At 62.3% G+C, this 57671-nt stretch carries 52 protein-coding genes (2 of these 52 only partly in view); 22 read left to right on the top strand and 30 right to left on the bottom strand.

Features of this window, described 5'->3' with window-relative positions:
• The 5 genes from B0H98_RS04305 to B0H98_RS04285 all read right to left on the bottom strand — a co-directional run.
• Positions 1-745: the 5' portion of a short-chain fatty acid transporter gene (locus tag B0H98_RS04305; protein ID WP_106373807.1), read on the bottom strand. 566 nt of this gene lie to the left of the window's left edge; only the first 745 of its 1311 coding nucleotides appear in the window; the start codon lies at positions 743-745; its stop codon lies off the left edge, out of view.
• A 117-nt stretch (positions 746-862) separates the two neighbouring features.
• Positions 863-2152 (bottom strand): MATE family efflux transporter, encoded by a 1290-nt coding sequence (locus tag B0H98_RS04300; protein WP_106373806.1) that lies wholly within the window; start codon positions 2150-2152, stop codon positions 863-865.
• 13 nt (positions 2153-2165) lie between these two features.
• On the bottom strand, positions 2166-2414 hold the full coding sequence (locus tag B0H98_RS04295) for a YfhL family 4Fe-4S dicluster ferredoxin (RefSeq protein WP_106373805.1): 249 nt from the start codon (positions 2412-2414) through the stop codon (positions 2166-2168).
• Between the two features lie 76 nt (positions 2415-2490).
• A complete protein-coding gene (gene coaD, locus B0H98_RS04290) occupies positions 2491-2985 on the bottom strand; it encodes a pantetheine-phosphate adenylyltransferase (RefSeq protein WP_106373804.1) in 495 nt (164 codons plus the stop codon).
• Complete coding sequence (locus B0H98_RS04285; protein ID WP_244182965.1) at positions 2982-4865, bottom strand: beta-ketoacyl synthase; 1884 nt, start codon at positions 4863-4865, stop codon at positions 2982-2984. Before B0H98_RS04285 ends, coaD begins: the two co-directional genes overlap by 4 nt.
• 209 nt (positions 4866-5074) lie before the next feature.
• Here B0H98_RS04285 and trmB point away from each other — a divergent pair, with 209 nt between their 5' ends.
• The 6 genes from trmB (at position 5075) to B0H98_RS04255 (ending at position 11909) form a co-directional block, all read left to right on the top strand.
• Positions 5075-5740, top strand: a complete 666-nt coding sequence (trmB, locus tag B0H98_RS04280) for a tRNA (guanine(46)-N(7))-methyltransferase TrmB (RefSeq protein WP_106373802.1) — start codon at positions 5075-5077, stop codon at positions 5738-5740.
• Positions 5737-6066 (top strand): DMT family transporter, encoded by a 330-nt coding sequence (locus B0H98_RS04275; protein WP_106373801.1) that lies wholly within the window; start codon positions 5737-5739, stop codon positions 6064-6066. The genes trmB and B0H98_RS04275 overlap by 4 nt, the downstream gene beginning before the upstream one ends.
• A gap of 11 nt (positions 6067-6077) precedes the next feature.
• Positions 6078-7550 carry a D-alanyl-D-alanine carboxypeptidase/D-alanyl-D-alanine endopeptidase gene (gene dacB, locus B0H98_RS04270; protein WP_106373800.1) on the top strand — a complete coding sequence of 491 codons (1473 nt, stop codon included), beginning with the start codon at positions 6078-6080 and terminating at the stop codon, positions 7548-7550.
• A gap of 29 nt (positions 7551-7579) precedes the next feature.
• Positions 7580-7951, top strand: coding sequence for a diacylglycerol kinase (locus tag B0H98_RS04265; RefSeq protein ID WP_106373799.1), 372 nt, complete (start codon positions 7580-7582; stop codon positions 7949-7951).
• Between the two features lie 26 nt (positions 7952-7977).
• Positions 7978-10935, top strand: coding sequence for a bifunctional [glutamate--ammonia ligase]-adenylyl-L-tyrosine phosphorylase/[glutamate--ammonia-ligase] adenylyltransferase (gene glnE, locus B0H98_RS04260; protein ID WP_106373798.1), 2958 nt, complete (start codon positions 7978-7980; stop codon positions 10933-10935).
• Positions 10936-11015: 80 nt separating this feature from the next.
• Positions 11016-11909, top strand: coding sequence for an AEC family transporter (locus tag B0H98_RS04255; RefSeq protein ID WP_106373797.1), 894 nt, complete (start codon positions 11016-11018; stop codon positions 11907-11909).
• Positions 11910-11957: 48 nt separating this feature from the next.
• On the opposite strand, the gene B0H98_RS04250 is transcribed toward B0H98_RS04255, so the two are convergent.
• A complete protein-coding gene (locus tag B0H98_RS04250; RefSeq protein WP_106373888.1) occupies positions 11958-12326 on the bottom strand; it encodes a hypothetical protein in 369 nt (122 codons plus the stop codon).
• Between the two features lie 287 nt (positions 12327-12613).
• Here B0H98_RS04250 and B0H98_RS04245 point away from each other — a divergent pair, with 287 nt between their 5' ends.
• The 7 genes from B0H98_RS04245 (at position 12614) to B0H98_RS04220 (ending at position 19534) form a co-directional block, all read left to right on the top strand.
• Positions 12614-14239 (top strand): BCCT family transporter, encoded by a 1626-nt coding sequence (locus B0H98_RS04245; protein WP_106373796.1) that lies wholly within the window; start codon positions 12614-12616, stop codon positions 14237-14239.
• A gap of 43 nt (positions 14240-14282) precedes the next feature.
• Complete coding sequence (locus B0H98_RS17030) at positions 14283-14447, top strand: hypothetical protein (protein ID WP_167392628.1); 165 nt, start codon at positions 14283-14285, stop codon at positions 14445-14447.
• Positions 14448-14588: 141 nt separating this feature from the next.
• Positions 14589-15935 (top strand): MFS transporter, encoded by a 1347-nt coding sequence (locus tag B0H98_RS04240; protein WP_106373795.1) that lies wholly within the window; start codon positions 14589-14591, stop codon positions 15933-15935.
• A 23-nt stretch (positions 15936-15958) separates the two neighbouring features.
• Positions 15959-16468, top strand: a complete 510-nt coding sequence (locus tag B0H98_RS04235) for a retropepsin-like aspartic protease family protein (protein WP_106373794.1) — start codon at positions 15959-15961, stop codon at positions 16466-16468.
• Positions 16469-16539: 71 nt separating this feature from the next.
• On the top strand, positions 16540-16719 hold the full coding sequence (locus B0H98_RS04230; RefSeq protein ID WP_106373793.1) for a PLDc N-terminal domain-containing protein: 180 nt from the start codon (positions 16540-16542) through the stop codon (positions 16717-16719).
• 439 nt (positions 16720-17158) lie between these two features.
• Positions 17159-17917 (top strand): winged helix-turn-helix domain-containing protein, encoded by a 759-nt coding sequence (locus tag B0H98_RS04225; protein ID WP_106373792.1) that lies wholly within the window; start codon positions 17159-17161, stop codon positions 17915-17917.
• Between the two features lie 21 nt (positions 17918-17938).
• On the top strand, positions 17939-19534 hold the full coding sequence (locus B0H98_RS04220; RefSeq protein WP_106373791.1) for an ATP-binding protein: 1596 nt from the start codon (positions 17939-17941) through the stop codon (positions 19532-19534).
• On the opposite strand, the gene B0H98_RS04215 is transcribed toward B0H98_RS04220, so the two are convergent.
• The 3 genes from B0H98_RS04215 to hemB all read right to left on the bottom strand — a co-directional run bounded on the left by B0H98_RS04215 (position 19497) and on the right by hemB (position 23853).
• Positions 19497-20435 (bottom strand): LysR family transcriptional regulator, encoded by a 939-nt coding sequence (locus B0H98_RS04215; protein WP_106373790.1) that lies wholly within the window; start codon positions 20433-20435, stop codon positions 19497-19499. The genes B0H98_RS04220 and B0H98_RS04215 overlap by 38 nt on opposite strands.
• Positions 20436-20533: 98 nt before the next feature.
• Entirely contained in the window at positions 20534-22720 is a 2187-nt protein-coding gene (gene ppk1, locus B0H98_RS04210; protein WP_106373789.1) for a polyphosphate kinase 1, read from the bottom strand.
• A 119-nt stretch (positions 22721-22839) separates the two neighbouring features.
• Entirely contained in the window at positions 22840-23853 is a 1014-nt protein-coding gene (gene hemB, locus B0H98_RS04205; RefSeq protein ID WP_106373788.1) for a porphobilinogen synthase, read from the bottom strand.
• A 166-nt stretch (positions 23854-24019) separates the two neighbouring features.
• Here hemB and elbB point away from each other — a divergent pair, with 166 nt between their 5' ends.
• Positions 24020-24697 carry an isoprenoid biosynthesis glyoxalase ElbB gene (gene elbB, locus B0H98_RS04200; RefSeq protein WP_106373787.1) on the top strand — a complete coding sequence of 226 codons (678 nt, stop codon included), beginning with the start codon at positions 24020-24022 and terminating at the stop codon, positions 24695-24697.
• 90 nt (positions 24698-24787) lie between these two features.
• On the opposite strand, the gene tatC is transcribed toward elbB, so the two are convergent.
• From tatC to B0H98_RS04135, 13 genes are all read right to left on the bottom strand, one after another.
• A complete protein-coding gene (tatC, locus tag B0H98_RS04195) occupies positions 24788-25573 on the bottom strand; it encodes a twin-arginine translocase subunit TatC (RefSeq protein ID WP_106373786.1) in 786 nt (261 codons plus the stop codon).
• Positions 25570-26004 carry a Sec-independent protein translocase protein TatB gene (gene tatB / locus B0H98_RS04190; protein WP_106373785.1) on the bottom strand — a complete coding sequence of 145 codons (435 nt, stop codon included), beginning with the start codon at positions 26002-26004 and terminating at the stop codon, positions 25570-25572. The genes tatC and tatB overlap by 4 nt, the downstream gene beginning before the upstream one ends.
• 3 nt (positions 26005-26007) lie before the next feature.
• Positions 26008-26271, bottom strand: coding sequence for a Sec-independent protein translocase subunit TatA (tatA, locus tag B0H98_RS04185; RefSeq protein WP_106373784.1), 264 nt, complete (start codon positions 26269-26271; stop codon positions 26008-26010).
• Between the two features lie 35 nt (positions 26272-26306).
• Entirely contained in the window at positions 26307-26678 is a 372-nt protein-coding gene (locus B0H98_RS04180; RefSeq protein ID WP_106373783.1) for a phosphoribosyl-ATP diphosphatase, read from the bottom strand.
• 43 nt (positions 26679-26721) lie between these two features.
• Positions 26722-28344 carry a ubiquinone biosynthesis regulatory protein kinase UbiB gene (ubiB, locus tag B0H98_RS04175; protein WP_106373782.1) on the bottom strand — a complete coding sequence of 541 codons (1623 nt, stop codon included), beginning with the start codon at positions 28342-28344 and terminating at the stop codon, positions 26722-26724.
• On the bottom strand, positions 28341-29015 hold the full coding sequence (locus B0H98_RS04170) for a ubiquinone biosynthesis accessory factor UbiJ (RefSeq protein WP_106373781.1): 675 nt from the start codon (positions 29013-29015) through the stop codon (positions 28341-28343). Before B0H98_RS04170 ends, ubiB begins: the two co-directional genes overlap by 4 nt.
• Positions 29016-29073: 58 nt before the next feature.
• Entirely contained in the window at positions 29074-29829 is a 756-nt protein-coding gene (gene ubiE, locus B0H98_RS04165) for a bifunctional demethylmenaquinone methyltransferase/2-methoxy-6-polyprenyl-1,4-benzoquinol methylase UbiE (protein ID WP_106373780.1), read from the bottom strand.
• Between the two features lie 191 nt (positions 29830-30020).
• On the bottom strand, positions 30021-30416 hold the full coding sequence (locus tag B0H98_RS04160; protein WP_106373779.1) for a gamma-butyrobetaine hydroxylase family protein: 396 nt from the start codon (positions 30414-30416) through the stop codon (positions 30021-30023).
• Between the two features lie 107 nt (positions 30417-30523).
• On the bottom strand, positions 30524-31846 hold the full coding sequence (gene hslU, locus B0H98_RS04155) for an ATP-dependent protease ATPase subunit HslU (protein WP_106373778.1): 1323 nt from the start codon (positions 31844-31846) through the stop codon (positions 30524-30526).
• 9 nt (positions 31847-31855) lie between these two features.
• Positions 31856-32389 (bottom strand): ATP-dependent protease subunit HslV, encoded by a 534-nt coding sequence (gene hslV / locus B0H98_RS04150; protein WP_106373777.1) that lies wholly within the window; start codon positions 32387-32389, stop codon positions 31856-31858.
• A 146-nt stretch (positions 32390-32535) separates the two neighbouring features.
• Positions 32536-33270: an SPOR domain-containing protein gene (locus B0H98_RS04145; protein ID WP_106373776.1), complete on the bottom strand. Its 735-nt coding sequence runs from the start codon at positions 33268-33270 to the stop codon at positions 32536-32538.
• A 3-nt stretch (positions 33271-33273) separates the two neighbouring features.
• Positions 33274-34959, bottom strand: coding sequence for an arginine--tRNA ligase (argS, locus tag B0H98_RS04140; RefSeq protein ID WP_106373775.1), 1686 nt, complete (start codon positions 34957-34959; stop codon positions 33274-33276).
• A 224-nt stretch (positions 34960-35183) separates the two neighbouring features.
• Positions 35184-37403: a primosomal protein N' gene (locus tag B0H98_RS04135; protein ID WP_106373774.1), complete on the bottom strand. Its 2220-nt coding sequence runs from the start codon at positions 37401-37403 to the stop codon at positions 35184-35186.
• A 149-nt stretch (positions 37404-37552) separates the two neighbouring features.
• Between B0H98_RS04135 and rpmE the strand changes: the two genes are divergently transcribed.
• A complete protein-coding gene (rpmE, locus tag B0H98_RS04130) occupies positions 37553-37768 on the top strand; it encodes a 50S ribosomal protein L31 (RefSeq protein ID WP_106373773.1) in 216 nt (71 codons plus the stop codon).
• A gap of 317 nt (positions 37769-38085) precedes the next feature.
• A complete protein-coding gene (locus B0H98_RS04125) occupies positions 38086-39357 on the top strand; it encodes a malic enzyme-like NAD(P)-binding protein (RefSeq protein WP_106373772.1) in 1272 nt (423 codons plus the stop codon).
• A gap of 80 nt (positions 39358-39437) precedes the next feature.
• On the opposite strand, the gene B0H98_RS04120 is transcribed toward B0H98_RS04125, so the two are convergent.
• Positions 39438-40265, bottom strand: a complete 828-nt coding sequence (locus tag B0H98_RS04120; protein WP_106373771.1) for an acyl-CoA thioesterase — start codon at positions 40263-40265, stop codon at positions 39438-39440.
• 104 nt (positions 40266-40369) lie between these two features.
• Between B0H98_RS04120 and tadA the strand changes: the two genes are divergently transcribed.
• Both tadA and B0H98_RS04110 read left to right on the top strand, forming a co-directional pair.
• Positions 40370-40822, top strand: a complete 453-nt coding sequence (tadA, locus tag B0H98_RS04115; protein ID WP_208623581.1) for a tRNA adenosine(34) deaminase TadA — start codon at positions 40370-40372, stop codon at positions 40820-40822.
• A gap of 56 nt (positions 40823-40878) precedes the next feature.
• Positions 40879-41406 (top strand): sterol desaturase family protein, encoded by a 528-nt coding sequence (locus tag B0H98_RS04110; RefSeq protein ID WP_106373769.1) that lies wholly within the window; start codon positions 40879-40881, stop codon positions 41404-41406.
• Here B0H98_RS04110 and crtB read toward each other — a convergent pair.
• The 7 genes from crtB to mltF all read right to left on the bottom strand — a co-directional run bounded on the left by crtB (position 41345) and on the right by mltF (position 49976).
• Positions 41345-42271, bottom strand: coding sequence for a 15-cis-phytoene synthase CrtB (gene crtB, locus B0H98_RS04105; protein WP_106373768.1), 927 nt, complete (start codon positions 42269-42271; stop codon positions 41345-41347). The two genes, B0H98_RS04110 and crtB, sit on opposite strands and share 62 nt — an antisense overlap.
• Positions 42268-43752 (bottom strand): phytoene desaturase, encoded by a 1485-nt coding sequence (locus tag B0H98_RS04100; protein WP_208623574.1) that lies wholly within the window; start codon positions 43750-43752, stop codon positions 42268-42270. The genes crtB and B0H98_RS04100 overlap by 4 nt, the downstream gene beginning before the upstream one ends.
• Complete coding sequence (crtY, locus tag B0H98_RS04095) at positions 43742-44920, bottom strand: lycopene beta-cyclase CrtY (protein WP_106373767.1); 1179 nt, start codon at positions 44918-44920, stop codon at positions 43742-43744. The genes B0H98_RS04100 and crtY overlap by 11 nt, the downstream gene beginning before the upstream one ends.
• Positions 44917-46194, bottom strand: coding sequence for a glycosyltransferase (locus tag B0H98_RS04090; protein ID WP_106373766.1), 1278 nt, complete (start codon positions 46192-46194; stop codon positions 44917-44919). The genes crtY and B0H98_RS04090 overlap by 4 nt, the downstream gene beginning before the upstream one ends.
• Complete coding sequence (gene fni, locus B0H98_RS04085) at positions 46191-47234, bottom strand: type 2 isopentenyl-diphosphate Delta-isomerase (protein ID WP_106373765.1); 1044 nt, start codon at positions 47232-47234, stop codon at positions 46191-46193. The genes B0H98_RS04090 and fni overlap by 4 nt, the downstream gene beginning before the upstream one ends.
• Before the next feature lie 92 nt (positions 47235-47326).
• Complete coding sequence (locus tag B0H98_RS04080) at positions 47327-48232, bottom strand: polyprenyl synthetase family protein (RefSeq protein ID WP_106373764.1); 906 nt, start codon at positions 48230-48232, stop codon at positions 47327-47329.
• 277 nt (positions 48233-48509) lie between these two features.
• A complete protein-coding gene (gene mltF, locus B0H98_RS04075; RefSeq protein WP_106373763.1) occupies positions 48510-49976 on the bottom strand; it encodes a membrane-bound lytic murein transglycosylase MltF in 1467 nt (488 codons plus the stop codon).
• 181 nt (positions 49977-50157) lie between these two features.
• Here mltF and purL point away from each other — a divergent pair, with 181 nt between their 5' ends.
• The 4 genes from purL to scpB form a co-directional block, all read left to right on the top strand.
• A complete protein-coding gene (purL, locus tag B0H98_RS04070) occupies positions 50158-54093 on the top strand; it encodes a phosphoribosylformylglycinamidine synthase (protein ID WP_106373762.1) in 3936 nt (1311 codons plus the stop codon).
• A 121-nt stretch (positions 54094-54214) separates the two neighbouring features.
• The gene (gene radD, locus B0H98_RS04065) at positions 54215-55975 is read left to right on the top strand and encodes a DNA repair helicase RadD (RefSeq protein ID WP_106373761.1); all 1761 of its coding nucleotides are present in this window, start codon (positions 54215-54217) and stop codon (positions 55973-55975) included.
• A gap of 79 nt (positions 55976-56054) precedes the next feature.
• Entirely contained in the window at positions 56055-56978 is a 924-nt protein-coding gene (locus B0H98_RS04060) for a segregation and condensation protein A (protein ID WP_106373760.1), read from the top strand.
• A protein-coding gene (gene scpB / locus B0H98_RS04055) for an SMC-Scp complex subunit ScpB (protein ID WP_106373759.1) crosses the window boundary here: on the top strand, positions 56975-57671 show its 5' portion. Its footprint extends 125 nt past the window's final position; only the first 697 of its 822 coding nucleotides appear in the window; it begins with the start codon at positions 56975-56977; its stop codon lies beyond the right edge, outside the window. The genes B0H98_RS04060 and scpB overlap by 4 nt, the downstream gene beginning before the upstream one ends.

Here is a 57671-nt window from a genome sequence, read left to right as displayed (position 1 = left end):
GTACGCCCACCAGCAGCGACAGCGCCATGCTGTTTTCAAGCCTCTCGGCCGGGCGGGTAAGTCGGCCCACCGGCGCGGGTTCATCGTCAAGCAACTGAGGGTCGACGTACACGCTGTCCTGTTCATCGGGCAGCATCAAACGGTTGACCAGCGGCACGGCGATAAACAGGCACACCACAATCGCCAGGTTGAAGAAGGCGAAGATGGTCGAGCCTGTGCCGATCACACCGATCTGGTCGGCGGTGAAGTGGCCCTCGGTGGCAATCGTCAGCGGTACCGACCCGGCCAGACCGCCGTGCCAGACGATAAAGCCCGAGTAGGCGCTGGCCACCAGCAGGCGATAATCGACCCGCACCAGCCGCGCAAGCTCCTTGGCAAACAGCGCGCCCACCACGAGGCCGAACCCCCAGTTGATCCAGCTGGCGGCAAGCGATACCAGCGTCACCAGAATGATCGCGCCGCCCGGGCTTTTTGCCGTACCGGCAAGCTTTTGCAGAATGCGCTTCACCGGCGGTGAGCTTGCCAGCATGAAGCCTGTCACCAGCACCAGCAGCATCTGCATGGAGAAGGTCAAAAGCCCCCAGAAACCATCCCCCCACATGCGCATGACGGCCAAGGGTGTCTGGCGTTCCACGGCGATAGCCGCCACCGCCGCCACCAGAGTCAGCAGCAGCACGAAGATATACGGATCGGGCAGGTAGCGCTCGACCAGCTTGACGGCCGGTTTGGATATCATCTTAAGCATGAGGAAGCTCTCTTATTTGTTGTCAGCACAATATACGGCGGCGCGGGAGGGTTTTCACCATCAACCGTCAGGTTGATAAGCCGGCTGGAAGCCGAAACGCCCGCCAGGGGCGGTCCACTAGTACCAGTAGAGGCGCCGGTAGCGGCGGTAGTAGCCGATCAGCACCGCCGAGCGCACGGCAATGAACAGCGTAAAGGCCAGCCACAGCCCGTGATTGCCAAGGCCCTGGGTGAGCCACCAGGCAGGCAGGTACACCGCCATGGCGATAAAGATGCTGTTGCGCATTTCGCGCACGGCGGTGGCACCTATGAAGACGCCGTCGAACAGATAGCTCCATACCGCTATCAGCGGCATGGCGACCATCCAGGGCAGATAGCTTGCCGCGGTGGTGCGCACCTCATCAAGCCCGGTCAGTAGCGCCACCAGCTGATTGCCGCCGAGGGCAAAGAGCAAGGCGGCGCCACCCGCCGTCCATAGTGAAAACAGCGCCGCCCGGCGCACGATGGTGGCCAGCTCCTGCCAGTTGCGGCGGCCGTAGGCGCGGCCCACCAACGCCTCGGCCGCGTGAGCAAAGCCGTCGAGCGCGTAGCTTGTCAGCAGGATGAACTGCAAGAGCACCGCGTTGGCGGCCAGTACCGTATCGCCCTGACGTGCGCCCTGAGCGGTAAAGAAGGCCATCACGAACAGCAGGCCCAGGGTGCGCACAAACAGGTGGGCGTTGATGGAAAACAGCGCCCCGTAGGCCGAAAGCGCCAGCAGCCGCGCTCGGGAGAAGTGCCCGCTCAGTCGCTTCAACTGGCGCAGCACCAGGTAGCCGCCAAATCCGAGCGCGCTGTAATCGGCAATCACGCTTGCCCAGGCGACGCCGTCGCTGGTCATGCCCAGGCCGATCACAAACCACACGTCGAGAATGATATTGATGGTATTGGTCAGCAGCAGAATCATAAGCGTCACGCGGGAGTTCTGCTGGCCCAGAAACCAGCCCAGAATGGCGTAGTTGGCCAGCACCGCAGGCGCGGACCACAGGCGTATCTCGGCGTACTCCCGGGCCAGGGGCGTGGCGATATCGCTGCCATCGAGCAGCCAGAGGCCAAGTGAAATCAGCGGTGTGGAGAAAATAATCAGCAGGATGCCGATGACGCCGGCGATGATCAGCGACTGGCCCAGCAGGTTCTGGACATCGCTATCGCTTTCGCGGCCCAGTGCCTGGGCTACCAGTCCGGTGGTGCCCATGCGCAGAAAGCCAAAGCCCCAGTAGAGAAAGCTGAACAGCGTCGCGCCCAGGGTAACGGCCGCCAGATAGCGGGCGTCCGGCAGGTGGCCGACCACGGCAGTGTCCACCAGCCCCAGCAGCGGGACGGTGATATTGGAAAGGATGATCGGCCAGGCAATGGCCCATATACGCACGCGCCGCCTTGGCTCAGGCGGCGGTGATGATGCGGTATTTCTCGAGAAGCTGCTGCTGCGTTTCCGGTCTGGCCGGGTCAAGCGGAATGCAGTCTACCGGGCACACCTGCTGGCACTGCGGTTCATCGAAGTGGCCAACACACTCAGTGCACAGGTTCGGGTCGATGACATAGACCTCTTCACCGGGTGAGATCGCATCGTTGGGGCACTCGGGCTCGCAGACATCGCAGTTAATGCATTCATCAGTGATCATCAGGGCCATGGGCATACCTCGCGAATGGCTGGCACGCTGGGTCGTTCACACGAACCCTGAGCGTTTTACTCAACAATGTTGGGGGTTAGGTAGTGTAGTGCCTGCGCAGCGCTTGTGCGACCTGAGAAGGCACCAGCGATGAAATATCGCCACCCAGCTTGGCAATTTCCCGCACGATGGTCGAGGAGATGTAGGAGTTCTCCACCGCCGGGGTCAGAAAGACGCTTTCGAGCTCCGGGTTCTGGGCGCGGTTCATGTTGGCAAGCTGCAGCTCGTATTCGAAATCCGACGCCCCGCGCAGGCCACGCAGAATGATTCTGGCGTTCTGCTCCTGCATGAAACGGGTCAACAGGCCGGAAAACCCCACGGCCTCGACGTTGCCAAGCGCCGAGCAGGTGGCCTGGGCAAGCGCAATGCGCGTGTCCAGGTCAAGCGCTGGCTGCTTGTTGGGGCTGGCCGCCACGCCGATCACCACCTTGTCGAACAGCCTTGAAGCGCGTTCGATCAAATCGAAGTGCCCGTTGGTGATCGGGTCAAAGGTACCGGGATAGACGGCGATATTGACGCGTGGCGCGCTCATCGCGAGCTCTCCTCGTCGATTCGGCCAAAGGGATTGTCGCTTGTCAGCGAAACCGGCTGGGCGTAGCCCGGAATATGGATCCGATCAGCGGAAATCTCAAGCTCCGGGCCCTCAAGCACGTCTTCACCGAACTGGTAGCGGGGCGCGTAGTGGCCGGTATCCGCCTGGGCGAGGTAGGCATCCGCCTGGGCGCGCACGGCCTCGCGGCGCTCCTTCCAGGCGCTGATGGCCGCACTGCCGTGACGCTGGAGCAGCAGTCGCTCGGTCACGTCCGGGGAGAGCACCACGCCGGTGGCGTTATTGCCGCCAAACCCCTTGGCGTTGATGAACGAGGCGTCCGCCTTGAACCCCATGGTGGCCTGGGAGAAGCGCAGCCGCTCGGCGTGCACGTCGTCGGCCACCGCGTCAAGCGTTGGAATACCGGGCACCAGGCCGTAGGCGAAGCTGCCCAGGGCGCTTGCGAGCTGGTCGCCGGCGGCAGAACCCTGGGAGTGGCCGATGAACGACTTGATGGCCGCTACGGGCCAGTTCGTGATGCCATTGGCGCGGGCGATTTCATCCAGCACGTGGGATTCAGTGGTGCGGTTCTTGGGCGTGCTGGTGCCGTGGGCGTGCAGGAAGGTGCGCTCCTTCAGGCCTTTCTCGCCGAGGATGTCGCGCACCAACGAGGCCGCCTTGCCAAGAGTGATGTAGTTACCGATGCCCGGAGCCGAGATAGAGCGCTTGTAGCCGTCGGCGTTGACGAATACCTCCGGCACGGCGCCCAGAATGTCGGCACCTGTTTCAAGGGCCAGCGCGTCGTCCATCAAGAGTACGAACTGGCTGGCTTCGGCCATGGTGAAGCCGCAGTTGCGCGCAAAGGGACGGCTGGCGCGCTGGTAATCGGCATCGGTCAATAGCTCGAGGGCGTCCAGGGCCTTCAAGCTGGCGTCATCGGCGAGGGCGCCCATGGCGCGAAAGCCTTCGATGATTTCCGGGGTGATCGGTGCATCGGCCGTACCCACCATGACCACCCGCCGGCGGCCGGCGCGAATATCCTCGATACCCAGGCGCAGGTTATACAGAAAGCTTGCGCAGGCGCCCAGCACGGCGCCGGTGCCGCCCACGCTTCCCAGCACGTAGGCGTTCAAGAAGTCCGCCGGCATCTGCCCGTAGCCCAACGGCATCTGCTTGGAGGTTGCCCGTTGGCCGCTGACCAGGCTCTTGAGCAAGCCGCCCCAGCCGGCATCGTCCAGTTGGCCAATCGAGTTGCCCGCATACACGGCGATATGGTCTGGATTCAGCGTCTGGCGCAGGGTTTCCCAGGAAAAGCCGCTGGCCCCCAGGCAGTCACTGGCGCCGAACACGGCCATGGAGAGCCCGCGCGGATGGTGAACGCTGCGATACAGGCTTGCCGGGTCGAAGCCGCTTGGCAGCTGGGCCGCCGCGCGTACCTTGGGTGTCTGGGCGTCGGGCAGCAGCGTTTCCAGCACGCCCGCCGGCACGGTAACTTCTACCTCGCGGGCATCCAGTTCACGCACCTGCCAGGTGTCGGGCAGGTGGTCGGGCAGCTGACGGCGGCGCAGGGTAAAGCGCAGCGGCTCCCCAAGCTGCAGGCTGGCCTGGCGGTTGGCGGGCAGTCCGGGGTCGAGGAACTTGGGGTCCTCGTTGCGGCGAATCAGGGTATGGTTCAGTACCTGTTCGCGCAGCGACTGAGCGGGCGAGTCGACAGGCTGGCCCGTACGGTCGTGCCACCCTTTTTCGGAGTGCTCGACAAGCTGCATGAGGGCCGCCAGGCCCTCCAGTGTCTGGCGCTGCTGGTCGGCGGGAAGGGCATCAAGCACAGTGCGGCAAAAGGCCTGATGGCCCGAGGTTCTGCCGGCGGGATTGATGCCGCCCATGCCGACAATCACCGGTAAGTGTGACAAGCCGGGTTCCTCGTGGTGCGGTGGTTTTTGATGATAGTTATCGTCAGTGACAGGCAAAATCGCAGGCTGTCACCGAGCTTAATGAATTTCGTGGGCGTGATCATAGCACCGGGCGCCTAACGGCGTCATGCTGCAAGCATCGGAGACTGATAGAATCACCTCTTTTCAATCTGAGCGATGGCATGCAGTACAATTCACGACCCGTCATATCCAATCAGCCGGGCCCGCATCATGATCTGGCACGCCGGGTAGACCGGGCGCTGGCAACGCCGCTGCGCAAACCCATTGCCGAGCATACGAAGCAGGCATTCGAGCAGGCGCACGCCTGGTATCACGCCCGCCAAGCCCCGCTTGTTCTGGACGCAGGGTGTGGCGTTGGCGTTTCGACCCGACAACTGGCCGCCCGGTTCCCTGACCACGCGGTAATCGGAGTAGACCGCAGCGAGGACCGCCTGGGGCGCGACCACGGCGCATTGCCGGATAACGCGCTGCTGGTACGGGCCGATCTGATCGATTTCTGGCGGCTGGCCGAGCAGGCGGGCTGGGCGCCTGCGCGCCACTACCTTTTATATCCCAACCCGTATCCCAAGGGCGCTCACCTGAAGATGCGCTGGCACGGCCACCCGGTGCTGCCCACGCTCCTGGCCCTTGGGGGCCTGCTTGAGCTGCGCTCCAACTGGCAACTGTATGTCGAGGAGTTTGCCCAGGCGGTGGCCCAGGTAACCGGTAAGCAGGCTGAAACCGGTATATGGCAGCCGCAAGGCGAGTATCTGACCCCGTTTGAAGCCAAGTACGCCCAAAGCGGCCAGACGCTGTGGCGCCTGCAGATCGAGCTGGAGCGGACATGACGTTTGTTTATCTGATCATGGCGATTGTCGCCGAAGTGATCGCCACCAGCGCGCTCAAGGCCTCCGAAGGCTTTACCCGGCCGCTGCCCAGTGTGCTGGTGGTGGTCGGCTACGGGGTGGCCTTTTATCTGTTGAGCCTGGTGCTGCGTACGCTTCCGGTAGGCATTGCCTACGCGATATGGGCGGGGCTCGGGATCGTGCTGGTCACGCTGATGGGGGTGTTCGCGTTCGGCGAAAAGCCCGACCTGCCCGCCGTGGTAGGCATAAGTCTGATTGTGGCAGGCGTGGTCGTGCTGCAAGTATTTTCCAAAATGAGTGTGCATTGAGGCGGATTAACGTGACCTACTTTTCTACAGCAGCGGCGCGCCAGTGGCGTGCCTCCTTCCTGGTTGGCGTGGCGGCGGCTGCGCTGAGCGTCAGCGCTTCGGCCTGGGCCGATTTCACCCGCCTTGGCCAACTGCAGGAAAAAGGCTTTTCGATCAGCGCCGAGGCGCGCCTGCTGGATACCAGCGCCCCGGTCACCCTGGGCAGCCTGAACCCCGAGCGGCAAATGGCGCCCGCCTCGGTCACCAAGGCGTACATGGCCGCCGCGCTTCTCAACCGCTTTGGCCCCCAGCACCGCTTCACCAGCCAGCTGGTCAGCAGTGGCAGCATCGATAACGGCGTGCTGCGCGGCGATCTGGTATTTGAAGGCGGCGGTGACCCGGGATTGACCACGGAGAACCTGTGGCGCCTGGTGCAGCGCCTGCAGATGGCCGGGGTCAACGAGGTGGATGGCGCCCTGGTCGTGAGCCAGTGGCGCTTTGGGCCGGTGGATTGCATTACCACGGACCGCTGCAATGCGCGCACCCGGGTCACCAATGCCTACAGCGCGCCGCTGACTTCGGCGGGGGTCAACTTCGGCAGCTGGTGCGTCAACGTGGCGCCCTCCAGCGCTCCCGGTGAACCCGCCCGCGCCACGCTATGCGACAGCCAGCAGCCGCTGATCACCATTGATAACCAGGTCGTTACCCGGCCCGCCAACAGCGGTACCGAGATCAGCGCCGAGCGGATTACCGATGAGCGTGGCGACGTGATGCGCGTCACCGGCCAGATTTCGACCAACGCCATGGCCCAGGACATCTACCGCGGCGCCGGCGACGCCGCCGAGGAAACCGCCAAGGTGCTGCTGGGCATGTTGAATCAGGCTGGTATCGTGGTGCGCGACCCCTGGCGGCTGACCACCCTGCAGCCTGCCAGCAACGCTCGGCGTCTGGCCGCTGTGGATAGCCAGCCGCTGCAGGAGCTTTTGCTGCGCACCATGAACTACTCCAACAACTACATGGCCGACGTGCTGGCCTTGAATCTGGTGCAGACGCCTCAAGCGCAGCTGCGTCAGGCAGGAGCGGCCATCGAGACCTATGCCCAGCAGCTGCCGGGCCATGGGCCGCTCACGCTTTACAGCGGCAGTGGGCTGACCACGGAAAACCGTACCTCGGCCCACGGCGTCAACGTGATGCTCGAAGACATGTATCGCCAGAGCGCGCTGTTCCCAAGCTTTGTGGCCGCGTTCCAGTCACCGGCCAACGGGGTCATGCGCTTTATACGGCGAGGCTCGCCCACCTTTCAAAATAACGTCATGCTGAAGACGGGCACGCTCAACCAGCCCTTTGCGGTTCGCGCAGCGGCAGGCTACTTTCGTACAGCCAGCGGACGTTGGGGCGTATTTAGCGTACTGGTGAACGGAAGCGGTAACACACCTTATATAAGCTGGCCTGAGGTGCTGGACCCGCTGTCCCTCGATCTGGACGCGATGATTCTGGCGAACTGATTCTTTTACGCGCACGTGAGGCAAGCTGCATGAAACCAGGGCACACCGGTTTAACCCATTTGGTGCACTCGACGCGTTACTCATGGAAAGGGTTGAAAGCCGCCTTTCGCAACGAGACGGCCTTTCGCCAGGAGGTAGGCATTGCGGCCGTGATGCTGCCCTTTGCCTGGTGGCTCAGCAATGACGCGATTAGTTGGCTGATGCTGGTGGGCAGCCTGTTTCTGGTACTGATCGTCGAGCTTTTGAACAGCGCGATCGAGAATGTCGTCGACCGTATCGGCACCGAGCACCACGTGCTTTCCGGGCGGGCCAAGGACATCGGCTCGGCGGCGGTGATGCTCTCGCTGATCATGGCGGCACTTACCTGGGGTCTGCTTGGCTGGCAAAAATTCTTCGGCTAGCGTTTTCGCTTGGCAATGAGGTGGTTATGCAACTAGACGACGGCTTTTTATGCGCACATATTCTGCCCGAGGCGCTTTTCGATGCGGCACGCAAGGCGGGCCAGCGGCTTGGCGATGCGCTTGGTCAGGCGGACAGCGTTGCCTCGATGACCAAGCAGCCGCTGCCATCCCGGCACTGGGAAGCGCTTGCCGAACCGCGCCGCGAGGCGCTCACCCGGGTCGTCACGGTTTCCACCTTTGCACTCGATACGCTGGCACGCTACCCGGGCTGGCTGGGCGAGCTTGAAGCTTCTGGGGAGCTTGACGCCGCGCCTGCGCGCCACGACCAGCAGCAGTGGCTTCATGCCGCGCTTGATGGCGCCGAGGATGACGCTGCCATGCAGCGGGTACTGCGCCGGTTTCGGCGGGCGCGCATGCTGGGAATTGTATGGCGTGACCTGAACCGCCCGGCGGGCCACACCATGTGGCATACCGCCCAGGCGGTTTCCCAACTGGCCGAGCTGTGCCTGGAAGGGGCGCTTGGCTGGCTCGAGCGGTTCTACGCCAGCCGCTGGGGGCTGCCCGCTACGCGAGCCGACGGCTCGCCCCAGCGCCTGGTGGTGTTGGGCATGGGCAAGCTGGGGGCGGGGGAGCTCAACCTCTCCTCGGATATCGATCTGATCTTCGCCTTTCCCGAAAAGGGCGAAACCCAGGGCGGGCGCAAGCCGCTGGAGCATCAGGAGTATTTCACCAAGCTTGGCCAGAAGCTGATTGCCGCGCTCGACGCGATGACCGCCGATGGCTTCGTGTTTCGAGTGGATATGCGCCTGCGCCCCTTGGGCGACGGCGGGCCGCTGGTGGGCAGTTTCTCGATGCTTTCAAGCTACTATCAGGATCAGGGCCGCGAATGGGAGCGTTATGCCATGCTCAAGGCGCGCCCGGTGGCCGGCGACCTGGAGGCCGGCACCGAGCTTCTGGCAAGCCTTAGGCCCTTCGTCTACCGCCGCTATCTCGATTTTGGTGCCATCGAATCGCTGCGCGAACTTAAAGCCATGATCAACCGCGAAGTGAAGCGCAAGGGCATGCAGAGCAATATCAAGCTTGGCCCTGGCGGAATTCGCGAAGTGGAGTTCGTGGTGCAGGCGTTTCAGCTGATTCGTGGCGGCCGCGACACCGAGTTGCAGATCACCTCGCTCTACAAGGCGCTGAATCGCCTGCCAGCCTTGGGGCTTCTGCCCCAGGCAGTGGTGGATGAGCTGCTGCCCGATTACGCCTTTCTGCGCGATATCGAGCACGTGCTGCAGGCCCTTGAAGACCGCCAGACCCAGACGCTGCCCGTGGATGAGCTTGATCAGGCGCGCGTTGCCTTTGCCATGGGCTACCGGGAGTGGCCCGCGCTGATGGAGGCCCTTGAGGCCGCGCGTGAGCGCGTGCGCCGCCACTTTGACGCGGTGATTGCCGACCCGGAAGAGGAGGAGGCCGAGGAGGCGGGTAAAGAGAGCCGCCTGGCGCCGGCCCAGTGGCGGCTGATATGGCGCAACGAGCTCGACCAAGAGGACGCGGTGGCCTACCTGCGCGACTCTGGCTTTGCCGAGCCTGATAAAGTGCTCAAGCGTCTGCAGAGCCTTTACCATTCGCGCCAGGTGCAGAGCATGCAGCGGATCGGTTTTGAGCGCCTGGATGCGCTGATGCCACTTCTGCTGGCGGCCGTGGCCGAAAACGAGATGCCGGATATTGCGCTTGCCCGGGTACAGCCGCTGATCGAGTCGGTACTGCGGCGCACGGCGTATCTGGCGCTGCTGCGCGAAAACCCCCACGCCCTGGAGCATCTGATGCGCCTGTGCGTGGCCAGCCCCTGGATTGCCGAGCAGCTGGCGCGTTACCCCATTCTGCTCGATGAGCTGCTGACCCCGGAAACGCTCTACACGCCCGCCGACAAGACGCGCCTGGCCGATGAGCTGCGCCAGACGCTCAACCGCCTGCCGGAAGAGGATGAAGAGGCCCAGCTGGAAGCACTGCGCGTGTTCAAGCACGCGCAAATGCTTCATGTGGCTGCATCGGACGTGGCGGGCACGCGCCACTTGATGAAAGTAAGCGATTACCTCACCTATATCGCCGAGGTGATTCTTGACGCCGTACTGGCTATGGCCTGGAAGCACGTGACTCGCAAGCACGGCGCCCCTCAGGGGCTCAACGCGCGCGAGCCGGCCTTCCTGATTCTGGGGTACGGCAAGCTCGGCGGTATCGAGCTTGGCTACGGCTCGGACCTTGACCTGGTGTTCCTTCACGATAGTGATGGTAAAGGCGCCACCGACGGCGCGCGACCGATCGAGACGCCGCTGTTCTTTACTCGCCTGGGCCAGCGGATCATCCATCTGCTCACTGCGGTGACCCCCGCCGGCAGTCTGTATGAGGTGGATATGCGTCTGCGCCCTTCAGGCAATGCGGGCCTTCTGGTCACCTCGCTCGATGCCTTTGCCGACTACCAGCAGCAGAATGCCTGGACCTGGGAGCACCAGGCATTGGTGCGCGCCCGCGTGGTGGCCGGAAGCGAGACGCTTGCCAAGCGCTTTGACCAGATTCGTGGCGAGATACTCGGACGCCAGCGCGATACCCAGACCCTGCGCGATGACGTGGTGAGCATGCGTCACAAGATGCGCGATCACCTGGGCAGCAAGGCGCCGGATACCCGCTTTGATCTCAAGCACGACGCCGGAGGCATGGTCGATATCGAGTTCCTCTGCCAGTACGCGGTGTTAGCACTTGCTCACCAGACGCCAGCACTGCTGACCTATAGCGACAACATCCGCATTCTTGAGACGCTGGCTGATAGTGGGTACTTACCTGCCGAGGAGGGCGAACAGCTCAAGCAGGCGTATCTTGCCTACCGCAGCCGCACTCATCGCGGTGCGCTGACCGGCGAAAAGGCCATGGGCGAACCAGAGGACTTCAAGATGCACCGGACAGCGGTAGGCGCACTCTGGCAGCGCTTTCTTGAACCCTGAACAGGGGCGTGAAGTGGCTGTGCCCACACCATAACAACAAGAGATGTGACCATGTACCCACGCCAACCGGGGCACACTCCATGATGGGGCATATTCTGGCCACCCTGCTGCCGGTGTTTCTGATTGCCGGTAGCGGGGCGCTCTATGGGCGTTTTCGCACGCCGGATATCAGCAGTCTCAACACCCTGAACATGGAGCTGTTCGTTCCTCTGCTGGTGTTTGCGGTGCTGGCCGACCGTCAGGCGCCGCTGGCGGATTACGCATGGCTCGGGTTTGCCGGCGCCGCCGTCGTGCTGGGGTCGGGGCTCGTGCTGTGGCCGCTGGCGGCCTGGTTGAAACTGGATATAAAAACCTTTCTGCCGCCCATGATGTTCAACAATACCGGCAACATGGGCGTGCCGCTGCTAGTGCTGGCCTTTGGTGAGGCGGCGCTGCCGGCGGCGGTGGTGCTGTTTATCGTCGAGATGGTGCTGCACTTCTCGGTGGGGCTTTACATGATCAACCCGCGCACCTCGGTGTGGCACATCCTGCGCATGCCCATCGTGGCGGCAAGCCTGGCTGGGCTGTTGGTGAACGTGAGCGGGGTAGGGCTACCGGGCTGGCTGCTGGAAGCCATGCACATGCTGGGTGGGGTGTGTATTCCACTGATGCTGTTTGCCTTGGGCGTGCGGCTTCTGGACGTGGATCTAGGCGACTGGCATACGGGCTTGCTGGGCGCGGTACTTTGCCCGCTTTCCGGGCTGATGATTGGCCTGCCGTTGATGTGGCTACTTCCGCTGGAGCCGCTTCAGATGGCAGCGCTTCTGGTGTTTTCCGCCTTGCCGCCTGCGGTGCTCAACTACCTGGTGGCCGAGCAGTTCAAGCTCGCCCCCCAGAAAGTGGCCTCGCTAGTGCTTATCGGCAACCTGGGAAGCCTGATCGTGATGCCGCTTACGCTGGCGGCTGCATTTGCATGGGTATATGCGCCGCTTTAAAAGCGGCGCGATCTGTTTCAGAAAGAAGCAAGAACGCTCTATTTCGGCTTAGCGGTGGGGCGTTTCCTGTTTGACTTCATAGCTGCCCTCCAGCGCGTCCTGATGACCTGAACGGGGCTCGGTTCGGGCATGCGGATGAGCATAGCCACCGCCAATATCCTGAGCCTGGTCGGCACGCATCTGCTCCATGCGCTTTTTCATCTTGTGACGCATGAACGGCATCATCGCCCAGCCGATCAGAAGAAAGATCAGGCCAAGCACCACGCCAACCACCATCAATGCTCCAAACGCCAGCCACGTTAATAAAAGCTTCAGGCTGCCCATCAACCCGGTGGGTCGGGTCTGCGCGGCACGTGCCCGCCACTGGTGGGCGGCCTGCCAGGCAGCGTTACGTTGGTCGCGATTCATCTGTGGCATAAAAGCCTCCATCGTCGTTTGCCTTATTGGAACACAGCTAGCCTGGCAAGTTCATTGGTAGCTTATGCGCATCGTTTTACATGGCGGCATTTACCCAGCTTTTAGTTAAAGCACTTGTTTCAAGCAGGCCGGCAGCAGGGTGTCAGCTATTACAGACAACGATAAACGGATTAAGGTACAACATTTGTGTTTAGTTCAATGAAAACTGTACATAAACATTGGTGAGGCGCTAGGGTTATGAACGTCTGTGCAGTTTTAACGGAAGATCTAGCTAACAGGGTGGTTATATGTCGAATCATGGAGGAAAGTCGGTTTTTATCGCATCGACTGTGATCATTTTTAGCCTGGTGGTGGTAGGAGCTGCCTTTCCGGACGGTTTTGGCAGCGCCGCCGAAGCGGCATTGGGTACCGTCACACGGCTTTTCGGCTGGTTTTATCTGATCTCGGTATTCGGATTTGTCATCTTTTTGTTTGCACTTGCGTTCAGCAAGTATGGAAAGGTGCGCCTGGGGCCTCAGGACAGCACGCCCAACTACAGCTTCTTTTCCTGGATAAGCATGCTGCTGGCGGCAGGATTTGGCGTGGGGCTGGTGTTTTACGGCATGGCCGAGCCCATGACCCACTATATCGAGCCTCCTTATGGTGATGTGACCGCCGAAACCGAGGCGGCAGCGCGCTATGCCATCCAGTACAGCTATTTCAACTGGGGCATTCATCAGTGGGCGGCGTTCTCGGTGGTAGGACTCATCATTGCCTACTTCCAGTTTCGTAAAGGGCAGGCGGGGCTTGTCTCGTCGGTGCTCTCATCGGTAACCGCCAAGAAGCCGCGTCTGCGGCCTTACGCCTCCTGGCTTGACGTGTTTGCCGTGGTGGCCACCGTGATGGGCGTGGCAACGTCTCTGGGGCTTGGCGTACTGCAGATGAACGGCGGCCTGAATGCGGTTTTCGGCCTGCCGGAAAACGGCTTCTGGCAGTTCATCATTCTGCTGGTGATGTTCTGCGCCTATATGCTGTCGACCTGGTCGGGGCTCGATAAAGGCATCAAGCGGCTCTCCAACCTGAACATGGCGTTATGTATCGGCCTGATGCTCTATGTGCTGGTGACCGGGCCGACGATTGCCATTCTCGAAACCATTACGCTCGGTATCGGCGACTACCTGCAGAACTTCATCGGCATGAGCCTGCGCATTTCGCCCTACAGCGATAACGAGTGGGCCAGCAGCTGGACGATCTTCTACTGGGCCTGGGTCATCGCCTGGTCGCCGTTCGTAGGCACGTTCGTGGCGCGGGTCTCGCGCGGGCGTACCATCAAGGAGTATGTGTTTGGCGTGCTGCTGGTGCCGCCTTTGCTTGCCTGCCTGTGGATTGGCGTATTTGGCGGCGCGGCGCTGAACATGGAGCTCAACGGCGATAACGTTGGCCTGGCGGCGGCTACCCAGGACAACATTACCGTGGCGCTATTCGAGATGTTCGAGCTGATGCCGTTCTCGGGTGTGCTGTCGGTGGTGGCCATGCTGCTGATCTTCATCTTTCTGGTCACCTCGGCGGATTCGGCCTCGTATATCGTGGCGCAAATGACCGATAATGGCTCCATCAATCCGCCCCTTTACAAGCGAGTTATCTGGGGCGTGCTGATCGCTGCCATCTGTTTGACGCTGATCGTGGCTGGCGGCCTTTCCGGGCTTCAGTCGGCAGCGGTGCTTGCGGCACTGCCGTTTACCTTTATTCTGTATATGATGGTGATCGTGCTGGTGCGCGAGCTGCGCGCTGACCGTAAAGCCATGCTGACGCAGCTGTATCGTCGCCATGGCGAAACGCCGGTGGGTGCCGACGCTTTTGAAGCCGAGCAGATGGGTGAAGAAGAGCGTCTGCGGCGTGCGCCGAGTATCGTCAATCGGCGTATCAATAGTTAAAGGGTATTGATCAGGCCTTCAGGAGCAGACACATGGAGCGGGGATGCTGATGGCTCGGCAGGGGCGTCACGGTGCCACGCGGCGCCAGCCCAAGGGAGCAGCGCTTGAGCGCTGGCTGGACCGCTGGCTCGACAAGATAGTCACCGTGGCTGTCGTCACGGCGCTGGTCGTAGGGCTTTCTGCTGTCTTGGCACATTGGCTTTTATAGGCCAACCTGTTGTAACGCTAGTCAAAGCGCCCGGCTATAGGCCGGGCGTTTGCTTTCGCAGTATGCTCACCCGCCATGAAGTGGCGTTGATCGCCGTCCCGCAGGTCGATACCTGCCTGCTGCCCTTACAAGAGAGCCCGTATGTTGCTAAATGATGCTGCCAAGGCCCCCTCCGCCTACGCCTCGCGCCGGGAAATAGTGGGCTGGGCCATGTTCGACTTCGCCAATCAGGCGTATACCCTGCTGATTATCACGGTGGTGTTTGGTGAGCTGTTTACCACGGTGATTGTCGGCGACCGGGGCGACGGCTTTCGGCTGGCCAACTTCCTGTGGAGCCTGGCACTGGCCATCAGCTACCTGATGGTGGTGATTACCGCTCCGCTGTGCGGGGCAGTGATGGATTACCGGGCGGAAAAGAAACGCTTTTTGATGTTCAGCTATCTGGCCACGGTAGCCACTACCGCGATGCTTTACTTTGTCACTCCCGGGTACGTGGTCATGGGGCTGATACTGATTGTCGTGTCCAATTACGCCTACTCGATGGGTGAATCCTTTATTGCCGCCTTTCTGCCCGAGCTTGGCCCGCCGGAGAAGCTTGGCAAGATTTCCGGCTTTGGCTGGTCGCTTGGCTATATCGGCGGACTGTTTGCCGCCGGTTTCACGCTTTTGGTGCTGGGCGAGGCCACAGCGGAGAACTTTGACCGCATACGCTGGGTAGGGCCTTTCGCTGCAGGGTTTTTCCTGGTCACCGCCATTCCTACCTTTTTATGGCTAAAGGAGCGTGGCACCCCCAAGCCCTCCGGCGTTGCCTACTGGCGCATCGCCCAGCAGCGGGTTTATTCGACCATGCGCGAGCTGCGTTACTTCAAGGATCTGACGGTCTTCTTGATCTCGCTGCTGTTCTCCATGGCCGGGGTCTACATCATTATCGCGTTTGCGTTCATTTACGGTGCCCAGGTCATTGGCTGGGACGAGAGCGTGCGTAACATCATGTTCATCATCGTTCAGGTCACCGCGGCGGCAGGCGCCTTGGGGTTTGGCTGGCTTCAGGATCGCCTGGGTGCCAAGCGAACCTATCAGATCACCCTCGGGCTCTGGGTAGTGGCCATCATTGCCATCTGGGCCACGCCGGAAATAGCCACGCTGGCAAACGCGCGATTTGGCTGGCAGTGGCAGGCCCAGTACGTGTTTCTGATCGTGGGATGTCTGGCAGGGCTTAGCCTGGGGTCCAGCCAATCGGCCAGCCGCGCCCTGGTCGGGGTATTCTCGCCGCTCGAGAAATCTGCCGAGTTCTTTGGCTTCTGGGGTCTGGCCAACAAGCTTGCCGGGGTGATGGGAATCGTCATGCTCGGCGTGCTTCAGGCGATGATTGGCCTGCAGGCGTCTATTCTTTTATGTGTCGGCCTTTTCGTTGTTGCCATGCTGATCTGTTCAAGGGTCAACGAGCGCCGCGGCCGTGAAGCTGCAATTGCCTGGAAGAACGCTTAAAACACCGGAGTAGGGAGCACATAATGCATTCAGCGCAGCGCGGCGGCATCGTGATGATGATGCTCTTCTGGGTACTGCTCATCGGGCTTGGCACGTGGTGGCTGGATGGCGGTATGGAGAAGATCCTGACACCCAATGCGCACATTGTGCAGGCCGCCTCCGACGGCGGTCCGGTAACGCTCAAGCGTAACCGCTCCGGGCATTTCGAAGCGCCCGGTGAAATCAACGGCGAGCCGGTCAGGTTTCTGCTGGATACCGGTGCCACTTACGTGGCCGTCTCGGATCAGCTGGCTCGTCAGTTGGGCCTGGAGCGTGGGCGAAACGCCTGGTTCAACACGGCCAACGGCCGAGTGCAGGGCAATCTCACCGAGCTTGATGAGGTGACGCTGGGCGGGATTCGGGCAAGTAACGTGCCGGGTTCCATCAGCCCGGGCATGGATGACGATACGGTACTGCTGGGCATGAGTTTCTTGCATCTGCTCAACATCGAAATACGCAGCGGTGAAATGGTACTGAGCCTGCCGGATTCGTAAGCGGTACTTGTGAACACGACAGTGATGTGCTTAGCTAAAAGCTCATGGATACAACACGCTAAGGAACTGCTATGGGTATCGAAGTAGGTGGATTGTTAGGTCTTATCTGGCTCATCATTCTGGTCTGGGCCATCGTCAAGGTTGCCAAGAGTTCAGCCGGTGGCGTTGCCAAGCTGCTGTGGATACTGGCACTACTGTGCTTCCCGCTGGTCGGCCTGATTATCTGGCTGTTAATGGGGCCAAAGGGGTAGCGCCACTCCTTGAAACACGTGTTGCATTAAAAAAGGCAGGCCTTGCGCCTGCCTTTTCTATTAGGATGTACGGCTACGCGCTATTCCCCTGATTCGGAGGCGCTTTATAATGCCCCGGAATTTTCAGCTTTTCCCCATTGGGCAGGTCGCGTACCTGGGTCGGAACGTAAACACGTTTGATAACACTTTTCGCCTTGCCATCTCCCATGGCTTAACCCTCCTGTCAGATTGTCGACAGCCTGCTTGCTTGCCCTTACATTAGTCCTCGCCGGTAGAAGAATCAAGAGGGCGAGAGGGCGTGTAAAGCGTAAAAAGGCATAGCGTGTCAGCGTCAAACGGTGAGAGGTTTTAAGATATTGTATGAACAGGTGATAACCTGCTTTTTTTATAACGGGTAGCTGGATGGACGACGAACTGCCCAGGCAGAGTGAGAGATAAGATGGTAAATCACTTGGAAGAGCAATTTCAGGCGCTTGAGTCACAGGAAACGGTGATGCCTGACTACCCAGATCAGGACCATATCCTGATTATCGAAGACGACCAGCGGCTGGCAGAACTCACGCGCGATTATCTTGAAGCCAACGGTTTTCAGGTCACTCTGGAAGCCGACGGGGCAAAGGGCACCGATCGTATTCTGACCCTGCAGCCGGATCTGGTGATTCTGGATCTCATGCTACCTGGTGAAGACGGCCTCTCCATCTGCCGCCGTGTGCGCCCCAACTTCGCCGGTCCCATCATGATGCTGACGGCGCGCACCGACGATCTTGACCAGATTCTGGGGCTTGAGATGGGCGCAGACGACTACGTGCCCAAGCCCGTTCAGCCCCGGGTACTGCTGGCCCGCATGCGCGCCTTGCTGCGCCGTGCCGATGGCCCCGCCCCCAACGGTGAAATGCGCTTGCGCTTTGATAACCTGGAAATCGATAACGCGACTCGCGAAGCCTGGCTTGCCAGCGAGCGCATCGACCTGACCAGTGCCGAATTCGACCTCCTGTGGCTGCTGGCCCGCAATGCCGGCCGGGTTTTGACCCGTGAAGAGATTTTCACCGAGCTGCGCGGCATCAAGTACGACGGCCAGGACCGCTCCATTGACGTTCGGGTATCGCGCATTCGCCCCAAGATCGGCGATGACCCCAACCAGCCTCATCGCATCAAGACCGTACGCAGCAAAGGCTATCTTTTCGTGAAAGACAGCTGATGAACGCCAAGGGCAAGTGCCATGCTTCGACCGCTTAGCCATAGCTCGTTTTTCAAGTTCTACCTGCTGCTGGGCCTGGCGCTGTGCGTCGTGCTGCTGATCGCACTCGGCGGCCGCTCGTTTATCGAACAGGTACGCCGTGAGGATTACCGCGAACAGCTGGCGGCGCTGCCCATGTCGCTGATGACTCGCCAACTGGCTGACTCAGCGGTTGACGAGCGTGAGCGTTTGATCAGCCGCTTTGCCGAGCAGTTGGGCATGCAGCTTACCCTGCGGCGTATCAGCGAAGTGGAGCTTGGCTATTTTGCCGGAAAACGCATTGAGCGTGGCAGCGTGCTGGTGGCCGAAGACCCGTGGCGTCTTCGCCAGCGGCTGCCGGGTAGCCAGTGGCTGCTTGAGGCTACGCTGCCGGCCTGGAGCGAGCGTCAGTGGCAGGGAAGCATGGTTCTGCTGGGCGAATGGTTGGCCACCTTGCCCAATGATGAGCGTGAGCGGGCGCTTGCCGCGCTAAGCTCGGGCAGCTGGCCACTTCTACTGCTGTCGACGCTGCCCGACAACCTGACGGACAGGCAGCAGCGCCAGCTGGAGCTGGGTAACGTGTTGACCCTGCTGATTTCCGACAAGCTTGCCATCAGCCTGCTCCAGCAGCTGCCTGGCGAAGACGTCTGGATCATGGCGGGCCCGATCACGCGGGGCGACACGCTGCCCATGAATCTGCAACTGCCGCTTCTGATCGGGGTCATGGTGGTGCTGTGCCTGATCATTTACCTGATCATGCGCAATATCGAAACGCGCATGGCGCGCCTGGAGCTTGCCGCCACGCGCATCGCCAGCGGCAGGCTCGAAACGCGAGTGAAGGTCGAAAGCGACGACTTTCTGGGCCGCCTGGGGCTGGCCTTCAACGGCATGGCAAGCCAGGTACAGACCCTGCTGCGCGGCCAGCAGGAGATGATCCGCGCGGTGTCCCACGAGCTGCGCACGCCGGTTGCGCGGATTCGCTTTGCTGTGCAGATGGTGGAAGACATGACCGACCAGCCGGCCATTCGTCGCCAGCTGCAGGGCATAGATGCGGATATTTCCGAGCTCGACGAGCTGGTGGACGAGATTCTCACCTACGCGCGCCTGGGCGGGGAAACCGTGAACGGCGCCGAGCTGGAAATGGCCCTGGTAGATTGCCGCGCCATGGCCGAACGGGTGATCGATACGCTGGCGCCGCTGCATGAAGAGCTTTCGCTCTCGCTTGAAGAGGGGCCCGATATCGAGCTTATGGCCGAGCCGCGCTACCTGCAGCGGGCGCTGCAGAACCTGGTGGGCAACGCCTGCCGCTACGGCAAAAAGCACATTACCATCCGGCTGTGGAGCGAAGCCCAGCTGGTGCGTATCGATGTGGAAGACGACGGCCCCGGCATACCCTTCGATGCGCGTGTGGATATCTTCAAGCCCTTTACTCGCCTGGACGACAGCCGGGCGCGCAGCCTGGGCGGTTACGGTCTGGGGCTTTCGATTGTCCAGAAGATCATGGCCGGCCACGGAGGCAGCGTGACGGTAGACACCAGCCCCACGCTTGGCGGTGCCCGCTTTACGCTGCTGGTTCCTCGTCGCGAGACGCCGGTTTGATGCCTGACAGCACGGCAAACGAGGTTTCCCGGGCGGTGCGCAGAAAATCCTGCATCCACGGCGCTTCAAGCGTCTCTTCACGAATGGCCGCGTACAGCGTGCTCCAGATGCCGTTTTCGCCCAGTTTTACCGCGCTTACGTAATCGCGCTCCAGATACTCCGTCAATGCCCAGTTGGGCAGCGAACAGACGCCGCGCCCGCTGGCGACCAGCTGCATCATCATGATGGTGAGCTCCGCGGTGCGGATCTCCTGGGGGCGCACACCGGCGGGGTCGAGAAACTGGGTAAATACATCCAGGCGGGATTGCTCGACAGGGTAGGTAATCAGCGTCTGGTCGGCCAGCGCCTGCGGCTCCACGAAGCCTTGCCCGGCGTAGGTATGCTGCTTTGCCACGGCCAGAAGCCCCTCGTAGCGAAACAGCGGCGCGTAGTGCACGCCCTCAAGCGGCTGGGGGTCGGCGGTAATCACCAGGTCGAGCTGTTCGCGGGCCAGTGCCGGCAGCGGGTCGAAGTGGTGGCCGCTGGGAATATCGATTTCCACTTCAGGCCAGTGATCGCGAAAGTAATCCACCGTCGGCATCAGCCATTGAAAGCAGCTATGGCACTCGATGGCCATGTGCAAACGGCCCTGCTCGGTACCCGCCAGACGCGCTACATCGCGCTCGGCCTTGCGCACTTCCGGCAGTATCTGGTCGGCCAGAGCCAGAAGCCGCAGGCCGGCGCGGGTAAATTCGACCGGACGGGTCTTACGCACAAACAGCGCGCTGTCGACCCGGCTTTCTAGGTCCTTCAACTGGTGGGAAAGCGCCGACTGGGTAAGGTGTACGCGTTCGGCTGCATCCACCAGTGACCCCGTCTCGCGCAGGGCAAGCAGCGTGCGTAAATGGCGTAATTCAATCATGTTGAAGTTGATTCACCCGGATTGTTGGAAAGCATGAGTTTCATGCATTTTTTCACACTCCCCCGGGATGTGAAACCACTCCCCCTGAAACACGCGGCCTAACTTTTGGAGGCGTAGGCGTAAAGCAGGGTTTCCTGGGCGCTGATGGCATCGCTGCTACCGGGGTCCTGGGAGCGGTAGCTGCCGTCACTCTGCAAAAGCCAGCTCTGGCAGTTATCCACCAGATAGGTTTCAAGATCCTTGCGTACCCGCGTGGCGAGCTTTTTATCCAGCAGCGGAAAGCAGGTTTCAACCCGGTGAAACATGTTGCGTGACATGAAATCCGCACTCGAGCACCAGGTCTCCGACTTGCCGTCGTTGTGAAAGTGAAAGACCCGGGTATGCTCCAGGAAGCGGCCGATGATCGAGCGTACGCGAATATTTTCGGAGATACCCGGCAGGTCAGGCTTCAGGCAGCACATGCCGCGAATGATCAGGTCACACTCGACGCCCGCTTGGGAAGCGCGGTACAGCGCCTTGATCAGCTTGGGCTCGGTCAGTGAGTTGCACTTGATGATGATATGGCCGCGCTTGCCCTTGCGCGCCAGCTGCGCCTCACGGTCGATCATCTCCACCAGGCGCTCGTGGAGGGTGAAGGGCGCGTGCAGCAGCGTATCGATCTTGCGCGCTCGGCCCATGCCGGAAAGCTGCTGAAACACCTTGTGTACATCGGCGCATAGCGCGGTGTTGGCCGTGAGCAGGCTGTAGTCGGTGTAAAGCTTGGCGGTCTTGGAGTGGTAGTTGCCGGTCCCTAAATGGGCGTAGTGGCGCAGCTCGCCTTTCTCGCGGCGTACGATATGCAGCATCTTGGCGTGGGTCTTGTAGGCCATCACGCCATAGATGACGATGGCGCCCGCTTCCTGCAGGCGCGAGGCGAGCTGCAGGTTGTCGGCCTCGTCAAAACGCGCGCGCAGCTCGATCACCACGGTGACTTCCTTGCCCTGGCTTGCCGCATCCACCAAGGCGCTGACGATCGGTGAGTCGGAACCGGTACGGTAAAGCGTCTGCTTGATGGCCAGCACGTCCGGGTCGCGGGCGGCTTCGCGCAGAAGTTCCTCGATCGGTGAGAACGACTGAAACGGGTGGTGCAGGAGCACGTCGTTCTTGGCAATGGCATCGAACAGGCTGCCGGTTTTCAACGCTTTGGGAATCCCCGGCGTATACGGGCGATACACAAGCTCGGGCCGGTCGACATCGCCCAGTACCGACATCATGCGGGTCAGGTTCACCGGCCCCTGAACGCGGTAGAGGTCTTCGGCATCCAGCTCGAACTGACGTAGCAGGAAGTTGGTCAGATCATCCGGGCAGTTTTCCGCCACCTCCAGACGCACGCCGCGGCCGTAACGCCGGGCAAGCAGCTCGCCGCGCAGCGCCGAGGCCAGGTCTGACACCTCCTCGGGGTCTACGGTCATGTCCGCGTTGCGGGTCAGCCGGAACTGATAGCAGCCGCGCACGCGCATGCCGGGAAACAGCTCCTCGGCATGGGCATGAATCATCGACGACAGGAACACGTACTCGGAAAAGCCTTCGGCACACAGCTCCTTGGGCAGCGGCATCAGCCTGGGCAGCGAGCGCGGTGCGGGCAGTATGGCCATGCCACCCGCGCGGCCAAAAGCGTCTTTACCTTCAAGCTCGACGATGAAGTTCAGGCTCTTGTTGACCAGCCGCGGGAAGGGGTGCGACGGGTCCAGGCCGATGGGGCTGATGACCGGCATGATTTCGTTGTTGAACAGATCATACACCCAGGCCTTTTGCGCTTCGGTCCACTGGTCGCGGCGGCGAAAACGCAGCCCCTGATTCTCCAGCGCCGGTAGCAGGGTGTCGTTGAGAATACGGTACTGGCGCGCGATCTGTTGATGGGCAATGTCGGAAATCTCGCTCAGCACCGCCTTGGGCAAGCGACCGTCGGCGGCGGTGGTGTCATCGCCGAGCGCCAGCTGATGCTTCAGGCCCGCTACGCGAATTTCGAAGAACTCATCCATGTTGGATGAAAAAATCAGCAGAAACATCAAGCGGTTCAGGAGCGGATGAGCATCATCCAGCGCCTGCTCGAGCACGCGAATGTTGAACTGCAGGTGGGAGAGTTCGCGGTTGAAGTAGAGCTGGGGGTCGTCGAGGTCGGTTTCGCTGAGCGCTTCGCGGGCATGCACACCGTTGGGCGTGCGGTTGATGCGCAGTGGCAGGCTATCTCCCTCGGCGCTTGCGGATTCTGTCAGCGTCGTGGATGGTGAAACGTTGTCGTCCATAGTTGCTCCCCCGCCATAATGGCTTTAACTAGCATAGCGTGATACCTGCCTCCAGAGCAGTATGGGGAGTAAAGATGACAGATAAGTGTCACCTATCTGTCATCTTGGAGGCGTTGGGCCTAGCGGTTGGCCTGCAGTAGATGCGCCGCTTCCAGCGCAAAGTAGGTCAGGATGCCGTCGGCGCCTGCTCGCTTGAAGCACATGAGCGATTCCAGAATCACCGGTTCGGCTTCCAGCCAGCCGTTGTCGAACGCGGCGCGGTGCATGGCGTACTCGCCGCTTACCTGATAGGCGAACGTAGGTACCTTGAGTTCGCTCTTGACCCGTTGAACCACGTCCAGATAGGGCATGCCGGGCTTGACCATCACCATGTCGGCGCCTTCGCTGATGTCCATGGCGACTTCGTGCAGCGCTTCATCGCTGTTGGCCGGGTCCATCTGATAGGTGCGCTTGTCGGCCTTGCCCAGATTGGCCGCCGAGCCGACCGCATCACGAAACGGGCCGTAGTACTTGGAAGCGTACTTGGCGCTGTAGGCCATGATGCGCACGTTATGCAAGAGCTCCTGCTCAAGCACCTGACGGATGGCCCCGATGCGACCATCCATCATGTCGGACGGGGCCAGCACATCGGCGCCGGCTTCGGCGTGAGAGAGTGCCTGCTTGAGCAGCGTTTCGACCGTACGGTCATTCTGGACATAGCCGTGCTCGTCGAGAATGCCGTCCTGGCCGTGACTGGTGTAAGGGTCGAGCGCCACGTCGGTAATGATGCCAAGCGCCGGCAGCGCGTCCTTGAGCGCTCGCACGCTGCGCTGAACCAGGCCACTTGCGTTGTAGGCCTCTTCGGCAAACTCGCTCTTCTGCTCGCTGCCCACCACGGGAAACAGCGCCAGGGCGGGAATGCCAAGCGCATGGGCTTCTCTTGCCTGCTCGATCAGCAGGTCAATCGATAAACGCTCGACGCCCGGCATGGAGGGGATCGCCTCGCGCTGGTTTTCACCCTCCAGCACAAACACCGGCAGAATCAAATCAGACGGGGTCAGCGTGGATTCCTGCATCAGGCGGCGGGAAAAGTCGTCGCGGCGCATGCGGCGCATGCGCGTACCGGGGAACTGGCGGGGACTCAATGTACTCAACGTCTCTCTCCCAACTGGGTCGAAAATGCGGATGCCCAAAGGCCTGCCCCGAGTATATCAGGCATGTCTTACGGCGAAAGCCGTCTTGTGGCCGCGGCCCTGACTGACTAAAGTTAGCGCTTGCTTGCCTGATAACAATAGGCAACCCAGGGACAAGGAGAAAGGCATGACCAAACAGGTGGCAGTAGTGCTGGCAGGTTGCGGCGTTTTTGATGGGTCTGAAATCTATGAAACCACGCTGACGCTGCTGCGTCTGGATCAGCTGGGTATCGATTACCGCTGCTTTGCGCCGGATATCGAGCAGCATCACGTCGTCAATCACCTGACCCAGGAAGCCCAGGAAGGTGAGCCGCGTAACGTGCTCCAGGAGTCGGCGCGCCTTGCCCGCGGCGAGATTCAGCCGCTTGATGAACTCAAGGCCAGTGAATTCGACGCGGTAATCGTGCCGGGCGGTTTCGGTGTGGCCAAGAACCTCTCCGACTTTGCCAGCGAGGGCGACGGCATGCAGGTGCTGGAGGCGCTCAAGGAGGCGCTGACACCGTTCTGGGAAGATGCCAAGCCGATTGGCATGATGTGTATTTCCCCGGTACTGGTACCGCGCCTTTTGGGCGACAGCATCGCGGTGACCGTAGGGCATGACCCGAGCGTGGCGGGTGCCATCAGCGCCATGGGCGGCCTGCACCGCAGCTGCGCGGTGGACGATATCGTGGTGGATCTTGAACACCGCGTGGTCACCACACCCGCCTATATGCTGGCGACGCGTATCAGTGAAGCCGCTACCGGCATTTTCAAGCTGGTAGACCGCATCGATGAAATGATGGATCAAAAACCGCTCAACCCGTAAAACCAGAACGCCTCTGCCAGAGGAGTGGCAGAGGCGTTCAAGGGCAAGCGGCATTCACACGTGGCGGTGGATGGCGGGGCAGAGTCCGGCCTATGGCTCCTGCTCTTCCGCCGCCGCTTTTTCGTCGCGCTTTTTACGCACCAGCCGGCCAAACAGCAGGCCCACTTCATAAAGCAGGTACATGGGCAGGGCAAGCAGGCTCTGCGACACCACGTCCGGTGGCGTCAGCAGCATGCCGACCACGAAACAGCCCAGAAAGATATAGGGCCGCTTCTGGGAAAGGCTCTGGACGCTGGTGGCCCCGGACAGAATCAGCAGGAACGTGGCAATAGGTATTTCAAACGCCAGACCGAAGGCAAAAAAGAGCTTCAGCACGAAGTTCAGGTACTGGTTGATATCGGTCATCACCGCGACGTTTTCAGGCCCCGTCTGGGTGAAAAAGGCAAACAGCAGCGGAAACACCACATAGTAGGCAAAGGCAGCGCCGGCATAAAAAAGCGCGATGCTGGAGACCAGAATGGGTATCGCCAGCGCCTTTTCATTGTCGTAGAGACCCGGGGCGATAAAGGCCCACGCCTGATGCAGCACGAAAGGAATCGCAATGAATACCGCCACGACCAGCGTCAGCTTGAACGGCGCGAGAAACGGCGATGCCACTTCGGTGGCAATCATCTGTGAGCCCGGCGGCAGCAGGTCCATCAACGGTTCGGCCACAAAGCTGTAGATATCGTTGGCAAAAGCGTAGAGGCCCAGAAAGACCACCAGCACCACGACGACCGCCCGCACCAGCCGCATGCGCAGCTCGATGAGGTGTTCGATCAGCGGTGCCTGCTGTTGATCCTGCGGGGGCTCCCGAGAGTCGCCAGGAGTGCTCATGGGTGATTGCTATCCTTGTGAGAGGTCGCCGGGGCCTCTGAAGAGGTGGGTTCGGGCGGCGTGTCGTTGACTTCCTGAAGAGCATCGTCAAGCTGCGCGCTTGCCTGAGCCACGCGCCGTTCGGTTTCCCTGGGGACCTGAGCCGTGGTTCCAGACGCCGAGGGCGAGGAGGGGTCGGCAATGCTTTCCACCTCCTGCTTGGCCTTTTTCAGGCTGTCGTTCAGGGACTTCTGCTGGTCCTTGAGCGCCTGGCGCAGCTCTTCGGCTTCAAGCTGGGCGCTGATTTCGCGCTGCATGCCGGATATCGTGCGCTTGATCTTGCCAACCCACAGGCCAGTCGTGCGCGCCGCCCGCGGGAGGCGTTCGGGGCCAAGTACCAGAAGCCCGACGATGCCGATCAGCATCAGTTCAAGAAAACCGATATCCAGCATAGATTATTTGCGCTCTTCGCTGCGGGGCGTGGTCTTCTCTTCCGCCTGCACATCGTAGGTATTGATCGGCTCTTCATGGCCTACCTTGGCGTGGGGCTGGTCGGCGTCGTGCTTTTCGTCTTTCTCATCTTCATGAACGGCTTTCTTGAAGCCCTTGACCGCGCCACCCAGGTCGCTGCCCACGTTGCGCAATTTCTTGGTGCCGAAGATCAGGATGATGATGCCTAATACAATCAGCAGCTGCCAAATACTGATGCCACCTAACATATGCATTTCCTCATTGATTCAGGGTCGTCTTGCTATTATGGCGTACGGGCGGCTTTTTCGTCATGGCCGGAAATGCCAAAGCGTCGCGCCAGCTCATTTAATACATCCTGATGGTCAAGCTCCAAGTGAGACAGCATGACCAGGCTATGAAACCACAGGTCAGCAGTTTCTGCGATGACCGCTTGACGCTGTGCCGCGCTGCCGTGTTCGGCATCCTTCGCGGCCAGCAGTGTTTCCGTCGCTTCCTCGCCCACTTTTTCGAGTATCTTGTTCAAACCCTTGTGATGCAAGGAGGCGACATAAGAATTATCCGGGGATGCGTGTCGGCGCTCTTTGAGCACTTCGGCCAGGGTGTCAAGCACTGGCGCAGACTCAGGCGTCGGGTTGGGCGTTGGGGGCGTATTCATGTCTCTCCTTTGAAACAGTGGGCATAGCCGTTGCAGGGCCTGGCTATTGCCAAAGCAGAAGCAGCAGGCCAAGGCCTGCAGCAGCCAGTACCGGCCACTCCTGGGCGCTTGCCCAGCCGCTCAAGGGCTGCCAGGCCAGGGCAATGGCCACCAGCAGAACCCCGATGCGCAAACGGTAGTGGCGTTTTCCCTGGCGGGCCATGTGGCGCTGCATATGGTGAATGGCATCCACCTGCTGGTGGCGCTGGCGGTGTTCGATTTCCATGCGGGTAAGCGCCTGATGGGCAAGCACGGGCAGCTCGGGCAGCTGATGGGAAAGCTCGGGGGCCTGGCGCTTCAACGACTCCCACAGCCCGCTGACGCCGGCGCGCTCTTTCATCCACTGCTCAAGATAGGGCTTGGCAGTGCTCCACAGGTCGAGTTCCGGGTAGAGCTGGCGGCCCAGGCCCTCGATATTGAGCAGAGTCTTCTGCAGCAGCACCAGCTGCGGCTGTACTTCCATATTGAAGCGCCGTGCGGTCTGGAAAAGCCCCAGCAGCACCTGACCAAAGGAGATGTCCTTCAGCGGCTTTTCAAGAATCGGCTCGCACACGGTGCGAATGGCCGCTGCAAACTCATTGGCACGGGTATTTTCGCCCACCCAGCCTGACTCGATATGCAGCGCCGCCACTTCGTAATAGTCCTGATGGAAGAACGCCAGCAGGTTGCGTGCCAGGTAGTCCTGATCCTCGCGGGTCAGGCTGCCCACGATGCCGCAGTCGATGGCGATGTACTGGGGGTCTTCCGGATTGTCGCAGTTGACGAAGATGTTGCCCGGGTGCATGTCGGCGTGAAAGAAGTTGTCGCGAAATACCTGGGTAAAGAAGATCTCGACACCGCGCTCGGCAAGCTTCTTGAGATTGGCGCCCTTGGCCATCAAGGCGTCGATATCTGCCACGGGAATCCCGCGGATCCGCTCCTGAACCATCACATGGCGCCGGGTAAAGGGCCAGTAGATGGTGGGCACGAACATCAGCGGCGAATCCTTGAAATTGCGCTTGAGCTGGGAGGTGTTGGCCGCTTCCTTGTAAAGGTCGAGCTCGTCGAACAGGGTGGATTCGTAGTCGCGGATGACTTCCACCGGGCGTAGCCTGCGCGCTTCCGGCACCTTGGCAAACAGTTTGGCGACCTGATACATCAGCGTCATGTCCTGGCGCATGATGCGGTCGATGCCCGGGCGAATGATCTTGACCACCACCTCTTCGCCGGTGTGCAGCCGGGCGGCGTGCACCTGGGCAATGGAGGCCGAAGCAAGAGGTTCCTTCTCGAATTCGGCAAATGCCACCTCAAGTGACATTTCAAGCTCTTTTTCAACGCGTGCAGCGGCAAGCTCGGCTGGAAAAGGCGGCACTTGATCCTGCAACCGCCGAAGTTCATTGGCGATGTCATCAGGTAAAAGATCCCGCCGCGTGGAGAGCATCTGGCCAAACTTGATGAAGATCGGGCCAAGCGCTTCCAGGGCCAGGCGCAGCCGCTCGCCACGGCTACGCTTGCCTACCGCCATCAGCCGTAGCGGCGAGAACCACAGCAGGGTACGCAGCCAGAGCGGCAGGCGCTCCATGGGGATCAACGTGTCCAGACGGTGGCGCGCAATCACCCAAAGAATTTTGAACAAGCGCAAGCTCATGAACGCGGCTCCTGGGCGGCGGACGATACATCAGGGGCGAGTGCTGACTGGGTTAAACGGCGGTGCAGCCGGTTGAGGCGCGCTTCCAGGCGGTCGGTGGCCACCTCAAGTTCGGTCAAGTGCTCGCGCAGCAGATCACGCTGCTGGCGGCCGGGCAGCAGGCGCGCCTCTTCAAACACGTATTCGGAAACGTCCTGAAGCAGCTCGTCCTTGGCGCGCAGGCCCCAGCGGGTCAGGCGGCGCACGCCTTCGGCAAGCGAATGGGCGGGCATGTCACCCAGCCAGCGGGCAAGCTCACCCTCCCAATCGATATCCAGGTCAAACAGCAGGTCGCGAGTCGCTTCCAGCAGATGAACGCGCCCGCGAACGGCGAGCTTGCCGTCGAACATCAGACGCTCGATGGAGGCGCCGCTGATCCACTCGGAAAACGTCTCCGGGGTGAGCTCCACCACGGCGTCCACGTCAGCCTCCTCGACGCCGTCGCCGCGCATCAGGTCAATGCCTGACAGGTGGTAGTGGAGCACCAGCTCGAGATGAGGTTTGTCCAGGCGTACCAGCAGGCGGCTGCCCGCCAGTGCCGCCAGGCGCGAAGGCGCCGCCGGGTCGCGGGCCAGCAGGGCGTTGAGCGTGCGTTCACAACCGGCCAGTAGCAGGGTCGGGGTTACCAGCATGCGGACCTCTGGTTGGGGAGCGCCTTGAAAGACTGGTGCGGCCTGCGGTACTGCAAGGTCATAACTTGATGCCGCGGTGCAGCGCTACGATGCCGCCGGTCAGGTTGGTGTACTCCACCCGTTCAAGGCCTGCGGTTTCCATCATCGCCTTGAGCGTTTCCTGGTCCGGGTGCATGCGAATCGATTCGGCCAGATAGCGGTAGCTTTCGCCGTCACCGGCCACCAGTTCGCCCATGCGTGGCAGCAGGCGGAAGGAGTACTCATCGTAGGCCTTGGAAAGCAGCGGGTTGTTGGGCTTGGAGAACTCCAGCACCAGCAGCCGGCCGCCTGGCTTGAGCACCCGTGCCATGGAGCGTAGCGCGGCGTCCTTGTCGGTAACGTTGCGCAGGCCGAAGGCGATGGTGATGCAGTCGAAGCTGTTATCCGGGAACGGCAGGCACTCGGCGTTGGCCTGAACGTACTCGACGTTGCCGCCTACACCATTATCGATCAGCTTGTCGCGGCCCACCTTGAGCATCGAGGCGTTGATATCGGCCAGTACCACCTTGCCGCGCGGGCCTACCAGGCGCGAGAACTTGAGCGTCAGGTCGCCGGTGCCGCCGGCGATATCCAGCACGTGATGGCCGGGGCGCACACCGGCGCGCTCGATGGTCATCCGCTTCCAGACCCGGTGAATGCCCATGGACATCAAGTCGTTCATGACATCGTAGCGGGCGGCAACGGAGTGAAATACGTCGGCAACCCGGGAGGCTTTCTCGTCGACCGGTACTTCCTGGTATCCAAAATGGGTAGTGCGCTTTTCCGTGGGGCTCATGGGGCTCTGGCTCCCGAGTTCGAGGCGGTAACAATCGACCGAATGGTCGCCGTGTTAAAAGGTTGCCGATATTGTAGCCTTGTCTGGCCCAATTTGTCTGCGCCAGAGCAGGCGCGCCTCACTATGGCGACTGAAAAAGCATAGCGACTGAAAGAACGGCGCGACGCACGTTAGCGATGGGTGGCCCAGCGTCACAGCTGCTTGAAGTGAATGCCGGCAGGCTCTCGCGAAGCGCCAGCGTCTTCAAGCCGCTTGAAATAGTTATCCCAGTACGCCTGTTGATGGGTGGCAAGCTCCAGCAGGTAGTTCCAACTGAAAAGACCGCTGTCGTGGCCGTCATCGAAATAGAGCTTTAGCGCATAGTTGCCCGCCTGGGTAATGTTCTCAAGCCCGACGTGCTTCTTGCCTACCTGCAGGACGGCGCTGTCGCCACCGTGGCCGCGCACTTCCGCTGACGGAGAGTAGACCCGCAGGAGTTCGACCGGCAGCCGGTAGGTCTCGCCGCTTGAGTAGCCAAGTTCCAGCTCGCGCGACTGCTTGTGGTAGTGAACCCTGCTGGGGATAGGGGCGGGAGTAGGGGCGTTCATGAGTGCATTACCTCGAGACGATAGACGGTAAAAGGCAGCTTGCCCCGCGATTCATGCCGTAGCAAGCGCGCGGTGGCAAACTGCCTTGACCGTACCGGTTGGCAGGCCTACAGAATGTAGCGTGACAGGTCTTCGTCGACGGCCAGCTCGCCAAGCTGAGCGTTGACGTAATCCGCATCGATGGTCAACGGGCTATCCATGTCGCCACCCTTGAACGAGGCCTCTTCCAGCAGGCGCTCCATCACGGTGTGCAAACGCCGCGCGCCGATGTTCTCGGTGCCTTCGTTGACCTGCCAGGAGATCTCGGCGATACGCTCGATGCCGTCCGGGGTGAATTCGATATCCAGCCCTTCGGTGGCCAGCAGCGCCTGGTACTGCTTGGTCAGTGAGGCCGAAGGCTCAGTCAGAATGCGCTTGAAATCATTCGGAGTGAGCGCATCGAGCTCGACGCGAATCGGCAGGCGGCCCTGAAGCTCCGGAATCAGATCTGACGGGCGCGACAGGTGGAAAGCGCCGGAGGCGATGAACAGGATATGGTCGGTCTTGACCATGCCGTACTTGGTCGACACGGTAGAGCCTTCGATCAGCGGCAGCAGGTCGCGCTGCACGCCTTCGCGGGAGACTTCGCCGCCGCTGGACTGGCCGCTGCCCTTGGCCACCTTGTCGATCTCATCCAGGAACACGATGCCGTGCTGCTCGACGGATTCAACCGCACGCGCCTTGATCTCGTCTTCGTTGACCAGCTTGCCCGCTTCTTCGTCGCGCAGCAGCACCAGGGCTTCCTTGACGGTAACCCGGCGCTGTTCGCGTTTCTGCTGGCCCATGCTGGAGAACAGACTCTGCAGCTGGTTGGTCATCTCTTCCATGCCCGGCGGGGTCATGATGTCCACGCCCTGGCCCTGGGAGAGCACTTCGATGTCGATCTCTTTATCGTCGAGCTGGCCTTCGCGCAGCTTCTTGCGAAATGACTGGCGCGTGCTGCTATCTTCGCGCGGCTTGTCTTCCTGGCCGCGGGGCGGTGGCAGCAGGGCGTCGAGCACGCGATCTTCCGCGGCGTCTTCAGCGCGGTGGCCGACCTCTTCCTTGGCGTGCTCGCGCACCATCTTGATGGCCGCTTCCATCAGATCACGAATGATCGACTCGACGTCGCGGCCAACATAGCCCACTTCGGTGAACTTGGTGGCTTCGACCTTGATGAACGGCGCCCGGGCAAGCTTGGCCAGGCGGCGGGCGATTTCGGTCTTGCCCACGCCGGTGGGGCCGATCATCAGAATGTTCTTGGGGGTCACTTCCGGGCGCAGATCATCATCGAGCTTCATGCGGCGCCAGCGATTGCGCAGCGCAATCGCCACGGCACGCTTGGCATCCTGTTGGCCGATGATGTACTGATCGAGTGCATGAACAATTTCGCGGGGTGTCATCTGAGTCATACTTCAACCTCAACGTTCGTTGGTATCAAGCTCTTCGAGCGTCACGTGGTGATTGGTGAATACGCAGATGTCACCAGCAATTTGCAGCGATTTCTCGGTAATTTCGCGCGCCGACAGTTCGGTGTTTTCAAGCAGCGCCCGGGCGCTGGCCTGAGCAAAGTTGCCGCCAGAGCCGATGGCGATGATGCCGCGCTCGGGTTCGACCACGTCGCCGTTGCCGGTAATGATCAATGATGCGCTGTGATCCGCCACGGCCAGAAGCGCCTCGAGCCGGCGAAGCGCCCGGTCGGTACGCCAGTCCTTGGCAAGCTCGACGGCGGCCTTGGTCAGGTGGCCCTGGTACTTCTCGAGCTGGGCTTCGAAGCGCTCGAACAGCGTGAACGCATCGGCCGTGCCGCCGGCAAAACCGGCCAGCACCTTGCCACGATAGAGGCGGCGCACCTTGCTGGCGTTGCCTTTCATCACGGTATTGCCAAGCGATACCTGGCCGTCGCCGGCCAGAGCGACCTGATTACCGCGACGTACGGATACGATAGTGGTCATGGAGATGACTCCTTTGGGGAGGCTTGCTCCCGGTAACTGTTCGGCCGCCGGATGAACGAAAGAGCGGCCGCTTGCAGACGATGGACAATAAAATGCGGGCGGCTGATAAAAAATCAACCGCCCGCCGGGTAACGCATGCCGCTTTATCAGTTTTGCAGCTGGATCAGCAGAGGCTCGATACCCTGAGTGGTCATCAGATCCTGAGCGCGGTTCAGCTCGCGGGTGTCCTCATAAGGCCCCACCTGAACCCGGTGCCACGTATCGCCTCCGGCCTGAACTTCGCTGATATGGGCCAAGAGACTCAGGTTGCGCAGCCGGCCGCGCAGCTGTTCGGCGTCCCCCAGTTCCTTGAACGAGGCGGCCTGCAGCATGTAGCGGTTGGGCGAGCTGGCCGCGGCGGGCGCTGCCTGCGGCGCGGCGCTGGCCTGCTCTTCAGGGCGCGTGTTGGCCGCGATCACCTGAGCAATCGGATCATCATCGCCGGTTTGCGCGTCATCGGAGGCGTCCGCCGCCTGCTCGGCAACTTCAGGACGGGTAACGTTGGAGGGCAGCGTCACCCCCGGCGCAATGACCTCGGTTTCCGGCAGCAGCGTGTAGAACTCGAAGGTGGGCATCGATGGCTGGCTGGGCGATTCGTTCTCGCGGGCGGCGGCGCGCTCGGCGCTCTCCGGCTTTGAAAGCACCGTGGCCTGAGGCTGGTCGCTGGGCGCGTCCTGCCAGGGCGCGGTACCGTGCTGATGCTGGGCGAGGAAAAAGCCTGCCGCCATGCCGGCCAGACCCCACATCCAGCCGGGCAGGCGAAAACCGCTGCCGGATGAACGGGGAGCCTTGCGCTGCGACGTAGCGCCGCGGCGAGAGGGCTTCTTGCGCGGGCTGGCCATGAATTACATCTCCTCGGGGGCGCTGACGCCCATCAGGTCCAGCCCGTTACGCAGCACCTGGCGGGTAGCCAGGCCAAGCGCCAGGCGAACGTTGCGCAGGGTGTCGTCATCGACCATGACCTTGACCGCGTTGTAGCAGGTGTGGAAATCACCGGCCAGGTCGAGCAGGTACTGGGCCACCTGCTGGGGTTCGCGGTTCTTGGCCGCGTTCTGGACCACTTCCGGGTAGCGTGCCAACCGGTTGAGTACGGCTTTCTCCTGGTCGCTGTCCAGCAGCGCCAGGTTGGCAAGCGCCACGGCGTGGTCGAACGGCTGGTCGGCGGCTTCCGCCTTGCGCAGCATGCTGCTGACCCGGGCATGCGCGTACTGGATGTAGTACACCGGGTTGTCGTTGGACTGAGAGCGCGCCAGGTCGATATCAAAGGTCAGCTGGGAGTCGGCGCGGCGTGCTGCCAGGAAGAAGCGCGTGGCATCGCGGCCCACTTCATCGATCAGGTCGCGCACCGTGACGTAGCTGCCAGCTCGTTTGGAGAGCTTCACCTCAACGCCTGAGCGCGTGACCATCACCATCTGGTGCAGCACGTAGTCCGGCCAGCCCTTGGGAATGCCCACCTCCAGCGCCTGAAGCCCTGCACGAACCCGGGTGACGGTGGAGTGGTGGTCGGCGCCCTGCTCGTTGATCACCGTGGTGAAGCCGCGCTGCCACTTGTTCAGGTGATAGGCCACGTCGGGCAGGAAGTAGGTGTAGCCGCCTTCACGCTTGCGCATGACGCGGTCCTTGTCATCCCCGAAGTCGGTAGTGCGTAGCCACATGGCACCATCTCCTTCATAGGTATGGCCGTTGGCAACGAGCTTTTCGACCGTCTCGTCCACCTTGCCATCCTCGTACAGCGAGGACTCGAGGAAATAGACGTCAAACTCGACGCCAAAGGCCTTGAGGTCCAGGTCCTGCTCGCGGCGCAGCCAGGCCACGGCGAACTCCTGAATGGCATCCAGATCGTCCGGGTTGGCCTTGGCGGTGACTTCGCGGTCGTCGGCGGTGACGGTCTTGCCGGCCAGATAATCATTGGCAACATCGGTGATGTATTCACCGCGGTAGCCGTCTTCCGGCCAGCTGGCATCGTCCGGGCCCAGACCCTTGGCGCGCGCCTGCACCGAACGCGCCAGGTTGGCGATCTGCGCACCCGCGTCGTTGTAGTAGAACTCGCGGGTAACGTCGTAACCCGTAGCTTCCAGCAGGCGGCTCAGGCAGTCGCCAATCGCCGCCCCCCGGCCGTGGCCTACGTGCAGCGGGCCGGTTGGGTTGGCAGAAACGAATTCGACCTGCACCTTCTCGCCGCGGCCGATCAGGCTGCGGCCAAAGGCGTCGCCTGAGTCCAGCACTTGAGCGACGATCTGCGCGGCCGCATCGGCGGCGGCAAAGAAGTTGATGAAGCCGGGTCCGGCGATCTCGGTTTTCTGGATGGCGTCACTTTGGGGCAGCGCAGCAATCAGCGTCTCGGCAAGCTCCCGGGGATTCTTGCCCGCCGGTTTTGCCAGCATCAGTGCCAGGTTGGTCGCGTAATCGCCGTGGGCCTTGTCTTTGGTGGGGTCAACCTTGATGGTGGGCTGAAGGTCAGCGGGCAGCACGCCTTGGTGCTTGAGCGCGTCTACCGCGCCGGTGAGCAGGGAAATAATCGTGTCTTTCATATCGGTATCCGGATAACGTCGGTGGCGGCGTGTGCAGGCAGGCACGACTGGGCGGGCCCAATCTTGGGCGCTTATCTTGGCGCTTTGCCCAGACCCAGGTGCATCAGCAAAGCGGCCATTATCAGCATTTGGCGCGCAGTTTCAAAGCGGTTGATGCGATCAGGCCGCAAGTAGTCTTGGCGGGGCAGGCCTTGTGGCACGGTTTTCGAGGGCTTCCGTCAGGATCAGCTCAGGGTCTGCGGGTCGATGTCGATCGACCAGCGCACCTTGCGCGCCTCGCGGTTGGCTTCCATCCACTGCACCAGCCAGCTGGCCGCCAGGTGCAGCTGGCTGCGCTTGCCGGCGGCCAGCATCAGGTGAATGTGATAACGGTTCTGGCGCCGCTCCATGGGGGCAGGCACAGGGCCCAGGCAGTGGGTGGCAAGCGTCGACTCTTTCAGCCATTGACGAAGCGCCTGCCCCGCCTGCTGGGCAAGCGCCAGTGCGGCTTCTTCCCTGGGGCTTTCAATGCGCAAAAGCGCCATGAAGTTGAACGGCGGCAGCTGGGCCAGGCGACGCTCTTCCAGCAGATTTCTGGCCAGCGCCCCATAGCCCTGCTCGGCGAGTTGGCCCAGGTGCGGGTCATCCGGGTGCAGGGTCTGCACCAGCACTCGGCCCGGGTCGGCGGCGCGGCCCGCCCGGCCCGCTACCTGCTCCAGAAGCTGGGCGCTGTGCTCAAGAGCGCGGAAGTCGGCGGCGTAGAGCCCGCCATCGGCATTGATCACCACCACCAGGGTCACGTGGGGCAGGTGGTGCCCCTTGGCGAGCATCTGCGTGCCCACCAGCAGGCAGGGTTCGCCGCGCTGAATCTCCTTGAGAATCTGCTCGAAACTGTCTTTCTTGCGCGTGCTGTCGCGGTCGATGCGGTGTACCGCCACCTTGGGGAAAAGGCCCTGCAGTGTTTCCTCGGTACGCTCGGTGCCTGCCCCGAGCGCGCGTAAATCGCCGCTGCCGCACTCGGGGCAGGCATCCGGCAGCGCCCGGCGGCTGTCGCAGTGGTGGCAGGCGAGCAGCGGCGGTTGGCGGTGCAGCGTCATGCGCGAATCGCACTGGCCGCACTCGGCTATCCAGCCGCAGGCGTGGCAGGCAAGCGTTGGTGCAAAACCGCGCCGGTTGATAAAGATCAGCACCTGCTTGCCGGCGGCCAGGGTCGACTTGATCGCCTTGATGGCGCCGGGCAGCAGGCCGCCTTGACGACGCTGGTGGCGCAGGTCGATCAGCTCGAGCTTGGCCGGCTGATGGCGGCTTGGGCGCTGGGTCAGGCGCAAGTGGCGGTAGCTGCCGGAGAGCGCCTGCTGCAGGCTCTCGAGCGAAGGCGTGGCGCTGCCCAGCAGCAGCGGAATGCCGTGGTAATGGGCGCGGGCCACGGCCAGGTCCCGAGCATGATAGCGCAGGCCGTCGTGCTGCTTGTAGGAGCCATCGTGCTCCTCATCGACAATGATTGCGCCAGGTTTGGCAAGCGGGGTGAAGATCGCCGAGCGCGTGCCGATGATGATCAGCGCCCGCCCACTGGCGGCGGCTTCCCATACGTCCAGCCGTTCAGGGTCGGTCAGGCCCGAATGCAGGGCGACCACCGGGACGCGAAAGCGGCTTCTAAAGCGTGCCAGCGTCTGCGGGGTCAGGCCGATCTCGGGTACCAGCACCAGCGACTGCTTGCCCTTGGCGGCCACCGCTTCGATAAGCTGCAGATAGACCTCGGTCTTGCCGCTGCCGGTGACGCCTTCAAGCAGGCAGGGGTGGTAGCTATCCAGCTTCTCGTGCAGCGCTGAAAGGGTCACCGCCTGTTCGCGGTTGAGCGGCAGGGCAGGGGCGGCCAGCAGGTTGCCGCTTGGTGGCTCGGGGGCGGCCAGGGTGATTTCCCGCTGATGGGCCAGACCCTTTTTCATCAGCGCGCTGAGCTGCTCGCGGCTGAAACCGTGGGCGCTGACGGCGCGGGTAGGCAGGCCATGGGGGTGCTGGCAGAGCAGCGCGTAAAGTTCGGCCTGCTTGGGTGCACGGTTCAAGTCCGGCTGTATCTGCGTATTGGCAAGCCACAGCATTTGCGTGCGTCCGGCCATGGGGTGGCCCTGGCGCAGCCTGGCGGGCATGGCGTGATGCAGCGTATCGCCCAGGCTGTGCTGATAGTAGCGGGCAGCAAAGCGGCACAGCCACAGCCAGTCCTTGGGTAGCGGCGCATCATCCAACGCTTCAATGACGGCGCGCAGCTGGCTCAGCGGAAGCTCGCTCTCCTTGACCACTTCAACCACCACGCCCACCACGTCGCGCCGCCCAAAGGGCACGCGCACACGAAGCCCCGGCTGCCAGCCGCAGGGGGGAGCGCTTCGTGCTGGCAGGTAGTCGAACAGGCGGCGCAGCGGGGACGGCAAGGCGATTTTTAGCACCTGCAAAGAAACAGTGTCAGGCAATTGGCCTCCGGCAATAAGTTTTGCTAAAATATGCGTCCGCTCAGAATCTATACGATCGGGCGGTTAACCGGTTAGCAGTTTTTTCCAAACCCGTATGCGGTGCCTGGCAGCGGATCAGGTGGCGGCATATAGCTTGAGAGGTCATCACGATGAAACAAGGTATCCACCCGAATTACAACACGGTCACCGCCAACTGCTCTTGCGGTGCTAGCTTCCAGGTTGGTTCTACTTCTGGCCAGGATTTCTCGCTGGACGTATGCTCCAACTGCCACCCGTTCTACACCGGCAAGCAGAAGCAAGCGACCACTGGTGGCCGCGTAGAGCGCTTCAACAAGCGTTTCGGCGCTGCTGTCAAGCGCGGCTAATCCCTCACCGGATCAGCCTCTGCGCACACGCTTTGTGTGTCGTAGAAAAACCCACGCCACGGCGTGGGTTTTTTATTGCCTGAAAATTGGAAGGAATTTCCACAAATGCTGCGCTACAGCAATAAGCAAACCGTTATAGCTAGAGAGCGCTTGCATAAGATTCAGCAAATGGCTGTTAAAAGTAATCAACGTGAAGGAAAATTCGCGAAAAGGCGGGTTTTCTATTTGAGTTGACGGCACGCTTGAGGCGCCCGGTATTTTTCTATATTCTGAAAGGACTTATCTGTTTTACTACTTTAGGCTAATTGGACGCGACCATGACGGATGCAAACAAGCAGGCAGCGCTGGATTATCACGCAAAACCGATCCCCGGTAAGCTCTCCGTGGAGCTGACCAAGCCCACCGCTACCGCACGGGATCTGGCGCTGGCGTATAGCCCGGGCGTTGCCGAGCCGGTTCGTGAAATCGCGCGTGAAGCTGAAAATGCCTACCGCTATACCGGCAAGGGTAACCTGGTCGCCGTCATTTCCGACGGTAGCGCCATTCTGGGCCTGGGCAACCTGGGGCCGCTGGCCAGCAAGCCGGTCATGGAAGGCAAGGGCGTGCTGTTCAAGTGCTTTGCCGGTATCAACTCGGTGGATATCGAAGTTGATTCCGAAAGCCCGCAGGCGTTTATCGACACCGTTGCCCGCATTGCCGATACCTGGGGCGGCATCAACCTTGAAGATATCAAGGCGCCGGAGTGCTTTGAAATCGAGAAAGCGCTGATCGAGCGTTGCAGCATCCCCGTCTTCCACGACGACCAGCACGGCACCGCCATCGTTACGGCGGCCGGTATGCTCAATGCGCTGGAAATCGCCGGCAAGTCGATCGAGAACGTCAAGATCGTCTGCATGGGCGCCGGGGCGGCGGCGATTGCCTGCATGCGCCTGCTGGTTTCCTGCGGTGCCAAAAAAGAGAACCTGGTGATGCTGGATCGGCGTGGCGTTATCCACACCGGCCGTGACGGCATCAACGAGTACAAGGCCGAGTTTGCCCTCGATACCCAGATGCGCACGCTGGATGACGCCATCGACGGCGCCGATGTGTTCATCGGCCTGTCCGGCCCCGGCCTGCTGTCCGCCGAGCAGGTCAAGAAGATGGCCGCTGACCCGGTGATCTTTGCCTGCACCAACCCGGACCCGGAAATTCACCCAGACGTTGCCCGCGAAGCGCGCCCGGATGTGATCATGGCCACTGGTCGCTCGGATTTCCCCAACCAGGTCAACAACGTGCTGGGCTTTCCGTTCATTTTCCGCGGGGCGCTCGATGTGCGCGCCACGCGTATCAATGAAGCCATGAAGCTGGCTGCGGTACACGCCTTGAAGGATCTGGCCCGCGAGCCGGTGCCCCAGGAAGTACTGAGCGCCTACGAGCGCACGGAAATGAGCTTTGGCCGCGAATACATCATCCCCACGCCGGTGGATATCCGCCTGCTGGAGCGTGTCTCGTCGGCGGTGGCCCAGGCGGCGGTGGATTCCGGTGTGGCGCGCAAGCCTTACCCGGCGCACTACCCGCTGAAGACGATCAATGACGTCTACGGCGGCTGATCGTCTCGCTTGAAAGCTGCACAACGCCCGCCCATGCTGCGGGCGTTGTGCTTTCTGGTCGTGGTGTGTAGCGCTTGCTGTCAGCGAATGGGCTCATCGTGCATGCGGGTCAGCCCTTCCTGGGCGGTGGAGGCAATCAGGCGCCCATCGCGGCTGTAGATATGCCCTCGCGCCAGCCCGCGCGAGCCGCCCGCCCAGGGCGAGTCGATCACGTATAAAAGCCACTCGTCCAGGCGGGTGTCCTCGTGAAGCCACAAGGTGTGGTCCAGGCTTGCGATGCGCAGCTTCGGGTCGGTAAATTCGATCCCGTGGGGCAGCAGGCTGGTGGTCAGCAGGTTGAAATCCGAGGCGTAGGACAGTAGATGCCGATGCAGCGCCGGGTCGTCGGGCAGGGTGCCGGAAAAGCGGAACCACAGACACTGCCCTGCCGGCTCGCCGTGGCCCGGATTGCCCTTGATATGCAGAAACTCGATCGGATGGCCGGGAAAGCGTGCATGCTTGGCCGCGCCGCTTTCGATCAGCGCTTCCGGGGCGGCTACCTCGGGCATGGCGCGCTGATGCTCGATACCTTTTTCCGGCGCGTGAAACGAGGCGCTGCAGAAAAAGATCGGCCGCCCTTTCTGAATCGCCGTGACGCGGCGCGTGGTGAAACTGCCGCCGTCGCGTACGTTATCCACCTGGTACACCACCGGGCGGTGGGGGTCGCCGGGGCGCAGAAAATAGCCGTGCTGAGAGTGCGGGCGGCGCTCAGCGGGTACCGTGCGCGAGGCGGCGGCCAGCGCCTGCCCAAGCACCTGGCCGCCATACAGCTGAGGAAAGCCTAAGTCCTGGCTCTGGCCACGAAACAGCGTCTCTTCGAGGGCTTCGAGCTCAAGTAAATTTACTAGCGTATTCAGCGCGTCGGTCATTCTGGGTATCCTTGGGCTATCCAATGCGGTCCATGATGGCGGGCTAGCGCCTGCGGCAGAGCAGCCGCGCACAACATTTTGCTACCTTAGCGGAGTTTGCCTTGATACGCAGCGATGAATTTTACATGCACCGTGCCCTTGAGCAGGCGCATCTGGCAGCCGCGGCGGGCGAAGTGCCGGTAGGGGCGGTGGTGGTCAGTGCCGACGGCGAGATTCTGGCGGCCGCCCACAACGCCCCGGTGGCCAGCTGCGACCCAAGCGGTCATGCGGAAATACGCGCCCTGCGTGAGGCCGGGCAAGCCTGTGGCAACTACCGGTTGGAGGGCTGTACGCTGTATGTCACGCTGGAGCCCTGCATGATGTGCGCCGGCGCCATGGTGCATGCGCGGGTCAAGCGCCTGGTGTACGCCGCCGCCGAGCCGCGCACCGGCATGGTGGAATCCAAGGCCAATCTGCTTGCCCAGCCGTGGTTCAATCATCAGGTGGAGGCGAGCGGTGGCGTGCTGGCGCCGGCGTCCAAAAAAATCTTGAAAGCGTTTTTTGCCGCAAGGCGCTAGGCTTGTTCGCAACGGCCTGGCGTTCAGGCGCTCACTAGACGTGGCGTGGAGACAATATGCTCGTAGTGTGGAATATCTTGATCGTCCTGCTGACGGTGGCCGGCATGGAGCTTTTTGCAACTTTTGCCCACAAGTACATCATGCACGGCTGGGGGTGGGGCTGGCACCGCTCTCACCATCGGCCGCGTAGCGGATGGTTCGAGCGTAATGACCTGTACGCCGTGGTGTTCGCGGTGGTTGCCATCGCGCTGATCGCACTCGGTACGGCGGGCATGTGGCCGCTGCAGTGGATCGGCGCGGGCATGACCGCCTACGGCGCAATCTACTTTATCGTGCACGACGGGCTGGTGCACAAGCGCTGGCCGTTTCGCTATATTCCCCGGCGCGGCTACCTGAAGCGCCTGTACAAGGCTCACCGGCTGCACCACGCGGTCAAGAGCCGTGAGGACTGCGTGTCGTTTGGCTTTCTCTACTCCCCGCCGGTGGAAAAGCTTGAGGCGACGCTGAAACGCCGCCAGTCTGCTACGCCGGGCGCTGCCAAAGGCCCGGGGGACGCGGCGCCGGTGACGCCACGCGAGAGCTGAGCGCCAGCGCGCTACCCTTGGCCAGCAGCGCGAGCTTTTCCTGGCGGCTGGTGCTCTGGCGTTTGTCCCAGGCGTGCGCCCCGGCACGCTGCACCTTCAGGCCAATCCGGCGGTAGACCCCATGGGCCGTGGCAATCGCCCAGGCCGAACGTAGCGAAAGCCCGCCAAGCCCAGCCTTTGCAGAGGCGTAATAGGGTTCGGCTTCGCTGACCAGGCGCTCGGCAAGCCGTGCGACCTGAGGTCGAAGCGCTGGGTCACTCAGCGTTTCGACCGTCAGCCCCTCTTGTGCAAGCCAGCTTGCCGGCAGGTAGCAGCGCCCGGCCTGGGCGTCCTCGACGATATCCCGGGCGATATTGGTGAGCTGAAACGCCAGGCCCAGATCGCAGGCGCGATCCAGCACTTGCTCATCACGCACGCCCATCACCTGCGCCATCATCAATCCCACCACGCCCGCCACGTGATAGCAGTAGCGCAGCGTATCCTCAAAAGTGGCGTAGTGCTCTTCGCGTACGTCCATGGCAAAGCCTTCCAGGTGCTCGAACGCCCGCCTGGGGGGAATGGCGTGCTTGAGGGCGACTTCCTGAAACGCGGCAAAGGCGGGTGACTGCATGGGCTCACCGGCATAGGCCTGGCGGGTCTGTGCTTCAAGGCCTGCCAGGCGCTCCTGCGCGTCGGTAGTGCTGGCAGCACCGGTATTGAAGCCCAGCGTCTGGTCGTCGATCACATCGTCGCAGTGGCGGCACCAGGCGTAGAGCATCAGCGCGCTGCGCCGAGTGTCGGCATCGAACAGCTTGGCCGCCGTATCAAAGCTCTTGGAGCCAACGGCCATGGTGCGAGTGGCGTGGTCAAGAAGCGGCTGGTTCATGGGGCCAACTGCTCTACCATCAGCCCGGCGGTGGCCTTGGCCGAACCGATTACGCCCGGAACCCCCGCGCCGGGGTGCGTGCCGGCGCCCACGAGGTAGAGATTGGCAATGCGGCTGTCGCGGTTATGCGGGCGGAACCAGGCGCTCTGGGTGAGAATGGGTTCGATGGAAAACGCCGAGCCCTGGTGCGCGCCCAGCTGGTCGCGAAAATCAAACGGCGTGAACATCCGGTGAGTCACCAACTGCTCGCGAAGCCCGGGCATGTAGTGCGCCTCCAGGTAGTCGAAGATACGCTCGCGCAGCCGCGGACCCTCCACTTCCCAGTCAAGATCCGCGGTGCCCAGGTGCGGTACGGGAGCGAGTACGTAGTAGCTGCCGCAGCCCGGGGGCGCCAATGAGGGGTCGGTGACGCAGGGCGCATGCAGGTAGAGTGAGAAATCCTCGGCCAGGGCGTCGCTGTTGAAGATATCGTCGATCAGCTCCTTGTAGCGCGGCCCGAAGCAGACGGTATGGTGGGCCAACTGCTCATGATGATGGTTGAGACCAAAATAGAGTACGAACAGCGAGTTGCTCATGCGCTTGCGCTTGAGCGAGGTGCTGCGTTTGGCGCCTACCGGATGATGGCCGAGCAGCTTTTCGTAGGTGTGCACCACATCGGCGTTGGAGGCCACGGCGCTTGCTTCGATGCGCCGCCCGTCGGCCAGTTTTACCGCCTTCAGGGTGTTGTCCTCGGCCTCGAGCTGCGTGACCTCGGCATTGAGCTCGATCTCGCCGCCCAGATCCTCAAAGAGTTTGACCATGCCCTGCACCAGCGCGCCGGTGCCACCGCGTGGAAACCAGACGCCCCATTCGCGCTCGAGCGCGTGAATCAGCGTGTAGATGGAGGAGGTGGCAAACGGGTTGCCGCCGACCAGCAGCGAGTGAAACGAGAACGCCTGGCGCAGATGGTCATCCTCGATGAACTTGGCAACCATGCTGTAGACGCTGCGCCAGGCCTGCAGGCGCGCCAGCTGCGGTCCGGCGCGCACCATGTCGCGAAACGACAGAAACGGTACGGTGCCAAGCTTCAGATAGCCCTCCTTGAACACCGCCTGGGAGTAGCTTAGAAAGCGCCGGTAACCCTCTACATCGGCCGGGTTGAACTGGCCGATCTGCTCCTCCAGGTGCGCCTGGTCGTTGTCGTAATTGAAGACCTTACCGGACTCCCAGCACAGCCGGTAGAAGGGGGTGACCGGCATCAGCTCGACGTACTCTTCCAGGCGTTTTCCCGCCAGGGTAAAAAGCTCCTCGATGGCGCTCGGGTCGGTGATCACCGTGGGCCCGGCATCGAAGGTGAACCCCTGATCCTGATAGACGTAGGCGCGCCCGCCGGGCTTGTCGCGCTGCTCAAGAATCAGGGTGGGGATGCCCGCCGCCTGCAGGCGGATGGCCAGAGCCAGGCCGCCAAAGCCTGACCCGATTACGATTGCTTTACTCATCATGAAAGGCTCGCAGCCGAGGAGTTTGTTTGAGAACCGCCTGTAAGGCTTCGCCTACCGGTACCGGCGGCTTGCCCGTCAATATTCGCGCCTGGTCGGCAAGGGTCAGCCGGCCGGCATAAAAGCGTGCTATCAGGCCATCGTTCAGGCCGTAAAAGCGCTGCATTACCTGCCAGCGCCTGTCGTCGGGGCCGGCCAGAAACAGCATGCGGTTGAGCATGCGAAAAAAACGCTGCTGCCGCCAGCACTGCCTGGCATAAGCGTGGATAAGGCGATACAGCGATGGCGGCGTAAGACGGGTTTGTTCAGCGATCATGTCGGCAAGCGCCACTGCCAGCGGCAGCGAATAGCCGGTGGTCGGATGAAACAGCCCGCCGCGCAGGCCGCTCTGGGGTAGGCCTTGGGCCGCCTGCCAGAATGCCTTGGGGTCGCCGGTCAGGGTGATCGGCAGGTTACCCTGCTCTTCGCGCTGGAGAGTGCCAAGCGCCCAGCCCTGCGCCTTGGCGTAGTGGGCAATGTTTAGCCGTGCCCGGTCATGATCAAGTGTGGCCCGGTCGATATAGTGGGTGTCTTCGATCAGCAGCGCCGTGGCCGTCAGTGGCAGCGTGTAGACGAACCGGTAGCCGCCTTGCTGGTCCACGGTGGCGTCCATCAGCCGCGGGCGGGTCAGCCCGTGCGGGCGCTCGAGCTGCCACTGCTGGCCGAAAAACGCCTGAAGCCCGATAGCCAGGTGCGGGCTTGGCCGGTAACCCCGCCCGTCGATCACTGCCCCCGCATTGAAGCAGCGGCCATCCTCCAGGGTAACCGAGGTGGGGGTGAGCGTAATGACCGGCGCGTTCGTGACAAGACGCTCGCCAAGCGCCTGGCGGATGACCTCGGCAAAGCGCTCGGAGGTGACGCTTGCGTAGCCGCCGGCCACGGTGCGGGCAAGCGCTGGAAAGACGACGTCGTAATCCGGCCAGCGGTGAGCCACCAGCGGAGCAATCCAGGCGTGCTGGTCGGCGCTCAGGTCGCCCGCATGAAACGACCAGGTATGGTTGCCACCGGGCGTGGCGCCCGCTTCGAGCAGCAGGACCTTGAGTTCGGGCTGGCGCTGGTGCAGGCGCAAGGCTATCAGGCCGTTGGCTAGCCCTGCGCCTACCAGGATGAGATCCCACCGTGTGTCGCTCATGCGGCCTCCGCGAGTACCGGGCGGCGCTCGCTGAGCGCCTGCTCGGCAATGCGCGCCGCCTTTACCGCGCCGCCCGCCTGGGTGAGCGTAGCGTGCATGGCGCGCAGGCGCAGCCGATAGATATCGTTATTGAGCAGGCCGCTCAACCGCTTGGCCAGGGTAGCGCTGCCAACAAACCGAGAGGCGCTCTGCCCGATACCGTGATGCACGATGCGCGCGGCGACGCCGGGCTGGTCGAACGCCAGCGGCACGACCAGCATGGGCGTGGCACTGTGAATGGCATCGACCACGGTATTCAGGCCTCCATGGGTAATCACGGCGCGGGCGCTTGAAAGCACCGCGCGCTGGTCGGCGAAGTCGGTCACCCAGGTGGTGCCGTAACGCTCGAGCCGGGCCGCTTGAGCGGCGTCCAGCCCGCCGCAGTGGGCGATCAACAGCGGCATTTCCAGGCGCTGGCAGGCCTTGGCGATGTTACGAAACAGCGCGTAGCGGTGGCCCTGCAGCGTGCCGAGTGAGGCAAACACGAACGGCCTGGGCGGTATCGTGGCCGGCGCTTCTTGACCGCTACCCGGGCTTTCATCGCGCAGCGGCCCTACCGCATGAAAGCAGCCGGGCAACGCTGCCCGCGGGAAGTCCAGCGAAGGCGGAGTCTGGCTGATCTGGGCAAGCGTCGACAGGCACTCGTGCAGCGAATGGCGCGGCGCAAGCCCCAGGCGCCGGGCGTGATGGTCGATCACTCGGGCGTGGCGGCGCATCAGCCAGTCGTAGATTTTCTCGCTGGCGTCATAGCGGTGGCGGGCCTGGGCACTGGTCGAGTAGGCAAACGGCATGACCGGAAGCGGCAACCCCCGCTCGCGATTGACCGGCAGGGCGCAGGCGACAGACACGTAGGGTAGCCCCAGGGCGTCGGCTACCAGCCCGCCGGCGGCCTCCATCTGATCGACAATCAGGCCATCGACCTTGAGCGCCTCAAGCGCGCCGGGCAGCTCGTGGCAGAGCATATCGGTCGTGGCGGCCAGATCGTCGATCAGCCGGAAAAGGCCCAGGCCCGAGGGACGGGCGGTCAGTGCCAGGGTGGCCGCCAGGCTGCCCGGGGCAAGGCGCGTTTCACCCAGCGGATAAAAACCGATGCGCGGGTCGTCAAGCAGGCCGCGCGCTTCGAACTGCTGCACGAAGGTAACCCGATGGCCGCGCTCGAGCAGCTGGGCCGCCAGAGCCTGAAGCGCCTTGACGTGGCTGTAAAGCGGCGGAGCGACTACCGCGTAGTGGCTCATGCACCATCCTCGATACGCCGCAGGACCGCGTGCCTGAGCGCGGTCAAATCAGCGCTTCCGGTGCAGAAACAGGCGACCCGCAGCTGTTCGATCACGATCTGGAAGTGGTCGATGACGGCGTCGAGCGAAGTGGTAGCGCTGTGCAGGGCCGCCGCCGCCTGGCCCACCAGGTCAGCACCCAGGCACAGCGCCTTGGCCGCATCAATGCCGTCATTGATACCGCCGGAGGCGATCAGCGGCATGGCAGGCAGCGTTCGGCGTACCTCGCACAGCGCCTGGGCGCTTGGAATGCCCCAGTTGGCAAACGCCATGGCGACGGCACGCTTTTGCGGCGTGCTGGCGCGCTCACCTTCAACCGCCGCCCAGCTGGTGCCGCCGGCGCCAGCGATATCCAGCATGGCAACTCCCGCTTCCTGAAGCTGGCGGGCAACCGTTGCGGAGAGCCCGGCGCCTACTTCCTTGACCACTACCGGTGCGCCGAGTGAAGCCGTGACGCGCTCGATGGCCGCGAGAATGCCGCGCCAGTCGCGGTCGCCGCCGGTCTGCAGGGCCTCCTGCAAGGGATTGAGGTGAATGATCAGTGCATCCGCCTCGACCATTTCCACCGCGCGCCTGGCGTAGTCGGTGCCGTGCTGGCCGGTAAGCTGGGCCGCACCCAGGTTGGCCAGCAGCGCAATATCCGGGGCAAGGGCGCGCAGCTCGCGGGTCAGACCCCAGTTGGCGTCGCTTTCAAGCGCTACCCGCTGGGAACCGACGCCCATGGCCAGGCCCAGTGTCTGCGCCGCTTCGGCCAGAAACCGGTTGATGTCGTTGGCACGGCTGGCGCCACCGGTCATGGAGCTGATCAGAATCGGCGCCTGCATGGCCCGACCGAAAAGCGATGTACCCAGGTCAATGCTGTCCAGGTCGAGCTCCGGCAGCGCGCAGTGCTCAAAGCGCCAGCGCTCGAACCCGGTGCGGGTTTTCTGCACGGCCAGCGCCGGGTCGAGCACGATATCCAGATGGTCGTTCTTGCGCTGGGTCAGCTCTGACTCCTGCATTGTCACTCCCTGAACTTGAGTATAAGAATCTGAGTATAAGCGCCTGGACCGATGCACCCGGATAAAACGTCAGTCCGGCAAGCCTTGCGCGCTCAGCCGAGCATGGTTAGCTGCTTGTCGAACCAGGCGCGCACGAAACCTCGGGTAACGGCCTCCTGGCCGCAGGCGCAGGACAGGTGCTCATCGGCGCGACCCAGGTGTGTCTGCAAGCGCTGACGTACGGCCTCCGGGCCGAGAATGGCCACCAGGGTCGACTTGCCGCTGTCCTGGTGGATGTCCTTGCCGGTATTGCAGCAGCCGTCGGATAGATCGTCCAGCAACTGGAAGGCCTGCCCCAGGTCCTGGGCAAAGCGGCGTAGCGGCTGGCGCGCTTCATGAGACGCACCTGCCGCCAGGGCGGCCATTTGCAGCGTGGCCTCGAACAGCGTGGCGGTTTTCAGCGTGTTGGTCGAGACAATGGCGTCGGCGCTGCGTGAGTGGGCGCCTTCGCTCAGATCACGAAACTGACCCTGCACCAGGCCTTCCAGCCCCGCCGCGCGGGAAAGCTCCGCAGACGCCTGAGCCTTGCAGGCGTCCGTCAGGCCCTGGGCCTCAGCCACGACGCCAAACGCACGGCTGAGCAGGGCCACGGCGGCCAGAATTGCCACGCTTTCACCAAACTGGCGGTGAATCGTCGGCCGGCCACGGCGCATCGATGCATCATCCATGCACGGAATGTCGTCCAGAATCAGCGAGGCGGCATGAACCATTTCCACCGCGCAGGCAAGATCCATCAGCCCCGGCTGTTCGGCCGGGCAGCCCAGGTCCTGGGCTGCCAGCAGCAACAGCAGCGGACGAATACGCTTGCCTGGTGCCAGGGTGCCTTCGCGCATTGCTGCCGCGACCAGGTCCCGCTCGTGCCCTTCGGGCAGCAGCTGCGAAAGGCGGGCATGAAGCGCATCGCGTAGCGCCTGCAACGCGGTTTCATGGCTTGCAAATGTATCGACGCTGGCGTTCATTGAAGCGGTCCCTGGTTTCGCGTTATGACAATCTGTAGATCAGATACGGTAAAGATGCTGGCGGCAGCACGTGCGTTCATCTTGATCCTTCATACCACTTTACCGTATCGGCGGCTGACGTTTTATTAACCAAGCGAGTTTGTTATCGCCAGCGTGTTTGTTCAGCGGTTAGAAAAGCGTAATCCATATACGCTGAATTTTCTTTAATTCCCGGGGCCAGGTAATTATTTTTTATATGAAAAGCCCGTCATGCACCGGGCACGATGCTTGCCGAAAATTACGGATTTCTTGGCGGGACAAGCTCAAATGGGAGCAGCGAAGGGGTGTCGTTTCCCGAGCGTTCAAGCTGGAAGAACTGCTGTCGGCTGCGCTCCACGTACTCGAGCATTTCGTAGTAGCGGCGAATATTGCGCACGTAAATGACCGGCTCGCCGCCACGAGCGTAGCCGTGGCGTGTCTGGCTATGCCAGGCTTGATGCTGCAAAAGCGGCAGCGACTCGCGCACATCGCGCCACAGGTTGGGGTCACCGCCGCGCATTTCGGTGATCTTGCGCGCATCGTAAAGATGACCCAGGCCGATGTTGTAGGCCGCCATGGCCATGTATAAACGGTCGCTTCCGGTAATGCTTTCCGGCAGCCGGTCCTTGAGGCTGCGCAGGTAGCGCGCGCCACCGTCGATACTCTGCGCCGCGTCGCGCCGGTTGTTGACGCCCATTTCGCTGGCGGTGGGGTGGGTCAGCATCATCAGCCCGCGCACGCCGGTCGGTGAGACCGCCTCTTCATCCCAGTGCGACTCCTGATAGCCCACGGCGGCCAGCAGCTTCCAGTCAAACCCCGTTTCGCTGGCGGCCTGCTGGAATAGGTCGACAAACGGCGGCAGGCGGGTGTCCAGATGGGCAAGAAAGGTACGTGTGCCCACGTATTCCAGGTAGTCGTCGTGGCCGAAATAGCGGTTGACCAGATGATCGAGCATGCCGCTCTCATCCAGGTCCTGCAAAAATTGATTGGCCGCCTCCAGCAGGCCCAGCCCGCGCCCGCTGGGTACGGCCCACACCATCGAAAGTGGGTCGCCGAGCAGAAAACCGCGCTCGACGTTGGGGAAGAACAGCCGGTTGAGTCTGAACTGGTGATCAAAGATCACTGCGGCGTCGAGCGTCCCGTTCTCTACCTGGGCCAGCAGCTCGGCGACTTCAAGCTCCGTGGACTCTTTCCAGCTCAGCGCAGGGTAGTCCTGCTGAAGCTCGCGCAGCGCTTCACTGGTGCCTGCTTCGCTCAGCGTACCCAGCTCAAGTCCCGTCAGGTCGCCGGGTTCCTGTATGCCATGAAGGCCGCGGCGGTACACCACCAGTGGCTGCATCTGGATGATCGGCCGGGTGTAATGTACCCCAGGGGTGGCGGGTTTGAGCGGCAGGGCGGCAGCCCCGAAGTCGCCCTGTTCGCTCACTGCCGAAAGCACGCTTTCAGGGTGATGTTTGGCGTTCAGGTTCAGGCTTACCCCTAGATGCTCGGCAAACAGATGCATCAGCTCATACTCGAAACCGGTCGGCCCCTGGCGACCTTCGTAGTAGGTCGTGGGCGTATTGCGGGTGTGCGCGGTAATGAAATCACGCGCCTTGATCTGCGCCAGATGCTCCCCCGGCAGGACCTTGGGAAACGTCGGCAAAAGAATCAGTAAAATAATGATTAGTAACGCAAAATAGAGGCGCAAGTGGGCAAGGAAATGGCGCAGGATCAACGTCGGCATGGGGTCTTGTCGGCATGAAACAAGCTGCCACGATACCCAGCCGGGGGCAGGCTGTCACCTTGTTGATTTCGTGTGGCCGCCGCTTTCCAGTATCATGGTGCCAATCAGTGTCATTTAAGGGGGCCGCCTGGCGGTCTCTATTACCCTGCTCGAATTCTCCCTGCTCTAGAGGCTTCAGGATATGCTCGAACTGCGAGGCGCGCCCGCCCTTTCTGCCTTCCGTCATACACGGCTGTTAACGGTGCTGCGTGAACATGTTCCCGAGGTGGAGGCGCTGTCTGCCCACTATGTTCATTTTATTGACCACCGTGAAGAGCTCAGTGACGCCTCCCGCGAGCGCCTGGCACAGCTGCTGGATTACGGCACCGCGCCCCAGGGCGAAGTGCCTGAGGATGCGCGGCGGTTTCTGGTCGTGCCGCGCCTGGGCACGCAGTCGCCCTGGTCTTCCAAGGCAACGGACATCGCCCACAACTGCGGGCTTGCCGACATTCGCCGCATCGAGCGGGGCGTGGACTACCGGGTAGCCTTCAGTACCGCACCGGACGATGAGCGCCTGGCCACTGTGGCGGCCCTGCTGCACGACCGCATGACCGAAACCGTGCTGGAGCATACCTCGGACGCGGCGCGGCTGTTTGCCCGCCACGACCCGGCGCCACTAGGCAGCGTGGATATTCTGGACCGCGGCCGTGAAGCGCTGGTGGCAGCCAACCGCGAACTGGGCCTGGCCCTTGCCGACGATGAAGTCGACTATCTGGTCGATGCCTTCAACGAGCTGAACCGCAACCCGACCGATATCGAGCTGATGATGTTCGCCCAGGCGAACTCCGAGCACTGTCGGCACAAGATCTTCAACGCCGACTGGGTGATCGACGGCGAGCCACAGGCCCAGTCGCTGTTCAAGATGATCAAGAACACCTTTGCGACGTCGCCGGATAACGTGCTCTCCGCCTACAGCGACAACGCGGCGGTCATCAAGGGCAGCCAGGCCGGGCGTTTCTTCGCCACTCCCTTGACCGGTGCCGAAGACGAGCGCGCGCTTTACGGCGCGCACCAGGAGCCCATTCATATCCTGATGAAGGTGGAAACCCACAACCACCCGACGGCGATTGCGCCTTTCCCGGGGGCAGCCACCGGCTCCGGCGGCGAGATTCGCGACGAGGGCGCCACCGGCATCGGCGGCAAGCCGAAGGCGGGGCTTTCCGGCTTTACCGTTTCCAACCTGCGTATTCCGGAATTCGTGCAGCCCTGGGAAGCCTTCGACTACGGCAAGCCCGAGCGCATGCAGTCGGCGCTTTCCATCATGCTGGAAGGCCCGATTGGCGGCGCGGCGTTCAACAACGAGTTCGGCCGCCCCAACCTTGCCGGCTACTTCCGTACCTACGAGCAGGAGTCGCTCAACGAGGGCGGCATCGAGCGCCGCGGCTTCCACAAGCCGATCATGCTCGCCGGTGGCTACGGCAACATTCGTGCCCAGCACGTGCAGAAAGGGGATATCCCGGTCGGCGGCAAGCTGATCGTGATGGGCGGTCCGGCCATGCTGATTGGCCTGGGCGGCGGGGCAGCGTCCAGCATGTCCTCGGGTACCTCCAGCGCCGACCTGGATTTTGCCTCGGTTCAGCGCGAGAACCCGGAGATCGAGCGCCGCGCCCAGGAAGTCATCGACCGCTGCTGGTCGCTGGGTGACAAGAACCCGATCCGCTTTATTCACGATGTCGGCGCGGGCGGGCTTTCCAACGCGCTGCCCGAGCTTGTGAAGGACGGTAATCGCGGCGGGCTTTTCGATCTGCGTGCCGTGCCCAACGCCGAACCCGGCATGAGCCCGCTCGAAATCTGGTGCAACGAAGCCCAGGAGCGTTACGTGCTGGCGGTCGCGCCGGAGGATCTGGAAACGTTTGATGCGCTGTGCAAGCGCGAGCGCTGCCCTTATGCGGTGGTCGGCGAAGCCCAGGCGGATCACCACCTGGAAGTGCGTGACGGCCACTTCAATACCAAGCCGATCGATCTGCCCATGAGCGTGCTGTTCGGCAAGCCGCCGAAAATGCAGCGCAGCTTCGAGCGCCATACGCCCGAGCTTTCCGGCGTGATGCTGGATAACCTGGATCTACGCGAGGCGCTTGACCGCGTACTGCGGCTGCCCACCGTGGCCTCCAAGAGCTTTCTGATCACCATTGGCGACCGCTCGATTACAGGGCAGGTCGCCCGCGACCAGATGGTTGGCCCCTGGCAGGTGCCGGTGGCGGATGTGGCGGTCACCACGGCAAGCTACGACACCCACGCCGGTGAAGCCATGGCGATGGGCGAGCGCCCGCCGGTAGCCTTGATCAACCCGGCGGCCAGCGCGCGCCTGGCGGTGGCCGAGGCCATCACCAACCTGGCCGCCGCTCCGATTGCAAAGCTGTCCGATATCAAGCTCTCCGCCAACTGGATGAGCGCAGCGGACCACCCTGGCGAGAATCAGGCACTGTATGATGCGGTCTACGCAGTGGGCATGGAGCTTTGCCCGGCGCTTGGCATAGCGGTGCCGGTGGGCAAGGACTCGATGTCCATGCGCACCGCCTGGCAGGGTGAGAACGAGCAGGGCGAGGCCGAGGCGAAAAGCGTTACCTCGCCGCTGGCGGCCGTGATTACCGGGTTCGCTCCGGTGACGGACGCCTTGGCCACGCTGACTCCCCAGATCAACATGGAGCAGGACGAGTCGGATCTGATCCTGATCGACCTGGGCAATGGCCAGAACCGCCTGGGCGGCTCGGCGCTTGCCCAGGTATACGGTCAGGTGGGCGATACCTGCCCGGACCTGGAAGACCCGGAAGATCTGAAGGCGTTTTTCGAGGTGATTCAGGGACTCAACCGTGATGGCAAGCTGCTGGCCTATCATGACCGCAGCGATGGCGGTCTGCTGGTTACCCTGCTGGAGATGGCCTTTGCCGCCCATGCAGGGCTCGAGATCAAGCTCGACTGGATGATCGACGAGCCGGTAGAGGCGCTCAACGCGCTGTTCTCCGAGGAGCTGGGTGCAGTGATTCAGGTCAACCGGCAGCACACCGAAGAAGTGCTGACCCAGTTTGCCGTCGCGGGCATCGAAACCTGCGGCGTGATTGCAAGGCCGCGTTACGACGATCAGGTGCGCGTCACGCTGTTCGAAGAGCCGCTGCTGGAAACCACTCGCCAATTGACCCAGCGTACCTGGGCGGAGACCAGCTACCGCTTGCAGGCGCTGCGCGACAACCCCGAGTGTGCCAAGAACGAGTTCGACAGCCTGCTCGATGCACGCGATCCGGGCCTTTCGGCCACGCCTACCTTCGATGTCAACGAGGACATCAGCGCGCCGTTCGTCAATCTGGCCAGACCCGCCATGGCGATACTGCGCGAGCAGGGAGTCAATGGTCAGGTCGAGATGGGCTGGGCCTTCGACAAGGCCGGTTTTGACGCGGTGGATGTGCACATGAGCGACATCCTGGAAGGCCGTGTCAGCCTGGATGAATTCAAGGGGCTGGTCGCCTGTGGCGGCTTCTCCTACGGTGACGTATTGGGCGCTGGCGGCGGCTGGGCGAAGTCGGTGCTGTTCAATGAGCGCGCGCGCGACCAGTTCGCGGCGTTCTTCAACCGCGATGACAGCTTCTCGTTGGGCGTGTGCAACGGCTGTCAGATGCTCTCCCAGCTCAAGACGCTGATCCCGGGGGCAGAAGATTGGCCCGGCTTCGTGCGCAACGAGTCCGAGCAGTTCGAAGCCCGGGTCGCCATGCTGCGGGTCGAGAAGACGCCTTCGATCCTGCTGGCGGGTATGGAAGGCTCCCAGCTGCCCATTGCCGTGGCCCACGGTGAAGGCCGCGCCGAGTTCCGCGACAGCGCGCATCTGCGCCGCATGCAGTCCAGCAACCAGATCGCGCTGCGCTATATCGACAACTACGGGCAGGTCACTACCCGCTACCCGGCCAACCCCAACGGTTCGCCGTCGGGCATTACCGGCCTGACCACGCCGGATGGCCGTGTGACCATCATGATGCCCCACCCGGAGCGCGTGACCCGTGCGGTCACCAACTCCTGGCGCCCGGCAGAGTGGACACAGGACGGCGCCTGGCTGCGCATGTTCCGCAACGCGCGGGTATGGGTAGGCTAAACGCCGCCTGGTAACACAGTAGCAACGCATGACGGCGGCCCTGAGGCCGCCGTCATCGCTTAGCGTAGCACTGCCGGGGCCCTGGGTGCCTGGTTCAACCATTTCTTGCCGAAGGAGCGTCATGTCGTCACCTGCCTTGCGGCCTTACCAGACAGATGCCGTGAAACGCGTCGTGGAGCACTTTCGCGGCTCCAGCGAGCCTGCCGTGGTGGTGCTGCCTACCGGCAGCGGCAAGTCGCTGGTCATTGCCGAGCTTGCCCGCCTTGCCCGCGGGCGCGTGCTGGTGCTTGCTCACGTGCGCGAGCTGGTCGAGCAGAATCACGCCAAGTACCAGGCCTATGGGCTTGAAGCGGATATCTTCAGCGCCGGGCTCAAGCGTAAGGAGGCGTCGCGTCAGGTAGTGTTCGGCTCGGTGCAGTCGGTGGTGCGTAACCTGGACGCCTTCAACGACGCAGGCTTCACGCTGCTGGTGATCGACGAGTGCCATCGGGTGTCCCTGGACAAGGACGCAAGCTATCGTCAGGTGATCGATCACCTGCGGGCCCAGAACGAGAATCTCAAGGTGCTGGGCCTGACCGCCACGCCTTACCGGCTGGGGCAGGGATTCATCTACTACCGCCACTACCACGGCATGGTGCGCGGGGGCGAGGAGAGCTTCTTTCGCGACTGCGTGTTCGAGCAGCCCCTGCGCCTGATGGTCAAGCAAGGCTACCTTGCCGAGCCAAGACGTCTGGACATGGCGATTGAAGGTTATGATTTCTCGCTGCTGGCGCCCGCCGAGAGCGGCCACTATCGCGAAGCCGAGCTGAACCGGGTAGTGGCCGGCAATCGCGCCACGCCCATGATCATTCGCCAGATCATCGAACGCGCGGCCGATCGTCAGGGGGTGATGATCTTTGCCGCCACCGTGGCCCACGCCGAAGAGATCATGGGCTACCTGCCGGCGGGTGAGGCGGCGCTGATTACCGGCGCTACGCCGTCGGTGGAGCGCACCGCGCTGATCGACGCCTTCAAGGCGCGCGCGCTCAAGTATCTGGTCAACGTCTCGGTGCTGACCACGGGCTTCGATGCGCCGCACGTGGATTTGATTGCCATGCTGCGCCCCACGGAGTCGGTGAGCCTCTACCAGCAGATTGCCGGGCGGGGCCTGCGCCTTTCGCCGGGCAAGCAGGAGTGCCTGATTCTGGATTACGCTGGCAATCCCTGGGATCTCTACGCCCCGGAGGTGGGCGAGCCGAAGCCGCCCGGTGACAACGAGCCGGTTCAGGTGCCGTGCCCGGCCTGTGGTCACGCCAACCTGTTCTGGGGCAAGCGCGACGGCGAGCTTGTCATCGAACACTTCGGCCGCCGCTGCCAGGGGCTGGTGGAGGAGGATGACGGCCGCCGCATTCAGTGCGATTTTCGCTTTCGCTTCAAGGTGTGCGACAACTGCGGTGCGGAGAACGATATTGCTGCAAGACGCTGCCACGGCTGCGAACAGCTGCTGGTGGATGCCGACGACAAGCTCAAGGATGCCCTGAAGCTCAAGGACGCACGGGTGCTGCGGGTCAGCGGCATGCAACTCGAGGCGACCCACAATGGGCGAGGGCTGCCGCGCTTGAAGGTGACTTACCACGATGAGGATGGCACGACGCTCTCCGAGTGGTTTGCCCTGGAAACCCCCGCCCAGCGCCGGGCGTTTTATGCCGCCTTTCTGCGCCGTCATCTGCGCGCGCCGGGCACGCCCTGGCAGCCGCAGACGCCGGAGGAGGTGATCGCCGAGGAGCGCCGCCTGCGCGCCCCGGATTTCGTGGTCGGGCGCAAGGCGGGGCGGCATTTTCAGATTCGCGACAAGCTTTTCGATTACCATGGGCGTTACCGCAAGGCCGACGAGGCCGGCTGATGCGCCCAGCCGCCAACGCCTGAGCGTGCCGACTTTGTTACACTGCCCGCCAGCCCATTGACCGAGAGATAGCCACTGCGTGAGCGAGATACAAAGCGCCCCTGCCGATACAGATTCACCGCCTGACACCGCCTCAGAGCCGGTGCGGGAGGCGCTTGGGCGGCTGTTCGATGAGCCGATCACCCAGCTGCCGGAGGATCTCTACATTCCCCCCGAGGCCCTGCGGGTGTTTCTCGAGACCTTCGAAGGTCCGCTGGATCTGTTGCTCTACCTGATCCGCCGGCAGAACCTGGATATTCTGACCATCAACGTGGCCGCCATCACCCATCAGTACATCGAGTACGTGGAGCTGATGAAGGCCATGGAGATCGAACTTGCCGGCGAGTATCTGCTTATGGCGGCCATGCTCGCGGAGATCAAGTCGCGCACGCTGCTGCCAAGGCCGCCCAAGGCGGAAGGGGAGGAGGAAGAGGACCCGCGCGCCGAGCTGATTCGAAGGCTGCAGGAGTACGAGCGTTTGAAGGCTGCGGCCGAAACCCTGGATACGCTGCCGCGCATGGGCCGCGACTGGTTCAGCGCGCAGGCGGGGTTGCCGCCGCTCGAGGCGCGGGTGATTCACCCGGACGTGGCGCTTGACGAGCTGCTTGGCGCGCTGTCCGATGTTCTCCGGCGCGCGGAGCTCGTTCAGGCCCACCAGATCAGCCGGGAGGTGCTCTCGACCCGTGAGCGCATGCTCAGGATCATGGAGCAGCTGACCCAGGAGCACTACACGCCTTTTGAAACCCTGTTCACTCTGGAAGAGGGACGGGCGGGGGTGGTGGTCACCTTCATGGCGATTCTGGAGCTTGCCAAGGAGTCGATGATCGAAATTGTTCAGAACGCGCCGCTCTCGCCGATTCATGTGCGGGCGCGCAGCGGCACGCAGATCGATGGAGAAGAAGATGTCTTTGAAGCGTCGGCGTTTGACGAACCCGCCTTCGAGCCGGATGAGAAGTCGCCATGAGAGATACGACCCTAGACGACATTATTGAAGCGGCGCTTCTGGCCGCCGGTGAGCCGCTGGCGCTGGAGCGCCTTGAAACGCTGTTTCTGGAACAGGAGTGCCCCGCTCGGCGGGAGCTTCGCGAGGCGCTGGCCAGGCTTTCAGCGCGCCACCAGGAGGGCGCGCTGGAGCTGGTCGAAACCGCTTCCGGGTTTCAGCTGCGCATTCGCCCGCGGCTGTCGCATTGGGTGTCGCGCCTGTGGGACGAGCGCCCACAGCGCTACTCGCGGGCGCTGCTGGAAACGCTGGCGCTGGTGGCCTACCGCCAGCCCGTTACCCGAGGTGATATCGAAGAGGTGCGCGGGGTAAGCGTGAGCAGTTCGATCATGCGCACGCTGATGGAGCGCGGCTGGATTCGCGTGGTCGGGCATCGCGACGTGCCCGGACGGCCGTCGGTTTACGCCACCACGCGCAGCTTTCTGGACGATTTCGGACTCAAGACCCTGGATGCTCTTCCACCCATGCACGAGCTTGCCAAGTGGGAAGAGAGCGACACAGCCGAAGCACAAGGCCCCCAGGAAGACCTGCCGTTATCCAGCGCTCTAGAGGGCGAAGAAAACGCGCAGGAAACACTGGACGAGGCGCCTGAAAGCGTGCAGGATGCGCCACCCAAGACGGCTGAGACAGCCGACGACCACGCCGAGACGGCGTTAA

This window comes from Vreelandella songnenensis, assembly GCF_003002925.1.
Taxonomy (GTDB): Bacteria; Pseudomonadota; Gammaproteobacteria; order Pseudomonadales; family Halomonadaceae; genus Vreelandella; species Vreelandella songnenensis.
The sequence above is the reverse complement of the archived record's forward strand: the minus strand, read 5'-3'. Positions and strand labels throughout refer to the sequence as shown.

Coding starts and splice junctions, on each gene's coding strand:
- B0H98_RS04295 (WP_106373805.1), bottom strand. CDS start 2,414: ATGGCCCTGATGATCACTGATGAATGCATTAACTGCGATGTCTGCGAG.
- coaD (WP_106373804.1), bottom strand. CDS start 2,985: ATGAGCGCGCCACGCGTCAATATCGCCGTCTATCCCGGTACCTTTGAC.
- B0H98_RS04285 (WP_244182965.1), bottom strand. CDS start 4,865: ATGGGCGGCATCAATCCCGCCGGCAGAACCTCGGGCCATCAGGCCTTT.
- trmB (WP_106373802.1), top strand. CDS start 5,075: ATGCAGTACAATTCACGACCCGTCATATCCAATCAGCCGGGCCCGCAT.
- B0H98_RS04275 (WP_106373801.1), top strand. CDS start 5,737: ATGACGTTTGTTTATCTGATCATGGCGATTGTCGCCGAAGTGATCGCC.
- B0H98_RS04265 (WP_106373799.1), top strand. CDS start 7,580: ATGAAACCAGGGCACACCGGTTTAACCCATTTGGTGCACTCGACGCGT.
- glnE (WP_106373798.1), top strand. CDS start 7,978: ATGCAACTAGACGACGGCTTTTTATGCGCACATATTCTGCCCGAGGCG.
- B0H98_RS04255 (WP_106373797.1), top strand. CDS start 11,016: ATGATGGGGCATATTCTGGCCACCCTGCTGCCGGTGTTTCTGATTGCC.
- B0H98_RS04250 (WP_106373888.1), bottom strand. CDS start 12,326: ATGCCACAGATGAATCGCGACCAACGTAACGCTGCCTGGCAGGCCGCC.
- B0H98_RS04245 (WP_106373796.1), top strand. CDS start 12,614: ATGTCGAATCATGGAGGAAAGTCGGTTTTTATCGCATCGACTGTGATC.
- B0H98_RS17030 (WP_167392628.1), top strand. CDS start 14,283: ATGCTGATGGCTCGGCAGGGGCGTCACGGTGCCACGCGGCGCCAGCCC.
- B0H98_RS04240 (WP_106373795.1), top strand. CDS start 14,589: ATGTTGCTAAATGATGCTGCCAAGGCCCCCTCCGCCTACGCCTCGCGC.
- B0H98_RS04235 (WP_106373794.1), top strand. CDS start 15,959: ATGCATTCAGCGCAGCGCGGCGGCATCGTGATGATGATGCTCTTCTGG.
- B0H98_RS04230 (WP_106373793.1), top strand. CDS start 16,540: ATGGGTATCGAAGTAGGTGGATTGTTAGGTCTTATCTGGCTCATCATT.
- B0H98_RS04225 (WP_106373792.1), top strand. CDS start 17,159: ATGGTAAATCACTTGGAAGAGCAATTTCAGGCGCTTGAGTCACAGGAA.
- B0H98_RS04220 (WP_106373791.1), top strand. CDS start 17,939: ATGCTTCGACCGCTTAGCCATAGCTCGTTTTTCAAGTTCTACCTGCTG.
- B0H98_RS04215 (WP_106373790.1), bottom strand. CDS start 20,435: ATGATTGAATTACGCCATTTACGCACGCTGCTTGCCCTGCGCGAGACG.
- ppk1 (WP_106373789.1), bottom strand. CDS start 22,720: ATGGACGACAACGTTTCACCATCCACGACGCTGACAGAATCCGCAAGC.
- elbB (WP_106373787.1), top strand. CDS start 24,020: ATGACCAAACAGGTGGCAGTAGTGCTGGCAGGTTGCGGCGTTTTTGAT.
- tatC (WP_106373786.1), bottom strand. CDS start 25,573: ATGAGCACTCCTGGCGACTCTCGGGAGCCCCCGCAGGATCAACAGCAG.
- tatB (WP_106373785.1), bottom strand. CDS start 26,004: ATGCTGGATATCGGTTTTCTTGAACTGATGCTGATCGGCATCGTCGGG.
- tatA (WP_106373784.1), bottom strand. CDS start 26,271: ATGTTAGGTGGCATCAGTATTTGGCAGCTGCTGATTGTATTAGGCATC.
- B0H98_RS04180 (WP_106373783.1), bottom strand. CDS start 26,678: ATGAATACGCCCCCAACGCCCAACCCGACGCCTGAGTCTGCGCCAGTG.
- ubiB (WP_106373782.1), bottom strand. CDS start 28,344: ATGAGCTTGCGCTTGTTCAAAATTCTTTGGGTGATTGCGCGCCACCGT.
- B0H98_RS04170 (WP_106373781.1), bottom strand. CDS start 29,015: ATGCTGGTAACCCCGACCCTGCTACTGGCCGGTTGTGAACGCACGCTC.
- ubiE (WP_106373780.1), bottom strand. CDS start 29,829: ATGAGCCCCACGGAAAAGCGCACTACCCATTTTGGATACCAGGAAGTA.
- B0H98_RS04160 (WP_106373779.1), bottom strand. CDS start 30,416: ATGAACGCCCCTACTCCCGCCCCTATCCCCAGCAGGGTTCACTACCAC.
- hslU (WP_106373778.1), bottom strand. CDS start 31,846: ATGACTCAGATGACACCCCGCGAAATTGTTCATGCACTCGATCAGTAC.
- hslV (WP_106373777.1), bottom strand. CDS start 32,389: ATGACCACTATCGTATCCGTACGTCGCGGTAATCAGGTCGCTCTGGCC.
- B0H98_RS04145 (WP_106373776.1), bottom strand. CDS start 33,270: ATGGCCAGCCCGCGCAAGAAGCCCTCTCGCCGCGGCGCTACGTCGCAG.
- argS (WP_106373775.1), bottom strand. CDS start 34,959: ATGAAAGACACGATTATTTCCCTGCTCACCGGCGCGGTAGACGCGCTC.
- rpmE (WP_106373773.1), top strand. CDS start 37,553: ATGAAACAAGGTATCCACCCGAATTACAACACGGTCACCGCCAACTGC.
- B0H98_RS04125 (WP_106373772.1), top strand. CDS start 38,086: ATGACGGATGCAAACAAGCAGGCAGCGCTGGATTATCACGCAAAACCG.
- B0H98_RS04120 (WP_106373771.1), bottom strand. CDS start 40,265: ATGACCGACGCGCTGAATACGCTAGTAAATTTACTTGAGCTCGAAGCC.
- B0H98_RS04110 (WP_106373769.1), top strand. CDS start 40,879: ATGCTCGTAGTGTGGAATATCTTGATCGTCCTGCTGACGGTGGCCGGC.
- crtB (WP_106373768.1), bottom strand. CDS start 42,271: ATGAACCAGCCGCTTCTTGACCACGCCACTCGCACCATGGCCGTTGGC.
- B0H98_RS04100 (WP_208623574.1), bottom strand. CDS start 43,752: ATGATGAGTAAAGCAATCGTAATCGGGTCAGGCTTTGGCGGCCTGGCT.
- crtY (WP_106373767.1), bottom strand. CDS start 44,920: ATGAGCGACACACGGTGGGATCTCATCCTGGTAGGCGCAGGGCTAGCC.
- B0H98_RS04090 (WP_106373766.1), bottom strand. CDS start 46,194: ATGAGCCACTACGCGGTAGTCGCTCCGCCGCTTTACAGCCACGTCAAG.
- fni (WP_106373765.1), bottom strand. CDS start 47,234: ATGCAGGAGTCAGAGCTGACCCAGCGCAAGAACGACCATCTGGATATC.
- B0H98_RS04080 (WP_106373764.1), bottom strand. CDS start 48,232: ATGAACGCCAGCGTCGATACATTTGCAAGCCATGAAACCGCGTTGCAG.
- mltF (WP_106373763.1), bottom strand. CDS start 49,976: ATGCCGACGTTGATCCTGCGCCATTTCCTTGCCCACTTGCGCCTCTAT.
- purL (WP_106373762.1), top strand. CDS start 50,158: ATGCTCGAACTGCGAGGCGCGCCCGCCCTTTCTGCCTTCCGTCATACA.
- radD (WP_106373761.1), top strand. CDS start 54,215: ATGTCGTCACCTGCCTTGCGGCCTTACCAGACAGATGCCGTGAAACGC.